Origin of the sequence: Streptomyces viridifaciens (assembly GCF_001888885.2) — a bacterium.
GTDB lineage: Bacteria > Actinomycetota > Actinomycetes > Streptomycetales > Streptomycetaceae > Kitasatospora > Kitasatospora aureofaciens.
Window position 1 is genome coordinate 7,459,183 of sequence record NZ_CP090841.1, and the last position, 57,671, is coordinate 7,516,853.

45 protein-coding genes and 1 pseudogene (2 of these 46 only partly in view) are annotated in these 57,671 nt (G+C 72.0%); 21 read left to right on the top strand and 25 right to left on the bottom strand.

The genetic code is table 11. The features are described 5' to 3' along the window. Both gad and BOQ63_RS40630 read right to left on the bottom strand, forming a co-directional pair. A protein-coding gene (gene gad, locus BOQ63_RS40625) for a glutamate decarboxylase (RefSeq protein WP_030550316.1) crosses the window boundary here: on the bottom strand, positions 1 to 1,037 show its 5' portion. It extends 391 nt beyond the left edge of the window; only the first 1,037 of its 1,428 coding nucleotides appear in the window; the start codon lies at positions 1,035 to 1,037; its stop codon lies beyond the left edge, outside the window. Between the two features lie 102 nt (positions 1,038 to 1,139). Then, a complete protein-coding gene (locus tag BOQ63_RS40630; protein WP_030550318.1) occupies positions 1,140 to 1,721 on the bottom strand; it encodes a hemerythrin domain-containing protein in 582 nt (193 codons plus the stop codon). 380 nt (positions 1,722 to 2,101) lie between these two features. On the opposite strand from BOQ63_RS40630, the gene BOQ63_RS40635 reads away from it, so the two are divergent. Then, on the top strand, positions 2,102 to 2,806 hold the full coding sequence (locus BOQ63_RS40635; protein ID WP_030279197.1) for a metal-dependent hydrolase: 705 nt from the start codon (positions 2,102 to 2,104) through the stop codon (positions 2,804 to 2,806). Between the two features lie 66 nt (positions 2,807 to 2,872). Then, a complete protein-coding gene (locus BOQ63_RS40640) occupies positions 2,873 to 3,598 on the top strand; it encodes a hypothetical protein (RefSeq protein ID WP_072655980.1) in 726 nt (241 codons plus the stop codon). A 20-nt stretch (positions 3,599 to 3,618) separates the two neighbouring features. On the opposite strand, the gene BOQ63_RS40645 is transcribed toward BOQ63_RS40640, so the two are convergent. Together BOQ63_RS40645 and BOQ63_RS40650 are read right to left on the bottom strand one after the other, a co-directional pair. Continuing rightward, positions 3,619 to 4,656 (bottom strand): zinc-binding alcohol dehydrogenase family protein, encoded by a 1,038-nt coding sequence (locus tag BOQ63_RS40645; RefSeq protein WP_043480361.1) that lies wholly within the window; start codon positions 4,654 to 4,656, stop codon positions 3,619 to 3,621. 130 nt (positions 4,657 to 4,786) lie between these two features. Beyond that, on the bottom strand, positions 4,787 to 6,076 hold the full coding sequence (locus BOQ63_RS40650; RefSeq protein ID WP_030550322.1) for a citrate synthase: 1,290 nt from the start codon (positions 6,074 to 6,076) through the stop codon (positions 4,787 to 4,789). 150 nt (positions 6,077 to 6,226) lie between these two features. Here BOQ63_RS40650 and BOQ63_RS40655 point away from each other — a divergent pair, with 150 nt between their 5' ends. The 3 genes and pseudogenes from BOQ63_RS40655 to BOQ63_RS40665 all read left to right on the top strand — a co-directional run bounded on the left by BOQ63_RS40655 (position 6,227) and on the right by BOQ63_RS40665 (position 9,427). Next, the gene (locus tag BOQ63_RS40655) at positions 6,227 to 7,387 is read left to right on the top strand and encodes a citrate synthase/methylcitrate synthase (protein WP_072655981.1); all 1,161 of its coding nucleotides are present in this window, start codon (positions 6,227 to 6,229) and stop codon (positions 7,385 to 7,387) included. Positions 7,388 to 7,870: 483 nt separating this feature from the next. Continuing rightward, positions 7,871 to 8,299, top strand: a pseudogene (locus tag BOQ63_RS40660) (carbohydrate binding domain-containing protein); the annotation flags it as partial. Positions 8,300 to 8,341: 42 nt separating this feature from the next. Further along, a complete protein-coding gene (locus tag BOQ63_RS40665; RefSeq protein ID WP_370863215.1) occupies positions 8,342 to 9,427 on the top strand; it encodes a chitinase in 1,086 nt (361 codons plus the stop codon). 170 nt (positions 9,428 to 9,597) lie between these two features. Here the strand turns inward: BOQ63_RS40665 and BOQ63_RS40670 are convergent, their stop codons facing one another. Next, on the bottom strand, positions 9,598 to 10,419 hold the full coding sequence (locus tag BOQ63_RS40670; protein WP_072655982.1) for an SAM-dependent methyltransferase: 822 nt from the start codon (positions 10,417 to 10,419) through the stop codon (positions 9,598 to 9,600). Between the two features lie 537 nt (positions 10,420 to 10,956). Between BOQ63_RS40670 and BOQ63_RS40675 the strand changes: the two genes are divergently transcribed. After that, positions 10,957 to 12,216 (top strand): hypothetical protein, encoded by a 1,260-nt coding sequence (locus tag BOQ63_RS40675; RefSeq protein ID WP_030279209.1) that lies wholly within the window; start codon positions 10,957 to 10,959, stop codon positions 12,214 to 12,216. Positions 12,217 to 12,314: 98 nt separating this feature from the next. On the opposite strand, the gene BOQ63_RS40680 is transcribed toward BOQ63_RS40675, so the two are convergent. Continuing rightward, positions 12,315 to 13,223, bottom strand: a complete 909-nt coding sequence (locus tag BOQ63_RS40680) for a LysR family transcriptional regulator (RefSeq protein WP_050367055.1) — start codon at positions 13,221 to 13,223, stop codon at positions 12,315 to 12,317. A 461-nt stretch (positions 13,224 to 13,684) separates the two neighbouring features. Between BOQ63_RS40680 and BOQ63_RS40685 the strand changes: the two genes are divergently transcribed. The 4 genes from BOQ63_RS40685 to aspA all read left to right on the top strand — a co-directional run bounded on the left by BOQ63_RS40685 (position 13,685) and on the right by aspA (position 18,378). Beyond that, a complete protein-coding gene (locus BOQ63_RS40685; protein WP_072656472.1) occupies positions 13,685 to 14,365 on the top strand; it encodes a FadR/GntR family transcriptional regulator in 681 nt (226 codons plus the stop codon). Continuing rightward, positions 14,362 to 15,801 carry an amino acid permease gene (locus tag BOQ63_RS40690; protein WP_072655983.1) on the top strand — a complete coding sequence of 480 codons (1,440 nt, stop codon included), beginning with the start codon at positions 14,362 to 14,364 and terminating at the stop codon, positions 15,799 to 15,801. Before BOQ63_RS40685 ends, BOQ63_RS40690 begins: the two co-directional genes overlap by 4 nt. A 100-nt stretch (positions 15,802 to 15,901) precedes the next feature. After that, positions 15,902 to 16,918 carry an asparaginase gene (locus tag BOQ63_RS40695; RefSeq protein ID WP_072655984.1) on the top strand — a complete coding sequence of 339 codons (1,017 nt, stop codon included), beginning with the start codon at positions 15,902 to 15,904 and terminating at the stop codon, positions 16,916 to 16,918. Between the two features lie 50 nt (positions 16,919 to 16,968). After that, positions 16,969 to 18,378: an aspartate ammonia-lyase gene (gene aspA / locus BOQ63_RS40700; RefSeq protein ID WP_072655985.1), complete on the top strand. Its 1,410-nt coding sequence runs from the start codon at positions 16,969 to 16,971 to the stop codon at positions 18,376 to 18,378. Between the two features lie 85 nt (positions 18,379 to 18,463). Here aspA and BOQ63_RS40705 read toward each other — a convergent pair whose 3' ends face one another. Together BOQ63_RS40705 and BOQ63_RS40710 are read right to left on the bottom strand one after the other, a co-directional pair. Continuing rightward, on the bottom strand, positions 18,464 to 20,110 hold the full coding sequence (locus tag BOQ63_RS40705) for a putative PEP-binding protein (protein ID WP_454131761.1): 1,647 nt from the start codon (positions 20,108 to 20,110) through the stop codon (positions 18,464 to 18,466). 8 nt (positions 20,111 to 20,118) lie between these two features. Continuing rightward, positions 20,119 to 20,391: an HPr family phosphocarrier protein gene (locus tag BOQ63_RS40710; protein ID WP_030279216.1), complete on the bottom strand. Its 273-nt coding sequence runs from the start codon at positions 20,389 to 20,391 to the stop codon at positions 20,119 to 20,121. Between the two features lie 350 nt (positions 20,392 to 20,741). On the opposite strand from BOQ63_RS40710, the gene BOQ63_RS40715 reads away from it, so the two are divergent. The 3 genes from BOQ63_RS40715 (at position 20,742) to BOQ63_RS40725 (ending at position 24,575) form a co-directional block, all read left to right on the top strand. Continuing rightward, complete coding sequence (locus tag BOQ63_RS40715; protein WP_030279217.1) at positions 20,742 to 21,503, top strand: DeoR/GlpR family DNA-binding transcription regulator; 762 nt, start codon at positions 20,742 to 20,744, stop codon at positions 21,501 to 21,503. Beyond that, positions 21,500 to 22,459, top strand: coding sequence for a 1-phosphofructokinase (pfkB, locus tag BOQ63_RS40720; RefSeq protein ID WP_030279218.1), 960 nt, complete (start codon positions 21,500 to 21,502; stop codon positions 22,457 to 22,459). Before BOQ63_RS40715 ends, pfkB begins: the two co-directional genes overlap by 4 nt. A gap of 106 nt (positions 22,460 to 22,565) precedes the next feature. Continuing rightward, on the top strand, positions 22,566 to 24,575 hold the full coding sequence (locus BOQ63_RS40725; protein WP_072655986.1) for a PTS fructose transporter subunit IIABC: 2,010 nt from the start codon (positions 22,566 to 22,568) through the stop codon (positions 24,573 to 24,575). Positions 24,576 to 24,779: 204 nt separating this feature from the next. On the opposite strand, the gene BOQ63_RS40730 is transcribed toward BOQ63_RS40725, so the two are convergent. The 9 genes from BOQ63_RS40730 to BOQ63_RS40770 all read right to left on the bottom strand — a co-directional run bounded on the left by BOQ63_RS40730 (position 24,780) and on the right by BOQ63_RS40770 (position 35,558). After that, on the bottom strand, positions 24,780 to 25,568 hold the full coding sequence (locus BOQ63_RS40730; RefSeq protein WP_454131758.1) for a hypothetical protein: 789 nt from the start codon (positions 25,566 to 25,568) through the stop codon (positions 24,780 to 24,782). Continuing rightward, the gene (locus tag BOQ63_RS40735) at positions 25,565 to 26,095 is read right to left on the bottom strand and encodes a SigE family RNA polymerase sigma factor (RefSeq protein WP_030279223.1); all 531 of its coding nucleotides are present in this window, start codon (positions 26,093 to 26,095) and stop codon (positions 25,565 to 25,567) included. The genes BOQ63_RS40730 and BOQ63_RS40735 overlap by 4 nt, the downstream gene beginning before the upstream one ends. A 131-nt stretch (positions 26,096 to 26,226) precedes the next feature. After that, positions 26,227 to 27,186, bottom strand: a complete 960-nt coding sequence (locus BOQ63_RS40740; protein ID WP_232790780.1) for an expansin EXLX1 family cellulose-binding protein — start codon at positions 27,184 to 27,186, stop codon at positions 26,227 to 26,229. A gap of 340 nt (positions 27,187 to 27,526) precedes the next feature. Further along, positions 27,527 to 28,762, bottom strand: coding sequence for a multiple monosaccharide ABC transporter permease (gene mmsB, locus BOQ63_RS40745; protein ID WP_030279228.1), 1,236 nt, complete (start codon positions 28,760 to 28,762; stop codon positions 27,527 to 27,529). A 2-nt stretch (positions 28,763 to 28,764) separates the two neighbouring features. Next, positions 28,765 to 30,312, bottom strand: a complete 1,548-nt coding sequence (gene mmsA, locus BOQ63_RS40750) for a multiple monosaccharide ABC transporter ATP-binding protein (RefSeq protein WP_030550341.1) — start codon at positions 30,310 to 30,312, stop codon at positions 28,765 to 28,767. 101 nt (positions 30,313 to 30,413) lie between these two features. Beyond that, on the bottom strand, positions 30,414 to 31,508 hold the full coding sequence (gene chvE / locus BOQ63_RS40755; RefSeq protein ID WP_030279232.1) for a multiple monosaccharide ABC transporter substrate-binding protein: 1,095 nt from the start codon (positions 31,506 to 31,508) through the stop codon (positions 30,414 to 30,416). 332 nt (positions 31,509 to 31,840) lie between these two features. Further along, entirely contained in the window at positions 31,841 to 32,848 is a 1,008-nt protein-coding gene (locus BOQ63_RS40760) for an ABC transporter permease (protein WP_030279234.1), read from the bottom strand. Beyond that, a complete protein-coding gene (locus BOQ63_RS40765) occupies positions 32,845 to 34,413 on the bottom strand; it encodes a sugar ABC transporter ATP-binding protein (protein WP_051746584.1) in 1,569 nt (522 codons plus the stop codon). Before BOQ63_RS40765 ends, BOQ63_RS40760 begins: the two co-directional genes overlap by 4 nt. Then, the gene (locus BOQ63_RS40770; RefSeq protein ID WP_030279238.1) at positions 34,410 to 35,558 is read right to left on the bottom strand and encodes a substrate-binding domain-containing protein; all 1,149 of its coding nucleotides are present in this window, start codon (positions 35,556 to 35,558) and stop codon (positions 34,410 to 34,412) included. The genes BOQ63_RS40765 and BOQ63_RS40770 overlap by 4 nt, the downstream gene beginning before the upstream one ends. A gap of 365 nt (positions 35,559 to 35,923) precedes the next feature. On the opposite strand from BOQ63_RS40770, the gene BOQ63_RS40775 reads away from it, so the two are divergent. The 7 genes from BOQ63_RS40775 (at position 35,924) to BOQ63_RS40805 (ending at position 44,995) form a co-directional block, all read left to right on the top strand. Beyond that, positions 35,924 to 37,408, top strand: coding sequence for an arabinofuranosidase catalytic domain-containing protein (locus BOQ63_RS40775; RefSeq protein ID WP_078938855.1), 1,485 nt, complete (start codon positions 35,924 to 35,926; stop codon positions 37,406 to 37,408). A gap of 240 nt (positions 37,409 to 37,648) precedes the next feature. Beyond that, positions 37,649 to 38,302 (top strand): MOSC domain-containing protein, encoded by a 654-nt coding sequence (locus BOQ63_RS40780; RefSeq protein WP_030279242.1) that lies wholly within the window; start codon positions 37,649 to 37,651, stop codon positions 38,300 to 38,302. 299 nt (positions 38,303 to 38,601) lie between these two features. After that, positions 38,602 to 39,600 carry a LacI family DNA-binding transcriptional regulator gene (locus BOQ63_RS40785; protein ID WP_046386489.1) on the top strand — a complete coding sequence of 333 codons (999 nt, stop codon included), beginning with the start codon at positions 38,602 to 38,604 and terminating at the stop codon, positions 39,598 to 39,600. Positions 39,601 to 39,806: 206 nt separating this feature from the next. After that, positions 39,807 to 41,636, top strand: a complete 1,830-nt coding sequence (locus BOQ63_RS40790) for a ribulokinase (protein ID WP_079183978.1) — start codon at positions 39,807 to 39,809, stop codon at positions 41,634 to 41,636. Continuing rightward, positions 41,633 to 42,301: an L-ribulose-5-phosphate 4-epimerase gene (locus BOQ63_RS40795; RefSeq protein WP_072655990.1), complete on the top strand. Its 669-nt coding sequence runs from the start codon at positions 41,633 to 41,635 to the stop codon at positions 42,299 to 42,301. Before BOQ63_RS40790 ends, BOQ63_RS40795 begins: the two co-directional genes overlap by 4 nt. Before the next feature lie 10 nt (positions 42,302 to 42,311). Next, a complete protein-coding gene (araA, locus tag BOQ63_RS40800; protein ID WP_030279255.1) occupies positions 42,312 to 43,820 on the top strand; it encodes an L-arabinose isomerase in 1,509 nt (502 codons plus the stop codon). Positions 43,821 to 43,906: 86 nt separating this feature from the next. After that, positions 43,907 to 44,995 (top strand): aldose epimerase family protein, encoded by a 1,089-nt coding sequence (locus BOQ63_RS40805; protein ID WP_499504835.1) that lies wholly within the window; start codon positions 43,907 to 43,909, stop codon positions 44,993 to 44,995. A 194-nt stretch (positions 44,996 to 45,189) separates the two neighbouring features. Here the strand turns inward: BOQ63_RS40805 and BOQ63_RS40810 are convergent, their stop codons facing one another. The 8 genes from BOQ63_RS40810 to BOQ63_RS40845 form a co-directional block, all read right to left on the bottom strand. Beyond that, positions 45,190 to 46,941 carry a cellulase family glycosylhydrolase gene (locus tag BOQ63_RS40810; protein ID WP_072655991.1) on the bottom strand — a complete coding sequence of 584 codons (1,752 nt, stop codon included), beginning with the start codon at positions 46,939 to 46,941 and terminating at the stop codon, positions 45,190 to 45,192. A gap of 48 nt (positions 46,942 to 46,989) precedes the next feature. Then, positions 46,990 to 48,501: a glycoside hydrolase family 43 protein gene (locus BOQ63_RS40815; RefSeq protein ID WP_072655992.1), complete on the bottom strand. Its 1,512-nt coding sequence runs from the start codon at positions 48,499 to 48,501 to the stop codon at positions 46,990 to 46,992. Between the two features lie 94 nt (positions 48,502 to 48,595). Next, a complete protein-coding gene (locus tag BOQ63_RS40820; RefSeq protein WP_454131651.1) occupies positions 48,596 to 50,359 on the bottom strand; it encodes a cellulose binding domain-containing protein in 1,764 nt (587 codons plus the stop codon). A gap of 177 nt (positions 50,360 to 50,536) precedes the next feature. Continuing rightward, positions 50,537 to 52,522 carry a beta-galactosidase gene (locus BOQ63_RS40825; RefSeq protein WP_072655994.1) on the bottom strand — a complete coding sequence of 662 codons (1,986 nt, stop codon included), beginning with the start codon at positions 52,520 to 52,522 and terminating at the stop codon, positions 50,537 to 50,539. A 27-nt stretch (positions 52,523 to 52,549) separates the two neighbouring features. Continuing rightward, on the bottom strand, positions 52,550 to 53,578 hold the full coding sequence (locus BOQ63_RS40830; protein ID WP_030279269.1) for a LacI family DNA-binding transcriptional regulator: 1,029 nt from the start codon (positions 53,576 to 53,578) through the stop codon (positions 52,550 to 52,552). Positions 53,579 to 53,702: 124 nt separating this feature from the next. Further along, positions 53,703 to 54,677 (bottom strand): carbohydrate ABC transporter permease, encoded by a 975-nt coding sequence (locus BOQ63_RS40835; RefSeq protein ID WP_079183979.1) that lies wholly within the window; start codon positions 54,675 to 54,677, stop codon positions 53,703 to 53,705. Then, complete coding sequence (locus BOQ63_RS40840; protein ID WP_232790647.1) at positions 54,674 to 55,621, bottom strand: ABC transporter permease; 948 nt, start codon at positions 55,619 to 55,621, stop codon at positions 54,674 to 54,676. Before BOQ63_RS40840 ends, BOQ63_RS40835 begins: the two co-directional genes overlap by 4 nt. After that, positions 55,618 to 57,288 (bottom strand): type 2 periplasmic-binding domain-containing protein, encoded by a 1,671-nt coding sequence (locus BOQ63_RS40845; RefSeq protein ID WP_072655995.1) that lies wholly within the window; start codon positions 57,286 to 57,288, stop codon positions 55,618 to 55,620. Before BOQ63_RS40845 ends, BOQ63_RS40840 begins: the two co-directional genes overlap by 4 nt. A gap of 237 nt (positions 57,289 to 57,525) precedes the next feature. Here BOQ63_RS40845 and BOQ63_RS40850 point away from each other — a divergent pair, with 237 nt between their 5' ends. Further along, positions 57,526 to 57,671 carry the start of a glycoside hydrolase family 3 protein gene (locus BOQ63_RS40850; protein ID WP_072655996.1) on the top strand. It continues 2,713 nt past the right edge of the window, so 146 of the gene's 2,859 nt are visible here — the first part of the coding sequence; its start codon is at positions 57,526 to 57,528; its stop codon lies off the right edge, out of view.

Below are 57,671 nucleotides of genomic sequence, written 5' to 3' on the forward strand. Positions count from 1 at the left end.
CAGGTCTGCTGCACCCGCCGGTAACCGTCGAAGCCCAGGCGCAGGAAGTTGTAGTACTGGGCGACGACCTGGGCGCCGGGGCGGGAGAAGTTGAGCGCGAACGTGGGCATGTCGCCGCCCAGGTAGTTCACATGGAAGACCAGGTCGTCGGGCAGGGCCTGCTCGTCGCGCCACAGCGCCCACCCGACCCCGGGCATGACCAGGCCGAACTTGTGGCCGGAGGTGTTGATGGAGGCCACCCGCGGCAGCCTGAAGTCCCAGACCAGGTCGGGGTCGAGGAACGGGGCGATCATCGCTCCGGAGGCGCCGTCGACGTGGATCGGGATGTCCAGGCCGGTGCGTTCCTGCAAGTCGTCCAGCGCGGCGGCGAGTTCGGCCACCGGTTCGTAGCTGCCGTCGAAGGTGGAGCCCAGCACCGCGACGACGCCGATGGTGTTCTCGTCGCACAGCTCGACCGCGGCCTCGGGGGAGAGGTGGTAGCGCTCGCCTTCCATGGGGACGTAGCGGGCCTCCACGTCGAAGTAGTCGGCGAACTTCTCCCAGCAGATCTGCACGTTGATGCCCATGACCAGGTTCGGCTTCGCCGTCGTGCCGTCCGCTGCGAGGCGGTGCTGCCAGCGGCGCTTGAGCGCGAGTCCGCCGAGCATCGCCGCCTCGCTGGAACCCGTGGTCGAGCAGCCCACCGCCCGGTGGGCGTCGGGGGCGTTCCACAGCCGGGCGAGCATGTGCACGCAGCGCGTCTCCAGCTCGGCCGTCTGCGGGTACTCGTCCTTGTCGATCATGTTCTTCTCGGCGCACTCGCCCATCAGACGCAGCGCCTGCGGCTCGGTCCAGGTCGACACGAACGTCGCCAGGTTCAGCCGCGCGTTGCCGTCCAGCATGAGTTCGTCGTGCACCAGCTGGTAGGCGGTCTCCGGCTCCATCTCGCTCTTCGGGAGGGCGTACCGGGGGACTTTTACGGGCTCACGGCTGAAGACCGGGTTCAGTTCCAGGTCGCGGCTGATGTGGTGGTGCTCCTGGGCTCGCTTGAGCGGCATTCTCGGCGTCCTTTCGTTTCGTCGGGGACCGCTGCTCGACCGCGCGGCCGGGGGTCGTACGTCGGCCCGGGCCCTGCTGCCCCGGCCGCAGCACGGGGTGGGTCACCCCTGGTGTTCCAGGGTGTCGGCGAGTTCCTGCTTGGTCATGCTCGAGCGTCCGGAGATCTCCGCCTCCTGGGCCTGCCGGTACAGCTCGTCCTTGGTCGGCTCGCCACCCCGGCGGCGCTCGGCCGCTTCCCGTTCGGCCTCGGCCAGTGCCTCCTCGCGCCGCTCGCGGAACTTCCCGCCCAGCTCGTGCAACTGCTTGCTGTCCACCGCCTCCCGCAGCGCGGGCAGGACCTCGGACTCCTCGGTCTCGACGTGGTGCCGGACGGCCTCGACGAGCTCGGTGACCAGGGAGTCGAACTTCTCGGAGCCCGGATCGGTGGCCTGCAGCCGCCTGATCAGTCCTTCCGCCTGCTCGTGCTCGTCCTCGCTGTGCGCCACCTGGTCCTTCTCACCGGGTGCCCGCTTCGCGACGACGGGGTACACCCGCTCCTCCTCGGCCCGCGAGTGCGCGACCAGCAGCGCGCCGACCCGGTCGAGCACCGCGACCCGGTCCGCACCGCCCGCCTGCAAGCGATCGAACAGCTTCTCGACCTCGCGGTGGTCCGCGGTGATCAGCTCGATGACGTCCTTCGGCATGGCTCTCCCAACGTTCGGTTGCGGTCAGGTGCACCGCGTACCCCCGAAAACCCGGCGGCACGCTGTTGCCACCGTCCGAGCTTGCCGTCCCGTGCGGAGGAATCCGGTCGCGCAACGCGGGAGTCCCGCCGCGATGTGCGTCGGAGCCCGGCCCGACGGCTCACCGTCGAGGAACTCCCACCCGGTGTGCTTGAGCACGTCGCCGCCGCTCCGCCCGCTCGAGGCCTGCCGCGCGACCACCAGCGCCCGTGGCCCGGCGGTGCGTGGCCGCGGAGGAGTGGGCGGGGGCTGGGCGGGTAGCAGACGGGTCCCTGTCGGGCTCCCGGGTGGCGGTCGGAGCGGGCGGGGCGCGAGGCAGCGGGACGGAGAAGGGGGGCGACATGCTGGGTCAGTCACATGCGATCAGCGGGGCACTGCTCTACGCGGCCACCGCGCCGTTCCTGCCGGAGGCCCTGTTGGGCGCGCAGCCGCGGCCGAGCGAGGTCCTGGTCGGCACGCTGCTCTGTGCCGGGGCCGCGCTGCTGCCGGACCTCGACCACCACGACGCGACGCCCGCGCACCTGCTGGGTCCGCTGTCGAGGGGGTTGTGCCGTGTGGTGGGCCGACTGTGCGGGGGCCACCGCCATGCGACGCACTCGCTGCTGTTCGTGGCGCTCACCAGCTGGGGCACCTGGATGGGCGTCACCCGCCTCGGCGGCGGCTTCACCCTCGGTCTCACCTTCGTCCTCTTCGCTCTCGCGGCGCGTGCCCTGCACCTGCACCCGCCGGGGCGCGGGCTGACGGCATGGGTGACCTCCGTCGGTCTGGCCGGTGTCGGGACGGCGACGGTGGCTGCCTGGTTCACCGGCATCGCCGTCTGGCTGCCCTACACGGTCTGCCTGGGGACGCTGAGCCACCTGCTCGGCGACTGCCTGACCCGCCGGGGCGCGCCCCTGTTCTGGCCCTGCCGCAGGCGCTTCGAGCTCGTGCTGATCCGGCGGACCGGGGGGAAGCTGGAGACCCGGTTCTTCGTGCCCGTGATGACCGTCGCCACGTTCGCGGCCCTGTGGTTCTCGGCCTTCGCCCCGCGCCTGGCCACGGGTTGAGCTCAGCCACCGATGTGGGCGGCCCGTCAGCCAATGGCATGATGGCCGTGATCACTCGGGGGTGTCATGGCGCTGTTCTCGCCGAAGTGCCCGGTCGGGCCGGACGAACGGGCTTGGATCGAGGAGTCGATGGCCTGGCTGGCGGCCGAATTCGGCCGTGCCGTGCTGGACCGCGCGCCGGTGCTGCCGACCGGGGAGTACTTCCCGGGGCCGTTCCGGGGCTCCGAGGAGGACATCCGGGGCGTGATCGCCCAGATCTGCGGGTACCTGGACGTGGCGCCCAACCGGCTGACGATCGAGATCCAGCCGGACGACGGCGAGGACGCCATGGTCGCGGACCTCCGGCTCGCCAGGCGGTCCCGCTACGCCGCCGGGCACTACCGGCGCGAGAACGGGCGGCCGGTGATCGCCGTCGACCAGCGCCAGGCCGCCCGTCCGGTCGCCCTGGTCGCCACCGTCGCCCACGAGCTGGGGCACGTCCGCCTCCTCGACGAGCAGCGCATCCCCGCCGACCGGCACGACCACGAGCCGCTCACCGACCTGCTGACGGTCCACTTCGGACTCGGCATCTTCACCGCCAACTCCGCCTTCAACTACAGCCAGGACAAACATGGTTGGTCGTACACGCGGCTCGGCTACCTGAGCGAGCGGATGTTCGGCTACGCCCTGGCCTGCTACGCCCACCGGCGCGGCGAGGCCAAGCCCGCCTGGGCCCGCCATCTGACCACCAACCCGCGGGCGTACCTCAAACAGGGCCTGCGCTACCTGGACCGGAACCCGCCGAGTGCGTGACGGGGCGGGACGGCGGCCGCTCAGAACCCGGTGAGGGTCGTCTTCCCGATCGTGGTGCCCGACTCCTGGAGCCGGTGCGCCGCACGGAGGTTGGCGGCGTTGACGGGCCCGAGGTCGCGGATGGCGGTGGTGCGGAGCACGCCGGCGTCCACCAGGTGTGCCACCCGGGTGAGGATCCGGTGCTGCCCGGCCCGGTCCGGGGTCGCGAAGCGGGAGCGGGTGAACATCGACTCCCAGTGGAACGCGATGCTCTTCGGCTTGAGCAGCCCCATCGGCAGGGTGTCGACGTCGTCGATGGCGACGATCCGGCCGAAGGGGTTGAGCAGTTCGGCGTAGACGGGGAGGTTGCGCTGCGTCCCGACCGTACTGAAGACGTGGTCGAGGCCTCCGGGGGCGAGTTCGGCGAGCTGCGGGGCGAGGGGCTCGGTGTGGTCGACCACGTGGTCGACGCCCATGCGGCGGGCGAACGCGGCGGTCCGGGGGCGGGAGGCGGTGCCGATCACGGTGAGTCCGGTCAGGGCGCGCGCCAGCTGGGCGACCATCGCGCCGACCCCGCCCGCGGCCGCCGTCACCAGCAGGGTGCCGGTCTGCTCCGGTGCGCCGGTGCGCAGCCCGAGCCGGTCGAACAGGCCCTCCCAGGCGGTGAGCGAGGTCAGCGGCATCGCCGCCGCCTCGGTGAAGGAGAGCGAGGCGGGCTTGCGGCCGACCAGGCTCTCGTCGACGGCGTGGTAGCGGGAGTTGGCGCCGGGGCGGTCGACGGCCCCGGCGTAGTAGACCTCCTCCCCGACCCGGAAGAGCTCCACGTCGGCGCCGACGGCGACGACGGTGCCGGCCGCGTCCCAGCCCAGCACCTTGGGCGTGCCGCCCGGGTCGGTGCCGCGCCGGACCTTGCAGTCGATCGGGTTGACGGCCACGGCCTCGACCCGGACCAGCAGGTCCCGCGGGCCGGGCTCGGGGACCGGCAGCTCGACGTCCACCAGGCTCTCGGGGTCGTCGATCGGCAGGCTCCGGCGGTAGGCGACGGCGGGCATCGTGGCGCCGCGGGTCTCGTGGGTCATGGCGACCAGCCTAATCCACTAACCGTTCTGACGCTCCGTATTGGTTGAGGGGCTGACGCCTGTCCAACAGCCCGCGTTCGACGGCGACGACCACCGCGTGGGCGCCGGCCCGGCTCGTGGTGAAGCGGGGTCAGCTCTGCTGCGGCCGCGGGCCGGTGTAGCCGGCGCGGGCGCGCATGCGCAGGGGCTCCTCGCGGTACTCCTCCACGGCGTGGGCCAGCCAGCCCGGGGTGCGGGCGACGGCGAAGACCACCTCGCCGGCCTCGGCCGGCAGGCCGGCGGCCAGGGCCATGGCGGCCAGGGCCAGGTCGACGTTGGCCCGCAGGGCCGGTCGTCCGGCGGGGCCCGCCGCCGCCTCGACCTCGGCGACCGCCCTCACCACGACTGCGCCGCCGTCGAGCCGGGCGACGGCGTCGAGCAGGGCGACCGCCCGGGGGTCGCCGTCCGGGTAGAGGCGATGGCCGAGGCCGGGGATCGCCCTGCCGGTGCGCAGGTAGTCGGAGACCACGGGGACGGCGCCGTCGGCCAGCACCTCGGCGAGCATCCGGTGGGCCAGCGGGCTGGCCGCGCCGTGCAGCGGGCCGTCGGTGGCGCCGAGGCCGGCCGAGACCACCGCGTACGGATGGGCCCGGGCCGAGGCCGCGACCCGGGCCGCCACCGTGGACACCGCCAGCTCGTGGTCGAGGAGCAACACCAGGGCGCGGTCCAGGCAGGCCAGTGCCTCGGGCGTGGGGGCGGCGGTGGCGAGGCGGCTCCACAGCCGCGCCGCGAGCGTGGCGTCGGGCCCGGGATCGGGTGCGGTGCGGGGCAGGGCCTCGACCATTCCGGCGATCAGGGCGGCGCCGGCCGCCAGCACCGTCTGTTCGCGCAGGTCGAAGCGGAGCGGGTCGAGCGCGGCGGCGACGGTGGCCGAGATCCGCAGCCGGTCGGGCAGCCGGATCCCGGCGGGCAGCGCGGCGGCGGCCCGGGTGAGGGCTTCGGCGGTGGCGGGCGGCACCCGCAGGGAGACGGGGGCGTCGGTGCCCAGGCCCCAGAGCCAGGCAACGGCGGCCTCGAAGCCGTGCTCGGCGGCGAGTTGGACGGCATCCCGGCCGCGGTAGTGGAGCCGGCCGTTCTCGATCAGGGTCAGGCCGGTCCGCACCGTGACAGGCCCGCCGGGCCAGGCCGCGGTGGTCCACGGGTCGGCGGCGGAGCGTCCGGCGGCCGGGGGTTCGCCGGCGGAGGCCTGGCCCGGTGGGCGCAGCGGAGCCCGGCGGCCGCGGGCGGCCAGTTCGGCCACCTCGCGGGCGTCGAAGGTGCTGCCCTTGCCGCCCGGGGCCCGCTCGCTGCTGAGCTGGCCGCGGCTGGCGTAGGCGTACACCGTCTCCACCTTGACCCCGAGCTGCTCGGCGACCTGCTGGGTGGTCAAGCGTTCGGCCATGGTCTGCCCTCGTCCTCGTCCCGCGACTTGATGGTGATCGATCGATCCACAGTATTCCACATTGATTTCAATCAACATTGACAACATGGATCAATGATCGGAGAGTACAGAACGTCAACGGGTACGAACACCCCCAGGAGGGCTGCCGCCATGTCGAACACCCCGAGCACCACCGAGATCGAGGTCCCGCGCGGACTCAAGGGCGTCGTGGTCACCGAGACCGAACTCAGTGACGTCCGCGGGCTGGAGGGCTTCTACCACTACCGCCAGTACTCGGCGATCGACCTCGCCGAGCAGCGCACCCTGGAGGACGTCTGGCACCTGATGCTGCTCGGCGAACTCCCCGACCCGGCCCGCCGCGCCGCCTTCCTGGCCCGTACCGCACCGCTGCGCCGACTGCCCGACGCGCTGCGCCCGCTGCTGCCCGCACTCGCGGCGAGCACCGCGCACGGCGGCCCGCTGACCGCCCTGGGTGCCGCGCTCTCGATCGCCGCCGCCGACCGCGGCATCCGGCCGCTCTACGACACCGCCCCCGAACAGCGCGTCGAGGACGCCCTGTTCGCCACCGCGCTGGTGCCCACCGTGCTCACCGCGCTGCACCGGCTGCAGAACGCTCAGCAGCCGATAGAGCCGCGCGAGGACCTCGGCTACGCCGCCAACTACCTCTACATGCTGACCGGGGAGGAACCCGAGCCGGCCAAGGCCAGGGCGATCGAGCAGTACCTGATCTCCACCGTGGACCACGGCTTCAACGCCTCCACCTTCACCGCCCGGGTGATCGCCTCCACCGGCGCCGACCTGGTGGCCTGCCTGGTCGGCGGGCTCGGCGCGCTCTCCGGCCCGCTGCACGGCGGCGCCCCCAGCCGGGCACTGGACACCCTGGACGCGATCGGCACCCCCGAGCGGATCGACGGCTGGATCAGGGAGCGCGTGCTGGCCGGCGACCGGATCATGGGCTTCGGCCACGCCGTCTACCGCACCGAGGACCCGCGCTCCCGGATGCTGCGCGGGGTCGCGCAGTCCTTCGGCGGCGAGCTGGTCGACCTCGCCGTCCAGGTCGAGGCCCAGGTCGAGGCGATCCTGGCGGAGCTGAAGCCGGGGCGCGAACTCCACACCAACGTCGAGTTCTACGCCGGCGTGGTGATGCACCTGTGCGGCCTGCCCCGGGAGATGTTCACCCCCACCTTCGCCGCGGGCCGGGCGATCGGCTGGAGCGCCAACATCCTGGAACAGGCCGCCGACTCCAAGATCATCCGCCCGTCGGCCCGCTACACCGGTCCGGCCGCCCCGGCGCCGCTGCCGACGGTCTGAGCGGCCTGCCCGCGCAGCACCCGCGGTGGCCACCGGACAACTGCCCCGGGGACGCGGCGGTCGGCGTCCTCCCGCGGGCCGGCGCAGTGCGCGTCAGGAGGCCTCCTCAGCGGCGCCGTTGAGGCGGTAGGTCTTGGAGGTGTCGACCCCGCGGGCCGCGAGCGAAGGTCGCGGTGACGTCCAGCGGGCGAGGCGGCGTGACGGCGGCACGGTGAGGGTGGCGAAATTGGTCCAGACCTAAATGGTCCAGACCTATTGACCGACGCTGCCCGCCCTCCTACGATCCGGTCCGGCACAGCCCCACATGTCCCCACCTCACCCACAGCCGGGCGGCACGCCCCCACGCGCCGGTCATTCCCATGGCGCCCGGCGGGAAGGGAGCTCAGCATGTCCGGTCGGAGGTCGCGCGCGCCGCGCGCGTCGTCGGGTGGTTTCCACCGCAGTCCGGATCCCGGTCGCCCCGAACAGGGCGCGAGTGTCCTGATGCGCTCCCTCGCCGGGTTGAGCGCCGCCGCCGTCATCGGTGCCGGAATCGCCGCGGTCGGCTCGGTCACCGCCGGGGCCGCCACCACCAACCTGGTGTCCAACCCCGGCTTCGAGAACGGACTCTCCGGCTGGACGTGTTCCGGCGGCTCCGGCGCGGCCGTCGGCAGCCCGGTCCACTCCGGTGCCTCCGCGCTCCGGGCCACGCCGAGCGGCCAGGACGACGCCCAGTGCGGCCAGACCGTCAGCGTGCAGCCCAACTCGCAGTACACGCTGAGCGCCTACGTCCAGGGCAGCTACGTCTACCTGGGCGCCACCGGCACCGGCGCCGGCAGCGAACCGTCCACCTGGACGCCGGGCAACTCCTTGTACGGCCAGCTCAGCGTCGGCTTCACCACCGGCCCCACCACCACCTCGGTGACGGTCTACCTGCACGGCTGGTACGGCCAGCCCGCGTACTACGCGGACGACGTGTCGCTCACCGGTCCCGGCGGCAGCAGCCCCTCGCCGACCGCCACCCCGACCAGCGCACCGCCCACCACTCCGCCGCCGACCAGCACCCCGCCGACCACTCCGCCGCCCACGACCCCGGCGCCGGGGGACACCTGCCCCACCAAGCCCAAGCCCTCGGGCAAGGTCCTTCAGGGCTACTGGGAGAACTGGGACGGCGCCTCGAACGGCGTCCACCCGGGCATGGGCTGGGCCCCGATCACGGACAGCCGGATCGCCGCGCACGGCTACAACGTCATCAACGCGGCCTTCCCGGTGATCCTGTCGGACGGCACCGTCCAGTGGCAGGACGGAATGGACACCAACGTCAAGGTGTCGACCCCCGCCGAGATGTGCCAGGCCAAGGCCGCCGGCGCGACGATCCTGATGTCCATCGGCGGCGCCGCCGCGGGCATCGACCTGAGCTCCAGCGCCGTCGCCGACAGGTTCGTGGCGACCGTCGTCCCGATCCTCAAGAAGTACAACTTCGACGGGATCGACATCGACGTCGAGACCGGCCTCTCCGGCAGTGGCAGCATCAACACGCTGTCCGCCTCCCAGGCCAACCTGATCCGCATCATCGACGGCGTGCTGGCCCAGATGCCCGCCGGGTTCGGCCTGACCATGGCCCCCGAGACCGCCTACGTCACCGGCGGCAGCGTCACCTACGGCTCGATCTGGGGCGCCTACCTGCCGATCATCAAGAAGTACGTCGACAACGGGCAGCTGTGGTGGCTCAACATGCAGTACTACAACGGCAGCATGTACGGCTGCTCCGGCGACTCCTACCAGGCCGGCACCGTACAGGGCTTCACCGCGCAGACCACCTGCCTGAACAGGGGGCTGACCATCCAGGGCACCACCGTCACCGTGCCCTACGACAAACAGGTGCCCGGCCTGCCGGCCCAACCCGGCGCGGGCGGCGGCTACATGGACCCGGGATCGGTCGGCCAGGCGTGGAGCGCCTTCGGCGGAGCACTGAAGGGGCTGATGACCTGGTCGCTCAACTGGGACGGTTCGAAGGGCTGGACCTTCGGCGACAACGTCAAGTCCCTGCAGGGCCGTTGAGCCATGCACCGAACCGCTGAACCGCTGAACCGCCGAAGCACCGAACCGCCGAAGCACCGAACCGCTGAAGCACCGAACCGCTGAAGCACCGAAGCACTGAACCGCTGAGGCGAACACCGTGCAGCCCGCGCCCCGGCCCCGGAGCGCGGGCTGTCCAGCGCTGCGGCCGGTCAGGGCATGCGGGCCAGGGCACAGGAGATCAGCCGCTCCCAGACCGGCAGGTCGGCTTCGTCCGAGGGCGCCGCGGTGCCGTCCGCCTCGGGCTCCGGCCGCCACAACGAGCAGGGCACCAGGCCCGGTTCGAGCAGTTCGAGGCCGTCGAACAGGCCGAGGATCTCCTCGTCGGTGCGCCAGCGGCCGCGGCCGAAGCTGTCCTGCAGCTTCTGCTCGGCGATCCGGGCCTCCTCGTTCCCGCCGGAGCGGAAGTGCGAGATGTAGACCAGGCTGCCCGGGGGCACCCGGTCCACCCACCAGCGAACCAGCGCGGCGGGATGCTCGGAGTCGTCGAGGTGGTGCAGTACGGCGCTGAAGACCACGGCCACCGGCTCGTTGAAGTCGATCAGGCGCCGCACGTCGGGGTGGTCGCGGATCGACTCCGGCTCGCGCAGGTCCGCCTGGACCAGGGTGCTGCGTCCGGCGGAGCCCAGCAGGGCGCGGCCGTGGGCGAGCACGGTCGGATCGTGGTCGGCGTAGGCGACGCGCGCCCCGGGAGCGTGCCGCAGGGCGACCTGGTGCACGTTGTCGGCGGTCGGCAGGCCGCTGCCCATGTCGACGAACTGCTGGACGCCCTCGCGGACCATCGCGCCCACGGCCCGTACCAGCGCCCGGCGGTTGGCGTGGGCGATCGCCACCGAGCCGGGCAGGTCCCGGAGGAAGAAGTCGCCGATCTCGCGGTCGACGGCGTAGTTCTCCTCGCCGCCGAGCAGGTAGTCGTACACCCGGGCGATGCTCGGCCTCGACCGGTCGGTCAGGGCGCTGCGATCATCGGTCACGGGAGTCGACTCCGTTCCTGAGGGCCGGTGCCGCCCTGATGGTAGGAGAACCGGACGCGGGTGCCGCGCACCTCACGGCGCGTTGGACGGCGTGGGCGGCATCCCGCTCGGTCGGGGCGGTCAGGAGTGGTCGTGCCAGGCGATCGCCGAGATCCGCCGGCCCTCCGGGGTGCGGACGAACCGGAGGGACACGCTGCGTGTGCCGCAGTCCTGCCGGGCAGCTCTTGGGCGGAGGGACGCGGCCGGTCGTACGGCCGCCGATCCGAACCACCTATCCTGCTGTCTGACAGGTTCACGAGCCGATCCTGAGGCCGCCGATGACATGGTGTCAAGTCGTCGTTCGCCGGCTGTTCACTGGTTGGGAACGGCGGCGTTCCGTGATCACCACCCGGGGCCCGTCACGTCGATTCCGCTCGTGTACGGACTCTCGAAGGCGTGCAAGTTCACAAGTGATCGGATTTGATCGGACAGCTTCGGCGAGGCAGGCTCTGTGCGCACAGTGGCGGATCCGCCACTGTCCGGCACGGAGGGAGCCGCATGTCCGGGACTGAGCACACCGAACCGACCGCACACGTCGTCGTCGGGTACACCCCCCATGAGGGTTTCGTCGCCGTCCAACTCAGTCCGCCCCCGGCGGAATACGTGTGGCACGACCGGCGGGCCGAGCACCAGCAGGAACGGTTCGGCCCGGGGAACCGCTACCAGCAGTGGCTGGCCGTCGACCTCGGCACCGGCGCCGTGTGGTTCGGGGACACCGACTGGCGGGCGCCGCAGGAGGATTCCTTCCCGGGGCTCCCGGGGCCTCGGCGGGCCGAGGTCGGGGACGGGGCCCTGCCCTCGCCCGCCGTCCTCGTCCACCCGCTCACCCACCGGGGTTCCGACGGCCAGGGTGCGTGCACGTGGCGGTTCTTCACGGCCGAGGAACTCCATGCGCTGGCCGAGGGAATACTGCCCGTGGTTCAGCGGGTGATCGACTCCCTGCACCGGGTGGGGCCTGCCGGTGACCTGGAGTGGTCCGCCGAGGCCGCCACGGCCTGGTCAGATCTCGAACGGGCCTGCGACCACACGTCCGACGCGACGGGCGCGGTGGTCTGGGCCGGCCCCCGCGCGAGCCGGGTCCCCGGCACGCGGGTGGAGGTGGCGGACTTCCTCGCCCGGAACCCGGAGCTGTGCGATCCGTCCTGGTCGACGGCGACCGACGCGGAACTCGACGCCTACGCCGCCTACGAACCCGTTTCCGGTTACGGAGGCGTTCCGGGGCGGATGTGCGCCCCGGCGCACGTTCAGATCGAGGACGGCTACACGTTCTACGGCCACCGCGCGGCGCTGTACGCCTACCGTGCGGCCGCCTGCGGCGACCGCACGCCGGTCGAAGCCCGGATCTGGCTCCGGACCAGCGACGCCGGGCGCACCGCCTGGGAGGCCGCCAAGGTCGTGGGCGCGAGCCTCGCCGACGCCTCGGACTGCGTGCTCGCCCACCTCGCCGAGACGTTTCGCAGTGCCGCGGGCGACGACGGCGTGGTTCTCACCGGACTGCCGGCCTACCTGTGGCAGGAGCGGGCCGAGGAGAGGGCGGCGGTCGACGAGACGCTCGCCGCCACCGGCGAGGAGCTGAAGCGACTGGAGGAGATGGTCACGGAACTCCGGCGCGTGCGCAACACCGTCCTCACCCGGGTCCTCAGCTGGACCGACGGGCGGGACGACGAGGAGATCGCCGGTCTGGCCGCGACGTCCCCGACGGTCGTCGCCGAGTGGCGTGAACGGCTCACGGCGGACCGGGGCACCCGGCCGGAGTAGGGCCCGTCCGGCGGCCCCGGCGGGAGGCGGCGCCGCGACAGTCGCCCCGGCGGGCGGGGGCCCGGTGACGTTCGGTTCGTCGCGCACGCCTCCACGCCTCAGGAGAGCGCGGCCAGCGCCTGCGCGGCGAGCATCTGCTCCAGGGCCAGCAGGGCGTGCGGGGCGTGCCGGGTGTCGATGCGGACGGCGTAGATGAAACGCGTCAGCTCGGGCTCGGCCAACGGGCGCGCCACGACCTGGGTGGTACCGCGGGGGAGCGCCAGCTGCGGCATGACGGCGACGCACAGGCCCGCGGCCACGAAGCCGAGCACGGTGTTGAAATCGTCCCCCTCGTACTCCAGGCGCGCCCGGAACCCCGGCGTCTTGGCGATCTGGGCGAGCAGTTCCAGGCGCAGCGCTGCTTCCGGAGCCGCGATCCAGGTCTCGGACGCGAGGCTGGCCAGGTCGATGACCTCCCGGTCGGCGAGGTGGTGGCCGGCCGGGACCACCGCCACGACCGGATCCCGCGCGACCAGCGTCCGGCGCAGCGTCCGGGGCGGGGGCTGGGGTATGAAGTCGTAGTCGTAGCTGAGGGTGAGGTCCATGTCTCCGCGCTTGAGGCGGCTGTAGCCCGCTTCGGGCTCCAGTTGGGAGAGGCTGACCCGCACGTCGGGGTACGTCGTGTGCAGCTGCGCAAGCGCCTTCGGGACGATGCTGGTGGCGGCGGAGGCGAAGGCGGCGAGCCGGATCCGCCCGGCTGTGCCGGCGCGCATGGCGTCGAGTTCGACGGAGGCCGCCGCCAGGGCGCTCCTGACACCCTGCTCGGCGTCGAGGAGGACCTCGCCGGCCGGGGTGGGCCGTACGGGCCGGCGCTCCAGCACCCTGAGACCCGTACGGCGTTCGAGTTCGGCGATCTGCTGCGAGACGGCGGGTGCGCTGTAACCCAGCTCACGTGCGGCGGAGTTGAAGGAACCGTGGCGGACCACGGCTTCGAGGGTGGCGAGCAGACGGGGGTCCAGTCTCTGCATGGGGTTAACGCTCACTTAACTGTCGCGAAGACGTCTTTTCTTGTACTTGAAGGTGAACGGCAGCAGGATTCTTGCTTGCGGCCCGGATACGCAAGCCAACGCCTCCGCGCGGTGGCCGATCGCTTCGCCCCGCGGTTTGCGTCCGTGCGCCGCAGCGCCGTGCACCCCCTCCTCCGTCGCCCACCCACCCGAACGCATGGCCGGGTGGGTGGGCGACGGAGGAGACGGCCGTTGACCATAACCCCCAGTCCCGGAAGGAAGCGCCGTGCGCAGGCCCCTCTCCACCGCGAGCGCCCGCCTGGGCCGTGCCTTTCGGCGGAACGCGCGAACTCGAGTTCGCCCCAGTGGAGTTGAGCTTTCACTCCGAGGGTCTTGACATCATCGTACGAATCCCTCAGGATCACCCCGTGAACCTGTCAGACAGCCAGACAGTCAGTCCGGTGCCCCGGCGCGTGAGCGCGATGGAAGCGGTGTTCGGCCATCTCCGCGGTGCCATCGAGCGAGGCGAGTACGCGGTGGGGGACAAGCTCCCCTCCGAAGCGGAGCTCTGCCGCGCCCTGGAGGTCAGCCGGCCCGTGCTGCGGGAGGCGCTCCGAGCGCTCCAGACCATGGGACTGACCGTCTCCAAGACCGGGAAGGGCACCTTCGTCGTGGCGAACACGGTCGAGGACCCCACCTTCGGCGACTACGCGGCCAGCGACCTCCTGGAGGTGCGTCGGCACGTCGAGATCCCGGTCGCCGGGTACGCGGCGCTGCGCCGCACCCCGGAGGACCTGGACTACCTGGCCCACCTGCTCGACCGGATGGAGCGGGAGACCGACACCACGGCGTGGGTCGCCCTGGACACCGTCTTCCACCTGGCAGTGGCCGAAGCCTCCCGCAACCCGGTCTTCCGCAAGGTCATCGAGGAGATCCGCGACGCACTGGCGCGTCAGTCGGCCTTCCTCAACGAGCTCGGCGATCGACGCGAGCAGTCCAACTGCGAGCACCGGGCGATCGTCGAAGCACTGATCGACGGGTCCGAGCCGGACGCGGTGGAAGCCATGTCCCACCACCTGCGCCGCGTCGAGGCGACCCTCACCGACATCGTGCGCCCTCAGCGCACGGACATCCCCCCAACAGAAGGCAGACCCGAGGCGTGAGCGAGCAGTTCCTCAAAGACGAGAAGCGCCCCTCCACCCGTCACGTCGACGCCGGGGACACCGGCTACAGCAAGTCCTTGAAACCCCGGCACGTCAACATGATCGCCATCGGCGGCGCCATCGGCACCGGCCTGTTCCTCGGCGCCGGCGGCCGCCTCGCCGATGCCGGGCCCTCCCTTTTCGTCGCCTACGCGGTGTGCGGGGTGTTCGCGTTCCTCGTCGTGAGAGCGCTCGGTGAACTCGTCCTGTACCGGCCGTCCTCCGGAGCCTTCGTCTCCTACGCCCGGGAGTTCCTGGGCGAGAAGGGGGCGTACACCGCGGGCTGGATGTACTTCCTGAACTGGGCGACCACCGGTATCGCCGACATCACCGCGGTGGCCACGTACGCCCACTACTGGCACCTGTTCTCCGACATCCCGCAGTGGGTGATCGCGCTCGTGGCCCTGGCGGTGGTCCTCACCGTGAACCTCATCTCGGTGCGGATCTTCGGCGAACTGGAGTTCTGGTTCGCCATCGTGAAGGTCAGCGCGCTGGTCGTCTTCATGGGCATCGCGATCGTCCTCCTGGTCACCCGGCACCCGGTGGACGGCACCGTGCCCGGCCCCTCCCTGGTCACCGACAACGGCGGCATCTTCCCCAACGGTCTGCTGCCGATGCTGCTGATCATCCAGGGCGTCGTCTTCGCCTACGCCTCCGTCGAACTGGTCGGCGTCACGGCCGGGGAGACGGAGAACCCCGAGAAGATCATGCCGAAGGCGATCAACTCGATCATGTGGCGGGTGGGCCTGTTCTACGTCGGCTCGGTGCTCCTGCTGTCGATGCTGCTGCCGTGGAACAGGTACACCGCCGGTCAGAGCCCCTTCGTCACCGTGCTGTCCCACATCGGGGTGCCGGCCGCGGGCAGCGTGATGAACCTGGTGGTCCTCACCGCGGCGATGTCCTCGCTCAACTCCGGCCTCTACTCCACCGGCCGCATCCTGCGCTCGATGGCCGTCAACGGCTCGGCCCCGCGCTTCACCGCCCGGATGAGCCGCAGTCAGGTGCCCTACGGCGGCATCCTGCTCACCAGCGGCATGTGCGTCCTCGGCGTGGTCCTCAACTACGTGGTGCCCGCCGACGCGTTCGAGATCGTGCTCAACCTCGCGGCGATCGGCATCCTCGCCACCTGGGGCATGATCATGATCTGCCACCTCTTCTTCTGGCGGAAGACCCGAGCCGGTGAACTGACCCGCCCCGCCTACCGGCTGCCGGGCTCGCCCTGGACGGAGCTCGTGACGCTGGCCTTCCTCGTCACCGTCCTGGTCCTGATGTACGCCGACGGCGGTGCCGGCCGTACCACCGTCCTGTGCGTACCGCTGATCGCCGCCGTGCTGGTCGCCGGCTGGTACGCGATCCGAGGCCGTGCCGGGCGCGCGGCCGCCGGGTCCGACGACTGACAACGGGCGGCGGACCTCGACGCGGAGACGGTTCCGCCGCTGTCGGGGGCCGCCGCCCGGCCGACGAACCGGCAGTGACCCACCATCGATCGAGGCAGTGATGCACAGAAGTACCCCTGCGGACGCACCCGCGATCCGCGAGCCCCGGCACGTCCCCGTGGCCCACGTCACCCGTGGCGGCGTGATCGAGGGAGTCCACCACGGATCCGTCGTCGTCCTCGACGGCGACGGCGCGGTCCGGTTCCGGCTCGGCGACACCGAGGCCGCCTTCTACCCCCGATCCGCCCTCAAGCCGCTCCAGGCCGTCGCCATGGTGCGCGCCGGGCTGCCGCTCGACGGCGAACTCCTCTCCCTCGCGATGGGCAGCCACTCCGGAGAGGAGCGCCACCTCGCGGGCACCCGACGGATCCTCGAACTGGCCGGTCTCGGGGAGGACCACCTGCGCAACGTACCGGACCTCCCGTACGACCCCTCGGTGCGGGACACCTGGGTCCGGAGTGGGCGCCCGCCCTCCCGCCTCGCCCAGAACTGCTCCGGCAAGCACGCCGCGATGCTCTACCTCTGCCGGCTCAACGGCTGGCCGCTGGAGACGTACCTCGACCCCGCGCACCCGCTCCAGATCGCCGTGGCCGAGGTCGTCCAGGAGTTCACCGGCCAGCGCGCCGCCCATGTCAGCGTGGACGGCTGCGGCACCCCGCTGTTCGCCGTCTCCCTGCACGGCCTGGCCCGTGCCGCCGCCCGGATCGCCACGGCGCCCCCGGGCACTCCCGGGTACCGGGTCGCGGACGCGCTGCGCGGTCACCCGGAGATGGCGTCGGGGACCGGACGGGACACGGCCGCGCTGATGCGTGCGGTACCGGGACTGCTCGCCAAGGACGGCTTCGAGGGCGTCCAGATCGCCGCGCTGTCGGACGGCCGCGCCATCGCCGTGAAGATCGCGGACGGGGCGAACCGGGCGCGGATCCCGGTGGCGGCGGCGGCCCTGACGCTGGCGGGCGTCGATCCCCGCCTGCTGGTGGACTGCGCCGGTGAGGCGACGTCGGGCGGCGGCCGGCGCGTCGGCAGCGTACGGCCGGTACCGGCGCTGGCCCCGCACACCCTCACCCGTCCCGCGTGACCGACCCCCGACCCGTGACCACCCCACCTCAGGAAGAGGACCCGCACACGATGACGACCGCCACCCGGAGCGAACACGACCTGCTCGGTGACCGCGACGTCCCCGCCGACGCCTACTGGGGCGTCCACACCCTGCGCGCGACCGAGAACTTCCCGATCACGGGCACGCCCATCTCCACGTACCCGCACCTGATCGACGCCCTCGCCGCCGTCAAGGAGGCCGCCGCCCTCGCCAACGAGGAACTCGGCCTGCTGGAGCCCCGGAAGGCCGCCGCGATCGTCGCCGCCTGCCGGGAGATACGCGGCGGAAAGCTGCACGACCAGTTCGTCGTCGACGTCATCCAGGGCGGCGCCGGCACCTCGACCAACATGAACGCCAACGAGGTCGTCGCCAACCGGGGGCTGGAGCTGCTGGGACACGCCAAGGGCGAGTACCCGCACCTGCACCCCAACGAGGACGTCAACCTCGGCCAGTCCACCAACGACGTCTACCCGACCGCCGTCCGGATCGCCACCGTCTACGCGGTGCGTGGCCTGCTCGACGCGATGGCCGTCCTCCAGGACGCCTTCGCCCGCAAGGCCGTCGAGTTCCGGGAGGTCCTGAAGATGGGCCGCACGCAGTTGCAGGACGCCGTGCCGATGACCCTCGGTCAGGAGTTCTCGGCTTTCGCGGTCATGCTGGACGAGGACCGCAGCCGGCTCGCGGAGGCCGTGGAGCTGATCTACGAGATCAACCTCGGCGCCACCGCGATCGGCACGGGCCTCAACGCTCCGGCCGGATACGCCGAGGCAGCCCGCCGCCACCTCGCGGACATCTGCGGGCTGCCCCTGGTCACCGCCGCCAACCTGGTCGAGGCCACCCAGGACTGCGGCGCGTTCGTCCAGATGTCCGGCGTGCTCAAGCGCATCGCCGTCAAGCTGTCGAAGACCTGCAACGACCTACGACTGCTCTCCTCCGGGCCGCGGGCGGGCCTGGGCGAGATCAACCTGCCGCCGGTGCAGGCCGGTTCGAGCATCATGCCCGGCAAGGTGAACCCGGTGATCCCCGAGGTCGTCAACCAGGTCGCCTTCGAGGTGATCGGCAACGACGTCGCGGTCACCATGGCCGCCGAGGCGGGCCAGCTCCAGCTCAACGCCTTCGAGCCGATCATCCTGCACTCGCTGTCGGAGTCGATCACCCATCTGCGCGCCGCCTGCCTCACCCTGGCCGAGCGCTGCGTCGTCGGCATCACCGCCAACACCGAGGTGCTGCGCGCGACCGTCGAGAACTCCATCGGCCTCGTCACCGCCCTCAACCCGCACATCGGGTACACGGCCGCCACCGAGATCGCCAAGGAGGCCCTCGCCAGCGGCCGCGGCGTGGCCGAACTCGTTCTGGAGAAGGGCCTGTTGCCGGCAGAGCGGCTCGCCGCCCTGCTGCGGCCCGAGGTGATCGCGGGCAGCGGAGCCCCCGCCGCCTGACGAACCAGGAAGGGCCGAACGACGCGCCGCCGCACCGGAGTTCGGTGCGGCGGCGCGCTGCTCGGTCCCGGTGGACGACGACGGCTCAGCGTTCCGACATGCGCGACATGACCTCGGCACGCGCGGTCGCGGCGTCGTCGGCGAGCAGGGCCAGCCCGGCGAGTTCGCGGCACTGCGCGAGAGTGTGGGCGGCCAGCGCCGCCCGCAGCCCGGGGAGGGAGACAGGCGCGGCGGACAGGCTGGTGATCCCGAGGCCGACCAGCACCAGGGCGAGTGCCGGGTCGGCGGCGGCCTCGCCGCAGACGCCGATCGGACGGCCGTGCCCGGCCGCCGACCGCGCCGCGGTGGCGACCAGTTCGAGCAGGGCGGGCTGCCAGGGGTCGAGCAACTCGGCGAGGTCGCCGAGCGTCCGGTCGGCCGCGAAGGCGTACTGGGCCAGGTCGTTGGTGCCGACGCTGAAGAAGTCGCAGGACTCGGCCAGTCGGTCGGCGCGCAGGGCGGCCGCCGGGACCTCGATCATGGCACCGGCCATCGGCAGGCCGTGCGCGCGGGCCCGGGCGGCGAACTCGGCGGCCTCACGCGGGACGGACACCATCGGGGCCATCACCCAGACCTGCGCGGTGCTGTCCCGGGCGGCTTCGGCGATCGCGGCGAGCTGGGTCTCCAGGAGCTGCGGATCGCGCACGGCGGTCCGCAGACCGCGCACGCCCAGCGCGGGGTTCTGCTCGTCGGCGGAGAGGACGAAGGGCAGCGGTTTGTCGGCGCCCGCGTCCAGCGTGCGCACGACCACCCGGCGGCCGGCGAACGCCGCGAAGGTCTTCCGGTAGGCGGCGGCCTGTTCGGCGAGGCCCGGAGCCTCGGCGCGGTCCAGGAAGAGGAACTCGGTACGGAACAGCCCCACCCCCTCGGCGTCGGCAGCGGCCGCGCCGGCCAGTTCGTGCGGCGCGCCCAGATTGACCAGCAGAGAGACCGGGTGGCCGTCCGCGGTGCGGCCGGGCCCCTGGAACCCGGCCAGCAGCTCGCGGCGCCGGTGCTCGTGCGCGGCGGCCCGCTCGACCGCTTCCGGACTCGGGTCGGGCTCGACCACGCCGTCCGCGCCGTGCACCAGGACCTGCTGTCCGTCCGCCAGTTCCGAGGCGCCCGTGCAGCCGACCACCGCGGGCACGCCGAGGGCCTTGGCGAGGATGGCCGTGTGGCTGGTCGGTCCGCCGCGAACGGTGACCAGGGCCAGCACCCGTTCGGGATCGAGCAGCGCGGTGTCGGCGGGCGCCAGGTCCTCGGCGACCAGGACGTACGGGTGCCCGGGGTCGGGCAGGCCCGGCGTCGGCAGGCCGAGCAGGTGGGCCACCGCGCGGTCGCGCAGGTCGTCCAGGTCGGGGGCGCGTTCCGCGAAGTAGCCGCCGGCGGCGACCAGCGCGGCGCGGAAGCCGTCGAAGGCGGTGGCGAGCGCGTGGGCGCCGTCGGTGCCCTGCTCGGCGAGCCCGGCGGCCCGGTCGGCGAGCGCGGGGTCGGCGGCCATCATGGTCAAGGCCGAGAGCACCTGGGAGCCGGTGCCGCTCGTACGGGCGGCGCGCTCCTCCAGGTCGGTGACGACCGCACCGAGGGCGGCGCGGACCGCCGCCGCCTCGGCCGCCGGGTCGGCGACGGCCCTCGGCGCGGGCAGTGCCGGGACGGGTGCCATGCGGGCGACCGGGCCCGCCGCGCCGCCGGTGCCGACGCCGATCCCGCGCATCAGGTCCCTCACGCCGCGGCGTCGAGGTCGGAGGAGAGCAGGTCGGCGAGCGCCTCGAGCGCCTCCTCGGCCCCGTCGCCGGAGGCGGTGAGCTCCAGGGTGTCGCCGCATCGGGCGGCCAGGGCGAGGACGGACAGCAGACTGCGGGCGTCGACCGGGGCCTGGCCGGGGCGGCCGACGGTGACCTTGGCCTGCCGGCGGGAAGCGGCCTGGACGAACAGGGATGCCGGGCGGGCGTGCAGACCGCTGCTGGAGCCGACGGTGATCTGGATCGAGGGCATGGGGAGTCCTTGGGGGGAGATGGAGAAGACGGTCGCCGGCCCGGGTGGGAACCGGGTCGGTGGGAGGGCGGATCCGGTGGCCCGCGCGAAGGGTGAAGCGCGGGCCACCGGGGCCGGGTGCCTGGTACTCGCATACGGGGGCGGTCGCGGAGACCGGGCACCCTGTGGTTTCACACCCGTTTGAGCGTTGTTTCGGTTGGTTCTACGCCCGGTTACGCGGAGATGTCAACACATTCGGGCGCAATCCACGAATCCGGCGAGAGGTGGAACGACCTCTTGCTTTTCGGTCCGAAGCGCGTATGGTCGGGCTTCACCAGGCGTAAACGGACATGAAACGGACCCGAACCCACATGTATGCACCGGAGCGGCAGCAACAGATCCTCCGCCTCGCCCAGGAGCGGGGCAGGGTGGACGTGCCGACGCTGGCCGAGGACTTCGGCGTCACGCAGGAGACCATCCGGCGTGACCTGAGCGCCTTGGACCGGGCCGGTCTGCTGCACCGGGTGCACGGCGGGGCGCTTCCCGTCGGCGCGCTGCACCTGGAACCCGGCCTGGCCGAACGGGACTCCACCGCCGCGGCCGAGAAGGAGCGCATCGCCAGGGCCGCCCTGGCCCTGCTGCCCGGCGAGGGCAGCGTGATCCTGGACGCCGGGACGACCGTCTCCCGGCTGGCCGCCCTGCTGCCCGTCGACTGTGCCCTCACCGTCGTCACCAACGCCCTCCCGGTCGCGGCCCGGCTGGCCGACCACCCCGCGCTCGCCCTGCACCTCGTCGGCGGGCGGCTGCGCCACCGCACCCAGGCGGCCGTCGACGCCTGGGCGCTGCGCGACCTGGCCGACATCCACGCGGACGTCGCGGTGGTCGCGACCAACGGCTTCTCCCCGGAGGGCGGCCTGTCGACGCCGGACCTCGCCGAGGCCGCCGTCAAGCGGGCGATGCTCGCCGGGGCACGCCGAGTGGTCCTGGTGGCCGATTCCTCCAAGTACGGCGCCCGCCATTTCGCCCGGTTCGGCTCGCTGGACCAGGTCGACGTGCTGGTCACGGACACTGGACTGACCGACGAGCAGACCACCGAGATCGAGAACCACGGACCGGAAGTCATCCGCGCATGATCGTCACCATCACCCCGAACCCCAGTCTCGATCGCACCTACGAGCTGCCGACACTCACCCCGGGCGAGGTCAACCGCGCCGCGCACGATCGGCTCGATCCCGGCGGCAAGGGCGTCAACGTCTCCCGGGCGCTGACCGCCGCGGGCCACCGCACCACGGCCGTCCTGCCGCTCGGCGGCCTCTCCGGCGGTTTGCTCTCCGATCTGCTGCGACGCCAGGGCATCGACGTGGCGGCCGTCACCATCGCGGGCGACACCAGGATCAACGTCTCGATCGCCGAGGACGGCGGCGGCCTCACGAAGATCAACGCGGTGGGCCCAGAGCTCAGCGCCGCCGAGTCGGCAGCGCTGCTGGCGCTCGTCCGAGACACCCAGCGGATCGGACGGGGCACCGGCAACGACGTCGACTGGCTGGCCTGCTGCGGCAGCCTGCCGCGCGGGCTGGCGCCCGAGTGGTACGCCCAGCTCGTGGCCCAGGTGCACTCGGGCGGCGCCCGGATCGCCCTGGACACCTCCGGCCCCGCGCTGCTCGCCGCGCTCTCGGCCCGTCCCGACGTGGTCAAGCCCAACCGGGAGGAGCTCGCCGAGGCGGTGGGCCGCCAGGTCACCACCGTCGGCGACGCCGTGGACGCGGCCGGGGAACTGCGCAAGCGCGGTGCCCAGCAGGTCCTGGCCAGCCTCGGTGCGGACGGGATGCTGCTGATCGCCGAGGAGGGCAGCTGGTTCGGCAGCGCACCGGTCGCCGTCGTGCGCAGCGACGTGGGAGCGGGCGACGCCTCGCTCGCGGGCTTCCTCGGAGCCGGTGGCACCGGCCCCGAGGCACTGGCGGCGGCACTGGCGCACGGCGCCGCCGCCGTGCAACTGCCGGGGAGCGTCATGCCGACCCCGGCCGATCTGGACCCGGCCGCCGTGGTCGTGACGGCGGACATCCCGCTCGAACGACCGCTCCGCGGTTGAGAACGGCCTCCAGCCGGAGGCAGCACGCCCGACCGTGTGGGACGGAACGGCGACCATTCCCGGGGGCAAGGGAAGACTGTCAGGCACCAGTTGAAGGACCGACACGATGAGCGACACCAGCGGACTGACCACACCCGCACTCGTTGATCTCCACCTCGCCCCGACGGACAAGGGCGAAGCCCTCCGCTCCCTCGCCCAGCGGCTGGTCGCCGAGGGCCGGGTGACCGACCTCGACGGCTTCCTCGCCGACGTGGCCGCCCGCGAGGCCCAGGCCCCGACCGGGATGGGGGACGGGATCGGCATCCCGCACTGCAGATCGGCACACGTCACCCGGCCGAGCCTGGCCTTCGGCCGCAGTACCAGGGGCGTGGACTTCGACGCCCCGGACGGACGGCCGGCCGACCTGGTCTTCATGATCGCCGCGCCGGCCGGTGCGGACGACACCCATCTGCAGATCCTCGCCGCGCTGGCCCGCCGACTGATGGACCCCGCCTTCACCGGTGCCCTCCGCGACGCCGGGAGCCCGGGCGCGGTCGCGGCCCTGATCAACGGCGAGGAGGTGCCGGCCGTCGCTCCGGAGGCGGCTCCGGCCCCGTCCCCGGCTCCGGCCCCCGAGGCGGCCGCTCCGCACGGCGAGCTGCGGCTGGTCGCCGTGACCTCCTGCCCGACCGGCATCGCCCACACCTACATGGCGGCCAAGGCCCTCGAACTGGCCGCCGCCCGGGCGGGTGCGCGGATCGAGGTCGAGACCCAGGGGTCGGCCGGGACGACGGTGCTCGCGCCCGAGGTGATCGCGGCCGCCGACGCGGTGATCCTGGCCCATGACGTCGAGGTCCGGGACCGCGCCCGCTTCGCCGGCAAGCCGACCGTGGACGTGGGGGTGAAGGCCGCCGTCAACCGCGCCGACGACCTGATCGCCCAGGCCGCAGGACTGGTCGCCGAGTACGGCGGGGGTACACGTCCCACCGGTGCACCGGTTCCCGGTCCGCGCACTCCGGCGGGTGAGCACTGGGCCCAGCGGCTGCGCAAGTACCTGATGACGGGCGTCAGTTACATGATCCCCTTCGTGGCGGCCGGTGGTCTGCTGATCGCCCTCGCCTTTGCCGTCGGCGGCTACGAGATCGCCTCCGCGCCGTCCGTGCTGGGCCACTTCGACTGGACTTCCTCGCACAGCTGGGCGGCGATGCTGTTCCAGACCGGCAAGGCCTCCTTCGGCTTCCTCGTCCCGATCCTCTCCGGGTACATCGCCTGGGCGATCGCCGACCGGGCGGCACTGGCCGCAGGCATCGCCGGCGGCGCCGTCTCGGTGGCGGTCGGCGCGGGCTTCCTCGGCGGCATCGTGTCAGGTCTGGCCGCGGGCTTCCTGGTGCTGTGGATGATCCGCTGGAACGTGCCGCGCGCGGTCAGGGGCATCATGCCGGTCGTGGTGATCCCGCTGGTGTCGGTGGCGGTGGTCGGCTTCCTGATGTTCGTGGTGGTCGGCTCGCCCATCGCCTCGGCGATGAACGGCCTGACCGACTGGCTGAACGGCCTCTCCGGCTCCAACGCGGTCCTGCTCGGCGCGCTGCTCGGCGCGATGATGGCCTTCGACATGGGCGGTCCGCTGAACAAGGTCGCCTACACCTTCGCGGCCGGTGCGCTCACCACGGCGGGCACCACTCCGGACGCCGGCAGCCTCAAGGTGATGGCCGCCGTGATGGCCGCCGGCATGACCCCGCCGCTGGGCATGGCCCTGGCCACCGTCGTCCGGCGCAAGCTGTTCACCGCCGAGGAGCGGGAGAACGGCAAGGCGGCCTGGGTGCTCGGAGCCTCGTTCATCACCGAGGGCGCGATCCCGTTCGCGGCGGCGGACCCGCTGCGGGTCATCCCGGCGAGCATCGTCGGCAGCATGACGGCGGGCGGACTGGTGATGGCCTTCGGCTCCACCCTGCGGGCCCCGCACGGCGGGATCTGGGTGCTCCCGCTGATCGGCAGCCCGGTCCTGTACCTGCTCGCGGTCGTGGCGGGCACGGTGCTCACCGCGGCGGTGGTCGTCCTGCTCAAGGGGATGCGGAAGGGGGTCGCCGCGGAGGTTCCGGAATCCCCCGTTGCCGAGAAGGGGCTGGCCGGCGTCTGATCCGACGGGCCGTGCGGTGAGCCCTGACCGGGCCGGTCCGCCGGCCCGGTCAGAGCTCGGCCGGTGCAGGGCGCCCGCTCTCACGAGCGGGCGCCCGCTCCGTTTCCGGGCCGCGGACCGGCACCCGGTGGGGCCGACCGCGGACCACCGGTTCCGGCCGGACCCCGGCGGGCTGACGGCCGGACCCCGGCCGGAACCCGGCCGTCAGCCCGCCGGAGTGAAGCCGCCCCAGACGGTGGCGGGGCCGCCCGTCGACTGGGCCTCGACGCGGTAGCCGTCGCCGGTGGCCGCACGCACACCGGTGGCGTGGTTGTACTGACCGGCGAACTGGTGCTCTCCGGGCGGCACCGTGCGGCCCGGCTTGAGGACCCAGCGGTAGACCAGTGCACCCCCGGCCTCCTGGACGGTGACGGTGAAGTCGTCGGCCGGCAGGGTCCGCCAGTTGCCGGTGTCCCGCACGCCGCCGGTCTGCGCGACGCGCAGTTCCACGGTGAGCGAGGTGAGCGGCTGGCTGGTCCTGAGGACGAGGTCGCTCTCGCTCCAGTAGGCGTTGCTGTGTGAGCCGATCGATCCCGCCGACCACAGCGGGCCGTTCTGGGTCCGGGAGCCGGCCGAGGCCGAGGGGGTCGGGTGCGGGCTCGTCGGCGTGACGGCGGCCGGGGCGGGAGCGGTGGCGGGGGCGGTGGCGGCCGGGGGGGCCGGCCGGGTCGGAGTCGGGGTGACGACGGGGGATGGGGGCGCCGGAGCGGTCGTGGCTTCCGAGGGCGGCGGGGCCTGGGTGATCCCTGCCATGGCGAGACCACCGGTGGCCAGGATGCCGGCGGCGGCCAGTCCGGCGATCGCGGCCCGGGGCCAGGACCTCAGGCCCGACCGCGTGCGGTGACGGGGGGCGGGACCGGCTGCGCCGCGCTGCACTCGGGCCAGCATCCTCGCGCGGTCGGGCTGGTGGGCCCCGGCCGCCTCGCGCAGCTGCCGGGAGATGTGCTCGTTCACCGGTTCCTCCTTCCTGCCGTCAGTTCGCCGACCGCTCGTGCGCCGAGCAGCTGTTCCAACTCGGCCATCGCCTTCGAGGTCTGGCTCTTCACCGTACCGACCGATATCCCCAGGGCTGCGGCGGTGTCCTTCTCGGAGAGGTCGAAGGCGTGTCGCATGACCACGCAGGCCCGCTTGCGGAACGGCAGCCTGGCGAGTGCCGCGCGGACGTCCAGCACGGCCGCGACGTCGGGCCCCGAAGTCCTCTCGGGGCTGCGGGACCAGAACAGCAGGACCCGCCGGCGCTCGCGGACCGCGCTGCGGATCCGCTCCCGGGCCATGTTCGCGACCACCCCGCGCGCATAGGCCACCGGGTGGTCGGCTGCGCGGAGCCGATCCCAGCGTTGCCACAGGGCGACCAGGGCGTCCGCTGCGAGGTCGTCGGCCGCGTCCGTCTCACCGGTCAGGAGATGGGCGAGACGGGCGAGTTCGGCGTAGTGGCGTTCGAAGAAGTCGTGGAATTCCGCGGACGCGTCATCGAGGAGCATGTTCCCCGGTCGCCCTCTCCCTGCAATGTGAGCGTTAACAAGAGGCATGAGCCTAGCAGTGCCCTCCTTGGGGGTGGAGTGGTGGTCGCCCCCGCCGGGGGCCGTCACCCGCCGACGGGCGAGCCGCGCGCTCAATGCCGGGCGAACTGGACGCGGGTCGACTGCACGACGTCCGGCCGCAACGCGATTCCGTCGACGGTCAGTTGCTCGCCGTAGATGTCGGTGACCCTGATCGGGCCGCCGCACCCGCCGCCGTCGGGGGAGAGGAAGTAGTTGTAGTCGGTGCGGGTCAACTGCCGCCAGCCACCGGCGGTCCGGACCTCGAGCGCCGCCACCGGGTTCCGGTGCCCGATGACCTGGATCCCGCACCACCACTGGCTGGATCCGGTCTTGTACCGGACGGACATGCCGTCCGGCTCGCCGGGGCTCAACAGAGTCCAGGTGATCGGCAGGCGGCCCACCGAGAGGTCGGCGAGCTTGGCGAAGGCCTCGTGGCTGAGGTCGAGCTGACCAGGAGCACAGGGCAGCGGGCACTCGTTGACGATCCGCACCGTGACGCTCGCCCCGTTGGCGGTGCGGACCCGCACGTACGCCCCGCACGCCCTGGACGTCTCGTAGTCGGTGTGGTTCATGGCCGCGATCATGAGATCGCCGGAGGGGCCGAACGAGCAGGCGCCGTTGCCGTCGGCCGCGTCGTACGAGGTCGCCACGCCCTGGTAGCTCGTCCCGGGCTCGATCCGCCCGGCCTGCGCCGCCGCGGCGGCCGCCGTACGCGCGCTGCCGGCCGCCGAGGGCGACGGCGTCGCGGTGGCGGAGGGCTTCGAGGCGACGGACGGCTTCGAGGTGGCCGGAGCCGAGGGCGACGCCGTGCCGGTGGACGGCGTCGGCGACGGCGACGGCGCGGTGGGCGACGGCGGCACGGCCGAGGGCGTGGCACCGTCCGGACCGTCGGCGGTGGTGGGCATGCTCTGCGCGGTGGCTCCGGCGGCCGCGCCGGCGGGCTGCCCGGAACCGGCCCCGCTGACTCCGGTGAGCCCGAGTGCCACGCACACCAGCAGCCCGACGGCCACCAGCGCCAACGGACCACCCATGCCCAGCCCTCGCCCGCGCCGCGCCCTCGGGACGGCGTGCTTCGTTGCCCTCATGCCCATCCAATTCGGTAGATCGAGTCGACCTTGCACCGGTCAGTGGCCGCCGGGGGCGGAAAGGTTGCCGCTCGGGCGCCGGTTTCTCCGCGGCCTTCCAGGGCCGCCCCCGGGGCGGACGGCGCGGCCCTGCCGTCCGCCCCGGACCGCCAGGGTCAGGACGGGGCGCCGTAGCGGCAGAAGGTTGCCGTCCACCGGAAGACATCGGGGAACCGCTCCGCGCGGTGGGAACGCGGAAGGGCGGGCGCGGTGCCGCGGCACCACGCCCGCCCTTCCGCGGGCCGGATCAGGAACCGGCCCGGCGCTTGTTGTAGACGTCGAAGCCCACGGCCGCGAGCAGCACCAGGCCCTTGATCACCTGCTGGTAGTCGGTGCCGACGCCGACCAGCGACATGCCGTTGTTCAGGACGCCGAGCACCAGGCCGCCGATGATGGCGCCCAGGACCGTGCCCACGCCGCCGCTCGCGGAGGCGCCGCCGATGAACGCGGCGGCGATCGCCTCCAGCTCGAAGTTGATGCCCGCCTGCGGGGTCCCGGCGTTGAGCCGCGCGGCGAAGACGAGCCCGGCCAGCGCCGCGAGCACGCCCATGTTGGTGAAGGCCAGGAAGACGACCCGCTTGCTCTTCACCCCGGACAGCTTGGCCGCCGCCTCGTTGCCGCCGATGGCGTAGGTGTGCCGACCGATGATCGAGTTGCGCATCAGGTAGCCGAAGCCGACCAGCAGGGCACCGAGGATCAGCAGGACGATCGGCACGCCGTGGTAGCTGGCGAGCAGCAGGGTGAAGACGACCACGGCCGCCGTGATCACCGCGAGCTTGGCCAGGAACAGCCCGAGCGGCAGCACCTCCAGGCCGTACGAGGCGGTCTGCCGCCGACCGCGCAGCTCCTGGAGGACCGCGACGACCAGCACCGCGAGACCGAGCAGCAGGGTCAGGTTGTGGTAGTCGGTGTGCGGGCCCACCTCGGGGAGGAAGCCGCTGCTGATGCTCTGGAAGCCCTTGGGGAACGGTGCCACCGACTGGCCCTGCAACAGGATCTGGGTGCCCCCGCGGAACAGCAGCATGCCCGCCAGGGTGACGATGAACGACGGGATCCCGAGGTAGGCGATCCAGAAGCCCTGCCAGGCACCGGCGAGGGCGCCGATCACCAGCGCGACCAGCATCGCCACGGGCCACGGCATGTGGTGCTCGACCATCATCACCGCGGCGGCGGCTCCGACGAAGGCCGCCAGCGAGCCGACCGAGAGGTCGATGTGCCCGGCGATGATGACGATCATCATCCCGATCGCCAGGATGAGGATGTAGCCGTTCTGCTGGATCAGGTTGGTGATGTTGAGCGGCTGGAGCAGGATGCCGTCCGTCCAGATCTGGAACAGCAGCACGATCAGCGCGAGTGCGACCAGCATGCCGTACTGGCGCACGTTGCCGCGCAGCGCGCGGGCAAGCACGGAGCCGACGGACGGACTCGGGTCGGACTCGGCGCCGTTCCGGGCGGAGTCCGCGATGATCTCGGTCTGGGCCATACCTACACCTGCTCGTTGCTGGATGCCGTGCTCATGGTCATGAGCCGCATGAGGGATTCCTGGGTGGCGTCGGCGCGGGCGACCTCGCCGGTGATCCGGCCTTCGGCCATGGTGTAGATCCGGTCGCACAGGCCCAGGAGTTCGGGGAGTTCCGAAGAGATGACGAGCACGGCCTTGCCCTGGGCGGCCAGCTCGGCGATGACGGTGTAGATCTCCGCCTTGGCGCCGATGTCGATGCCCCGGGTGGGCTCGTCGAGGATCAGCACCTCCGGCTCGGCGAAGATCCACTTGCTGAGGACGACCTTCTGCTGGTTCCCGCCGCTGAGCGTGCCGGTCCGGGTGAACACCGTCGGGGCCTTGATGTTCATGGTCCGCCGGAACGATTCGGCGACTCTGCTCTCCTCGTGCCGGTCGACCCGGCCGTACCGGGCGACCTTGCCGAGCGCGCTCAGCGAGATGTTCCGGCTGATGTCGTCGATCAGGTTGAGACCGAAGTGCTTGCGGTCCTCGGTGACGTACGCGATGCCGTGCCGGATGGCCTCGGGCACCGTCCGGGTGCGGACCTCCCGGCCGTGCAGCAGCACCCGGCCACCGCTCCAACGCCCGTACGAGCGGCCGAAGACGCTCATCGCGAGTTCCGTGCGGCCGGCGCCCATCAGGCCGGCGATCCCGACGATCTCACCGCGACGCACGTTCAGCGAGGCGCCGTCGACCACCGTGCGCTGCTGGTCGATCGGGTGGCGGACGGTCCAGTCCCGGACCTCGAAGGCGACCTCGCCGATGTCGGGGGTGCGGTCGGGATAGCGGTGTTCGAGGTCGCGGCCGACCATGCCGCGGATGATCCGGTCCTCGGAGATGCCCTCGGGACCGATCGCGATGGTCTCGATGGTCTGGCCGTCGCGCAGAATGGTGACGGCGTCGGCGACCCGGGCGATCTCGTTCAGCTTGTGCGAGATGATGATGCAGGAGATGCCCTGCGCCTTGAGCTCCAGGATCAGGTCGAGGAGCTTGCGGCTGTCCTCGTCGTTGAGCGCGGCGGTCGGCTCGTCCAGGATGAGCAGTTTGACCTTCTTGGCCAACGCCTTGGCGATCTCGACCAGTTGCTGCTTGCCCACGCCGAGGTCGGCGATCCTGGTCTGCGGGCTCTCCTCCAGGCCGACCTGCCGGAGCAGTTCGGCGGCGTGGGTGAGCGTCCGGTGCCAGCTGATCACGCCGCGGGTCGCGTGTTCGTTGCCCAGGAAGATGTTCTCGGCGACGGACAGGTACGGCACCAGGGCGAGCTCCTGGTGGATGATGACGATTCCGCGCTGCTCGCTGGCCCGGATGTCCTTGAACCGGCAGGGCTCGCCCTCGAAGAGGATCTCGCCCTCGTAGCTGCCGTGCGGGTAGACCCCGCTGAGCACCTTCATCAGGGTGGACTTGCCGGCGCCGTTCTCACCGCAGACGGCGTGCACCTCGCCGGCGGCCACGGTCAGGTTGACCTCGGAGAGCGCCTTGACGCCGGGGAACGACTTGCTGATCGACCGCATTTCGAGAACGGGTCCAGCCATGGTTGTGCGTCCGTATCGTTCGGGGCGGTGCGGCGCGGGCAGGTCTTCCGGGCGTCGCACCGCCGGTTCGGCGCGGGGCCCGGCCGACCGGGCCCCGCGGGCTACTTGAGCTGGTCCGCGGTGTACTGGCCGCTGTCGACCAGGATCTTCTGGTAGTTGTCCTTGTCGACGCTGACCGGCTGGAGCAGCTCGGCCGGGACGACCTTCGCGCCGTTGTTGTACTGGGTGGTGTCGTTGACCTCGGGCTTGCCGCCGGTCAGCAGCGCGTCGCCCATCTGGACGGCGACCTTCGACAGTTGGCGGGTGTCCTTGTAGACCGTCTCGGTCTGCTCGCCCGCGATGATCGACTTGACCGAGGCCAGCTCGGCGTCCTGGCCCGTGACGATCGGCAGGGACTTCGCGGTGCCGTAGCCCACGCCCTTCAGCGAGGAGAGGATGCCGATCGAGATGCCGTCGTACGGCGACAGCACGGCGTCGACGTGCGCGGTGGTGTAGGCCTTGCTCAGCAGGTTGTCCATCCGGGACTGGGCGACACCGCCGTCCCAGCGCAGCGTGGCGACCTGGTTGAAGTCGGTCTGCCCGCTCTGCACGACCAGCTTCTTCTGGTCGATGTACGGCTTGAGCACGCTCATGGCGCCGTTGAAGAAGAACGTCGCGTTGTTGTCGTCCGGCGAGCCGGCGAAGAGCTCGATGTTGAACGGTCCCTTGCCGTCCTTGAGACCGAGCTTGTCGACGATGTACCCGCCCTGGAGGACGCCGACCTTGTAGTTGTCGAAGGTCGCGTAGTAGTCGACGTTCTGGGTTCCCTTGATCAGTCGGTCGTACGAGATGACCGGAATGTGCGCATCGGCGGCCTTCTGCAGCACGTTGGTGAGGGAGGAGCCGTCGATGGCGGCGATCACCAGCAGCTTGGCGCCCTTGGTGATCATGTTCTCCACCTGGGAGACCTGGTTCTCCACCACGTTGTCGCCGTACTGCAGGTCGGTCTTGTAACCCTTGGCCTGGAAGTCCTTGACCATGTTGTTGCCGTCGTCGATCCAGCGGGCCGACGACTTGGTCGGCATCGCGATGCCGATGAGCCCACCCTTGGCGTCGCCCTTGGCCGCCCCGTCGCCGGCTCCGTTGGCGCTCTGCCCGCAGGCCGCCAACGAGAGCGTCAGGCCCACCGCGACGAGGCCCGCTGAAAGCTTCCGCACAGTTCCTCCAGTGAATGGTGTTCCGCGACCGCGCAGAGCGACCCTGATGGGGGCGCCGGGGGCGGTCGAGCGGGGCCGGCCGGAGCGGTCCCTCGCGCTGTGGAACGTCGGGGCTGTGTTAGCTCTGGCCTGGCGTGACTTGAAGTGTTAACGCTAACAACCGCGCCGTCAAGGGGCGTTAGATCACCGTTGGGTCGCGGCGCCGGGACGGCTCGGCTGCCCCCGGCGGCACGCGGGCACGGCGAGGGCCACGCCGGACCACGGCGAGGGCCCCGCCGGACCACGGCGGGAGCCTCGCCAGCGAGTTCGGCTGGCGTGACGGGGAGGCGGGTTCAGGACCTCCGCGCCACGTGCCGGGCGCGCAGCCGGTCGGCCGTGATGGCCAAACCCAGGACGCAACCGAGCACGATGTTGGTGTAGTCGGAGTTGACCTGAAGGGTGGTCAGTCCGTTGTTGATCAGCTCCAGCAGGACGGCGCCGGCCACGATCCCCAGGACGCGGCCCTGCCCCCCGGTCAAGCTGACCCCGCCGATGACCGCGGCCGCGATCGCCGTGAGTTCCCAGCCGACGCCGACCCCGCTGGCGGAGCCGACTCCCATCCGGCCCAGCACGAGCATGCCGGCGAAGGCGGACATCAGCGAGGAGGTCACGTACATGGACACCACCCGCCGGTCGCCGCGGATGCCGGCCAGCCGGGCCGCCTCGGGATTCCCGCCGACCGCGTAGACCTGCCGCCCGGCGTAGGTGCGTTCCAGGAAGAACCACGCGGCGAAGGCCACCACGGCGAACAGCACCAGCGGCACCGGGACCTGGGCGAGGTAACTCTGGCCGATGTCGCCGAAGAACGGCGAGATGCCGATGATCGAGGTGCCGGAGGTGATCGCCAGGGTCACGCCCTGCGCCACGGTGTAGGTGACCAGGGTGACGACGAACGGTGGCATCCGCAGACGGGTGACGGCCAGTCCGTGGACCAGGCCGACCAGTCCCGCGACCGCCAGTGTGGCCGGCACCGCGAGGCCGACGGGCAGTCCGGCCCGCACGTTGAACCAGGACATCAGGATCACGCTGGTGCCCAGCAGGGCCCCCACCGACAGGTCGATGCCGCCGGTCAGGATGACCAGCGACTCGCCGATCGCGATCAGCCCGTACTGCGCCAGATCGGCGCCCATGCCCTGGAGGTTGACCGCGCTCGCGAAGGTGTCCCGGGCCAGTGCGAGCGTCGCGAAGACGACGAAGCAGGCCAGGACCACGCCCACCTCGGGTGTGTCGACCAGCGTGCGCAGTCGGCTCCGGCTCGGTGCCCCGGCCTTCTCCGGGGCGGGTGCGGTCCGGGTGGTCATACGGTCGCCTCCGTGCTCGCCGCCGGCTCCGGCCGGCTGGTGGCCGCTGTCATGATCCGTTCCTTGCTGAAGAGTTCGCGTGGCAGGTCGGCGACGACCCGCCCGTGGGCCATGACGAGGATCCGGTGGCAGACCCACAGCAGTTCCTCCAACTCGGAGGAGGCGGCCAGGACGGCCAGACCGTCCGCCGCGGCCCGGTCGACGAGCCGGTAGATCTCGGCCTTGGCACCGACGTCGACGCCACGCGTGGGTTCGTCGAGCAGCAACACCTCGGGGGCTGCGTGCAGCCACCGTCCGAACACCACCTTCTGCTGGTTGCCGCCGGACAGGTCGCCGATCGGCTGCTCCTGGCTGTGCAGCCGCACCCCCAGGTCGCCGATGATCCGGCGGGAGCGCGCACGGTCGCCGCCGGGGGTGATCACGCCGTGCCAGGAGTCGCGCCGGAGGGTGGCCAGGGTCGCGTTCCAGCGCACGGAGTGGGAGAGCAGCAGGGACTGTTCCTTGCGGTCCTCCGGCACCAGGCCGATGCCCGCGGCGACCGCGTCGGCGGGATGGCGCGGTCGGAACGGCCGACCGCCCAGCTCGACCTCGCCGCCGGTGCGGGGCTGCGCGCCCATCAGGGTGTGCAGCAGCCGGCTGCGGCCCGCGCCCATCAGACCGGCCACCCCGACGATCTCGCCGGCCCGCAGCTCCAGATCGACCGGGCCGAGCCCGTCGGCGGTCAGTCCCCGGGCGGTCAGGACCGTACGGGCCGGCGCGGGGGCACGGGATGCGGCGAGGTCGCGGGTGAGTTCGCCGCCGACCATCTCACGGATCATCCGTTCCTCGGTGGCCTCGGCCGGGGTGAGGTCCGCGACCGGCCGGCCGCCGCGCAGCACCAGTACGCGGTCGGCGACCTCCCGCACCTCGTCCAGCCGGTGGCCGATGAACAGCACCGCGCCGCCGTCCGCGGCGTGCCGCCGGGCGAGGGCGAGGACCTTGCCGGCCTCGACCGGGCCGAGCGAGGAGGTCGGCTCGTCCAGGATCAGCACCAGCGGCCGGTTGCCCCAGGCCTTGGCGATCTCGATCATCTGCCGCAGCGGGACGGGCAGTCGCTCGACCGGCAGGTCGACGTCCACGCCCTCGACGCCGACGTCGGCCAGCAGTTCGCGGGCCTCCCGGTGGGTGCCGGCCCGGTCGAAGAGGGCGCGGCGCAGCGCACCGGCGCCCTGGGCGGCCCGGGTGCGCCGGCCGAGCAGCAGGTTCTCGGCCACGCTCAGCCGGCCGACGAGTGGGAACTCCTGCGCCACCAGGCTGACGCCGAGCGCCTTCGCATGGTCGGGCCGACCGGGCTGGAGCGGGCGGTCGGCGATCAGGACCTCGCCGGAGGTGGGGGAGACGGTGCCGGCCAGCACCCCCATCAGGGTCGACTTCCCGGCGCCGTTCTCGCCCACCACGCAGGTGATCCGACCGCGCGCCAGCTCGAGTTCGGGAATGTCCAGCACGGTGACCGGCCCGTAGCTCTTGCGCACCGCGCGCAGGGCCGCGGCCGGCCGGTCGGCGGTGCGGGCGGCCGTCCCGGTCATCCGGTGATGCCGAGCTGGGTCTGCTTGGCGCGGAAGGCGCCCAGGTTGTCCGGGGTGACCACGCCGACTCCGGAGCTGAGGGTGCTGCCGTCGGACTCCAGGAACGGCTTGACGACGGCCATCGTGGCGTCCCTGCCCAACACCTTGAGCGCGGCCAGCAGGTAGGCGCCGGTGTAGCCCTGCTGGTAGGGCGACTGGACGACGGTCGCCTGGATGACGCCCTGCTGGATGAACGTCAGGGTCTGGGCGTCGCTGTCGTCGGAGATCACCTTGACCTTGCCGGCCCGGCCCGCGGCCTGCACGGCCTGTGCGGCGGAGGGGCCGTCGTAGGAGTAGACGCCGTACAGGCCGGTCACGCCCGGGTCGGTCTGGATGGCGGTCTGCGCGTTGGTGAGGGCCTTGGCCGCGTCCATGTTGTCGGCGAGCTTGTTGGACACCTTGATGTCGGTGCCCTTCAGCGCGTCCTCGAAGCCCTGGATGCGCTCGACGGCGTTGGACGCGGTCAGTGAGCCGACCAGCACCACGACCTTGCCCCGGCCGCCCAGCGCGGCCTTCATCGCCTCGCCGGCCCGCTTGCCGGCCTGGTAGTTGGGCGTGCCGAGGTAGAGCGCGGCACCGTCCTCGGCGGGCAGCGGCGAGTCGATGGCCAGCACCGGGATCCCGGCCGAGGACGCGGACTGGATCGGTGACTTGACGGCCGTCGGGTCGATCGCGGAGAGCGAGAAGGCGGAGATGGACTGGCCGCGCAGGGTCTGGAGGATGGACAGCTGCTGGTCCAGCCGGCCGTTCGCCGGGGCCTGGAAGGTGCCCTTGACGCCGAGGTCGGCAAGGCCCTTGTCGAAGCCGGCCTTGCCGGCGTTCCAGTAGTCCACGGCGACGTTGACCACCATGGCCAGGTCCAGCTGGGAGAGGTCCTTGCCCTGGAGCGCCGACTTGAGCGCGGCGTCCAGGCGGGTCAGGTTGTCGTCGTTGAACGTGATGTCGCCCTGGATCGCGGGCGCGGCGGCCGGCGAACCGCCGGTGGAGGGGCCCGGGTCGCCGGCTCCCTGCTTGCTGCAGCCGACGGCCAGGGTCAGGGCCAGGGTGACGATCGCGGCGGACGCGATGCGGGCGGCTCTGGTGGGACGGGGGAGGGGTGCGCGCATGGGGTGGTTCCTCTCGGTCGCTGCCGGTGGGTGGGGAGCTGGTGAAAGGCGCGGTGAACCGGCGCGAATGCTCGGGTGTGCCGCTGTGGAGTGTGAGCGCTCACATCCGCCAGCGTCAACCACCTTGCAGTCATGGACCTGTGGCGTACTGACGGTCAGTCACGGATGGTGGGAGGTTCCTCGCTGCGGACGTGTCGGAACCCTTGACGGGACACGGTCGGTGCGGGCACTGTCACCGGTCCAGGAACCCTCCAACCTCCCGCCCGGGCCGAAGTGTGCTGCCGCGGGCTGGATTGTTAACGCTCACTTTCCCTTGGCCGCGCTCAACCACGAGCCGGGAGACACCGGATGAGCAGGGAGACACCATGAGTGACACCCACAGCACCACCCGTGGACGGGGCGCACTGCGCCGCCTCGCCCGGGCCGGGGCGGCCCTCGCCGTCCTCGTCGGCGCCCTGGCGGGCGCCACCGCGACCAGCGGGGTGGCCCAGGCGGCCACCCAGGGGCCGTGCGACCTCTACGCCGCCGGCGGCACGCCCTGCGTGGCCGCGCACAGCACCACCCGTGCGCTCTACGGCGGGTACGGCGGGCCGCTGTACCAGGTCCGCCGCGCCTCGGACCAGGCGCTGCGGGACATCGGCGTCCTGAGCACGGGCGGCTACGCCGACGCCGCCGCCCAGGACGCCTTCTGCGCCGGCACCCACTGCGTGATCACCGTGATCTACGACCAGAGCGGCCGGAAGAACCACCTCACCCAGGCCCCCGGCGGTGGGGCCGCACCCGGCCCGGACAACCTCGCGGACGCGACCCTCGCGCCCACCACGCTGAACGGCCACCGCGCCTACGGCGTGTACGTCGCGCCGGGCACCGGCTACCGCAACAACCACACCTCCGGCGTCGCCACCGGCGACCAGCCCGAGGGGATGTACGCGATCCTCGACGGCACCCACTACAACGGCGGCTGCTGCTTCGACTACGGCAACGCCGAGACCAGCAGCAACGACACCGGCAACGGTCACATGGAGGCCGTCTACTTCGGCAACATCAAGGTCTGGGGCTACGGCAGCGGGCCCGGCCCCTGGGTGATGGCCGACCTGGAGAACGGCCTGTTCTCCGGCGTCGACACGCGCTACAACGCCAACGACCCGACGGTGAGCCACCGCTACCTGACGGCCATGGTCAAGGGCGCCCCGAACCAGTGGGCGATCCGCGCGGGCGACGCCCAGTCCGGCGGGCTGTCGACCTTCTACTCCGGTCCGCGCCCGAACGCGTCCGGCTACAACCCGATGCACAAGGAGGGGGCGATCATCCTCGGCATCGGGGGCGACAACAGCAAGAGCGCCAGCGGCACCTTCTACGAGGGCGTGATGACCTCCGGCTACCCGTCGGAGGCCACCGAGAACGCCGTCCAGGCCAACATCGTCTCGGCCGGCTACGCCAGTGCCCCGGCGGCTGCCACGGGGGCCCTGCGCGGCGCCGGTTCGGGCAAGTGCCTGGACGTTCCGAACGCCTCCACCGCACCGGGGACGCAGGCGCAGATCTACGGCTGCTCCGGAGCGGCGAACCAGACCTGGACCCGCACCGCCGACGGCCGGCTCACCGTGAACGTCGCCGGCACCACCCTGTGCCTGGACGCCTACGGCGCCGCGACGGCCGACGGGACGAAGGTGGTGACCTGGCCCTGCAACGGCGGTGCCAACCAGCAATGGCGGTTCAACTCCGACGGGAGCGTCACCGGCGTCCAGTCCGGCCGGTGCCTGGACGTCGCCGGGGCGCTCACCGCCGATGCGACGCCGGTCCAGCTGTGGAGCTGCTGGGGCGGGGACAACCAGAGGTGGGCACTCGGGTAGCTGCCGTTCCGGCCGCCCCTGGCCGCCCCGGGCCCCGGTCCCGGCTCCGCACCGCCGACGGAGTCGGGCCGGGGCCGGCGCCCGAGTCACCGGAGGGGCCGGGGCGCGGCGGCCAGGGGGCCGGCCGTGTGCGGCGAAACGACCGCGCCTGCCGTGGCGGGGGCGAACCGGAGGATGGACGTCGAGACGTGGCAGGGAAATGGATCGCCCGGGCGCGCAGGGGCCCGTACCGTCGGGGGCATGAAGCTGCTCTCCGTCAACGTGGGCAGGCCCCGGCCCAATCCGTGGAAGGGGCTCGGCGCAACGGGCATCGACAAGCGGCCCGTGGACGGCCCGGTCGCGGTCGCCGACCCCGGTCCGAAGGGCACCGGTGCGGTCGGTCTCGCGGGTGACCGCGCCTACGACGTGAAGAACCACGGCGGCGCCGATCAGGCCGTCTACGCCTATGCCCGCGAGGATCTCGACGGTTGGGAGGCCGAGCTGGGCAGGGTGCTCTCCAACGGCGTCTTCGGGGAGAACCTCACGACCGTCGGTCTCGACGTCAACGGTGCTCGGATCGGCGAACGTTGGCGCATCGGACCGGACGCGGTCCTGGAGGTGTCGTGCCCGCGGATCCCGTGCTCGACGTTCCAGGGGTGGCTGGAGCGGGAGGGCTGGGTCACGCGCTTCACCGAGGCCGCGGTGCCGGGTGCCTATCTGCGTGTGATCGCGCCGGGGGCCATCCGGGCCGGCGACCCCGTCGAGATCGTGCACCGGCCCGACCACGACGTGACCGTCGAAGTCGTCTTCCGCGCGATGACGCTCGAACCGGCCCTGCTGCCGCTACTCCTGGTCGCCGACGCGCTGCCCGAGCAGGACCGGGCACGGGTTCGGCGGCGCATGCCGAACAGCTGATCGGCTCGGCGCGGGGGGACGCGCTGCGTGCCGCACCGCTCACCCAGCGCCGTCGAGTCGCGGGCGGCGGGACGGCGGGACGGTTCGACCCGGCAATCTCCCCCACGGAGAACATGTGCGCGTTAACTTGGCGGTATTGGCACATGTCCGCGGCCCGAAGCGCTGGTAGGAAGGGAAACCGCCGGTTGGACCGTGGGCGACGGATTGGCCTGGACCTGGTCGCGTACTGTGGTCCACAACCGAGGAGGGGACTGCGAGTGGGAACCGACAGCGCCGGGACTGAACAGCGCCAGCCCGTGATGGCGGACGTGGCGAAACTGGCGGGAGTGTCCCACCAGACGGTCTCCCGGGTGCTCAACGGCGCCCCGCACGTCCGGCCCGACACCCGGGACCGGGTGCTGGCCGCCATCAGGGAACTGGACTACCGGCCCAACTCGGCAGCCCGCGCGCTGGTCACCCGCCGCTCGCAGACTCTCGGGGTGGTCAGCTTCGACTCCACCCTCTACGGCCCCGCCTCGATGCTGGACGGCATAGAGCGCGCCGCGCGCAGTGCCGGGTACTTCGTGAGCGTGACCAGCCTGCGGTCGCTGGACGGCCGTTCGGTCCAGGAGGCCGTCGACCGGCTGCGCGACCAGGGGGTGGAGGGCGTGGTGGTGATCGCGCCGCAGACCTCCTCGGTCAGCGCGGTGGCCCGGCTCTCCAGTTCGGTGCCGGTCGTCGCGGTCGGCTCGGGCGACCAGAACCGGGTGCCCATGGTGTCGGTGGCCAACCGCTCCGGCGCCGAGGAGGCCACCGGTCATCTGCTCGACCTCGGGCACCGCACGGTTCACCACGTGGCGGGGCCGGCCAACTGGCTGGAGAGCCGGGACCGCGAGGAGGGGTGGCGCCTCGCGCTGCAGGCGGCCGGAGCTCCCGTGCCGGAGGTGGAGCGCGGTGACTGGAGCGCCCGCTCGGGTTATCAGGCGGGTCTGCGGATCGCTCGACTGCCCGAGGTCACCGCCGTCTTCTGCGCGAACGATCACATGGCCCTCGGGCTGTTGCGCGCTCTGCACGAGGCCGGCCGCTCGGTCCCCGAGGGCATCAGCGTGGTGGGCTTCGACGACATCCCGGAGGCCGCGTACTTCACCCCGCCGCTGACCACCGTGCGGCAGGACTTCGCCGAACTGGGCCGCCGGGCCCTGGAGATGCTCGTCGGGGAGTTGGAGGGAGTGGCGTTCTCCGGTTCCCGTGTGGAGATCCTGCCGGAGATGGTGCTGCGGCGCAGCGTGGGCCCCGCCCCTGGGGCGTTCAGCCGGTAGGCGCCAGCCGGCGCGCGGATCAGCCGGTTTCGATGGTTCCGCCCTCGTGAAACTTTCCTTGACACCATGGTTGTGAGCGCTAACAATCACTGTGAGCGTTAACAACAAACGCCCCCTCCACTCCGCCGGCCGGGCCGCTGCATCCCGCTTCCACGTGCCCGGCCGACGGGTCCGCGTTCCGCCGCCTCCGAGGGTGGGGTGGCGGAATGAAGTCTGTCGCCGGTGCGGTCCGCCCTGCCCCGGTCGAAGACCGCACCGGCGACAGACCGAAGTCTCGGCAGAACGCACGCCCAGGTGACGGGCGACCAACTCAGCCCTCCCGTACGAAGGATGACGAAGTGATCGTGCCCCCTGCCGCCCACGACGCCGACCGGTACGTCATCGGTGTCGACTTCGGCACCCTCTCCGGCCGCGCAGTGGCGGTCCGGGTCCGGGACGGCGAGGAGATGGGCACCGCCGTCCACGACTACCCGCACGCCGTGATCGAGCGCGAGCTGCCCGGCACCGGCCGGCTGCTCCCGCCCGACTGGGCGCTCCAGCACCCGGCGGACTGGCGCGAGGTGCTGCGTACCGCCGTCCCGGCCGCGATCGCCGCCTCCGGCGTCGACCCCGCCCAGGTCATCGGCATCGCCACCGACTTCACCGCCTGCACCGTCCTGCCCGTGCTCGCCGACGGCACCCCGCTGGCCGAGACCGCCGCCTGGTCGGCCCGGCCGCACGCCTGGCCGAAGCTCTGGAAGCACCACGCGGCACAGCCCCAGGCCGACCGGATCAACGCGCTGGCCCATGCCCGCGGTGAGAAGTGGATCTCCCGGTACGGCGGCAGGATCTCCGCCGAGTGGCAGTACGCCAAGGCGCTGCAGGTACTGGAGGAGGACCCGGCGGTCTACGCCGCCTGCGCGCGCTGGATCGAGGCCGCCGACTGGATCGTCTGGCAGCTCACCGGCGCCGAGAGCCGCAACACCTGCACCGCCGGCTACAAGGGCATCCACCAGGACGGGAGTTACCCGAGCGAGGACTACCTCGCCGCGCTCCACCCGGAGTTCGCGGACTTCGCCCGCACCCGCCTGGAGCACCCGCTCTCCCCGCTGGGCACCCGGGTCGGCGTGCTCACCGCGCAGGCGGCGGAGTGGACCGGCCTGCCCGTCGGCACCGCCGTCGCCGCCGGCAACGTCGACGCCCACGTGGCCGCGCCGGCCGCCCGGGCCGTCGACGACGGCCGGCTCCTCGCCATCATGGGTACCTCCACCTGCCACGTGGTCAACGGCGCCACCCTCGCCGACGTCCCCGGCATCTGCGGCGTGGTCGAGAACGGCATCGTCACCGGCTCCTACGGCTACGAGGCCGGACAGAGCGCCGTCGGCGACATCTTCGCCTGGTGGCTGCGCCAGGGGGTGCCCGCCGAGTACCTGGCCGAGGCCGAGGCGAACGGCGAGGACCTCCACCAGCTCCTCACCCGCAAGGCCGCCGGCCAACCCGTCGGCGCCCACGGCCTGGTGGCGCTCGACTGGATGAACGGCAACCGCTCCACCCTGGTCGACCACCACCTGTCCGGGGTGATCGTCGGCCTCACCCTGGCCACCCGGCCCGAGGAGATCTACCGGGCCCTGCTGGAGGCCACCGCCTTCGGCACCCGCGTCATCGTCGAGGCCCTGGAGCAGGGCGGGGTCCCGATCACCGAGTTCATCGTCACCGGCGGCCTCAAGAAGAACGCCCTGCTGATGCAGATCTACGCCGACGTGCTGCGCCGCCCGGTCTCGGTCGCCGAGTCCGAGCAGGGCCCGGCGCTCGGCTCGGCGATCCACGCGGCCGTCGCCGCCGGAGCGTACCCGGACGTCCGGACCGCGTCAGCAGCCATGGGCCGGGTACGGCAGGGCGCCCACCGACCCGACGGGGCAGCCGCCGACACGTACGACCGGCTCTTCGCCGAGTACCGCGCCCTGCACGACCACTTCGGCCTCGGCGCCGACAAGCTGCTGCACCGCCTGCGCGACATCCGCAACGCCGCCCTCACCACACCGAGCGAGGCTCCGTGAACGCAACCATCGACCGCATCCGCCGCCAGGTCAGCGACCTCCACCAGGAACTGGTCCGCTACAACCTGGTGGTCTGGACGGCCGGCAACGTCTCCGCCCGCGTCCCCGGCGAGGATCTGCTGGTCATCAAGCCCAGCGGCGTCCCCTACGACGAGCTGACGCCCGCGAACATGATCGTCTGCGACCTCGACGGCAACGTGGTCGAGGGAGAGCACGCGCCGTCCTCCGACACCGCCGCGCACGCCTACGTCTACCGCCACCTGCCCGAGGTCGGCGGGGTGGTCCACACCCACTCCACCTACTCCTGCGCCTGGGCGGCCCGCGGCGAGGCCGTGCCCTGCGTACTGACCGCGATGGCCGACGAGTTCGGCGCGGAGATCCCGGTCGGTCCGTTCGCCCTGATCGGCGACGACTCGATCGGCCGAGGCATCGTGGACACCCTCCGGGGCCACCGCTCGCCCGCCGTCCTGATGCAGAACCACGGCGTCTTCACCATCGGCAAGGACGCCGAGGCCGCCGTCAAGGCCGCCGTGATGTGCGAGGACGTGGCGCGCACCGTCCACCTCTCCCGTCAGCTCGGCGAGCCCCTGCCGATCGCCCAGGCGGACATCGACAGTCTCAACCACCGCTACCAGAACGTCTACGGCCAGCCCCAGGCCCGGTAAGGAGCCCCCCGTGAAGAAGCCACTGGACGGACGCCAGGTCTGGTTCCTGACCGGCAGCCAAGGGCTCTACGGCGAGCAGACGCTGCGCCAGGTCGCCGAGCAGTCCCAGCGGATCGCCGCAGCCCTGGACGGCGACCCGGCGATGCCCGTCGAGGTGGTCTGGAAGCCCGTCCTCACCGACGCGAGCGCCATCCGCCGGATCTGCCTGGAGGCCAACTCCGCGGACGACTGCATCGGCCTGATCGCCTGGATGCACACCTTCTCCCCGGCCAAGATGTGGATCGCCGGACTCGACGCCCTGCAGAAGCCGCTGCTCCACCTGCACACCCAGGCCAACATCGAACTGCCCTGGGACTCCATCGACATGGACTTCATGAACCTGAACCAGGCCGCCCACGGCGACCGCGAGTTCGGCTACATCCAGTCCCGCCTCGGCGTCGCCCGCAAGACCGTCGCCGGACACGTCAGCGACCCGACCGTGGCCGCCAGGGTCGCCACCTGGGCCCGCGCCGCGGCCGGCCGAGCCGAACTGCGCGGCCTCAGACTCGCCCGCTTCGGTGACAACATGCGCGACGTCGCCGTCACCGAGGGAGACAAGGTCGAGGCCCAGCGCCGGTTCGGGGTCTCCGTCAACACCTACGGCGTCAACGACCTGGTCGCCGCGGTGGACGCGGCCGACGACGGCGACGTCACCGCGCTGGTCAAGGAGTACGAGGACACCTACCGTCTCGTGCCCGAGCTGCGGGCCGGCGGCGAACGCCACGACTCGCTGCGGTACGCGGCGCGCATCGAGCTCGGCCTGCGCGGCTTCCTGGAGCAGGGCGGCTTCAAGGCCTTCACCACCAACTTCGAGGACCTCGGCGGACTGCGCCAGCTGCCCGGCCTCGCGGTGCAGCGGCTGATGGCCGACGGCTACGGCTTCGGCGGCGAGGGCGACTGGAAGACGGCGACCCTGCTGCGCACCCTCAAGGTGACGTCCGGCGGACTGGCCGGCGGCACCTCCTTCATGGAGGACTACACCTACCACCTGGAGTTCGGCCGTGAGCTGATCCTCGGCGCGCACATGCTCGAGGTCTGCCCGAGCATCGCGGCCGACACCCCCTCCTGCGAGATCCACCCGCTGTCCATCGGCGGACGGGAGGACCCGGTCCGCCTGGTCTTCGACGCCGAGCCCGGCCCGGCCGTGGTGGTCGGCCTCGCCGATCTGGGCGACCGGTTCCGGCTGGTCGCCAACGAGGTGGACGTGGTGGCGCCGCCGGCGCCGCTGCCGCACCTGCCGGTCGCCCGGGCCGTGTGGGAGCCGCGCCCGGACCTCCACACCTCCACCGAGGCCTGGCTGACGGCCGGCGGGCCGCACCACACCGTGCTCTCCCGCGCGGTCGGCGCCGAGGAGCTCGACGACCTCGCGGAGATGCTGGGGGTGGAACTCCTGCTGATCGACGAGGAGACGTCCCTGCGCCGGTTCACCAAGGAACTGCGCTGGAACCAGGCCTACCACCGCCTGGCCCAGGGCCTGTGAGCCGTCGGCCCCGGACGGACGACGCCCGCCCTCGCGGCGGGCGTCGCCCGTTCTTCCCCCGGCCCCGCGAGGAACGGAGCAACCCCGTGCCGAAGGACGCACTCGTGTCGCCGGGCGAGCTGACGGTCTCCCAGGGAGTCGCCGCGACCCTGCCGGACGGGCGGTCCGTCACCCGGTGGACCATCGCTTCGCCCTCGGGCGTGCGGGCGGAGGTGCTCAGCCTGGGCGCCCGCCTCCAGGCGCTGTACGTGCCGGACCGGGAGGGGCGGCGGGCGAACGTCGTGCTCGGCTGCGAGCGCGTCGGTGACCTGCTCGGAGAGGGCGCGTACTTCGGTGCGACGATCGGCCGCTACGCCAACCGGATCGCCCACGGAGTCCTGCCGCTCGACGGCACGACTCACCGGCTCACCACCCAGCCGACCGGCCACACCCTGCACGGCGGGAGGGACGGCTTCGCCACCCGGCTGTGGGACGGCGTACCGGTCCGGGACGGCCGGCGGGCGGGGGTCCGGCTGCGCCTGCACAGCCCGGACGGCGACCAGGGCTTCCCGGGAGCGCTCACCGTCGAGACGACCTACCTGCTCGACCCGGCCGGCCGGCTGTGCATCGGCTACCGGGCGACCACGGACGCGCCGACGGTGGTCAACCTCACCAACCACGCGTACTTCAACCTGGCCGGTGAGGGCAACGGCACGGTGCTCGACCACCTGCTGCGCGTCGAGGCCCGGGGCTACCTCCCCGTCGATGCCGAGCTGATCCCGATCGGGCCCGCCGCGCGCGTCCTGGGCACGCCCTTCGACCTGCGCGAGGAGCGGCGGATCGGGGACCGCGTCGTCGACGGGGACCAGCAGATCCGCCGGGCCGGCGCCGGCTTCGACCACAACTGGGTGCTGGACGGGAACGGGCTCCGACCGGCCGCCGTCCTGAGCCACCCGGCCAGCGGTCGGCGGGTCGAGTGCCTGACGACGGAACCCGGCCTGCAGGTGTACACGGGCAACCACTTCGACGGCACGCTGCGCGGGCCCTCCGGCCGCCCGTACGGCACGTACGCGGGCGTCGCCCTGGAGACCCAGCACTTCCCGGACTCGCCCAGCCACCCCGAGTACCCCTCCACCGTCCTGCGCCCGGGGGAGGAGTTCCGCTCGATGACGGTGTACCGCTTCTCGGCCCGGTAGGGGCTTCGGGCCGAGGGGAACGGGCGGCGCCGGAAGCGGCAGCGGGCTGCCGGGGGCGGCTCGCACCGGCAGGTCCGCGGACAGGTTGCTGAACTCGTCGTACCGGACGCGCGGACGCGCGGGAACACCGGGACACCTCGGAACGTGAGGGCCCCGGCTGCCTGGCCCGGCAGCCGGGGCGGGGAGGACGGAGGTCAGGAGGCGGTGCCGGTGACCGTGTTGCCGGACTTGGTCAGGTGGTAGGTGACGGTGTCGCCGGTCCAGAAGCGGAAGGTGAGCGTCACCGGGGCGCCGTCCTTGAGGGACTTGAGGAAGTCGGGCTTGACGGTGGTGGTGCCGGCGCCGTAGTCGGCCCGGTAGTTGTCGAAGGTCTGGTACGTGGTCCAGGAGGCCGGGCCCGCGGCGGTGCCGTCGGCGTAGGTGGACTGCACGTTGGCCATCAGGGCACCGTTGAACCGGGTGGGGATGGTGAGCCCGTCGGCCGTTCCGGTGGCGTCGGACATCACCGGCTTGTCGTAGGAGCGCACGAAGAGCTTCCAGGGGACGCCGTCGGAGTAGCGGACCTCGAGGGTCGCACTGACCCCGGCGGCGCGGTCGCCGGCGAGGCGGGTCAGGGCGTCGGCGGTCAGGGTCAGCCGGTCGCCGTCGAGGGTGTAGTCGACGTACGGGGTCAGCGGGCGGTCGCCCTGCCACAGGCCGGCGAACCAGAGGCCGTTGCGGTTGAGGGTGATGGTTTGCGCGGCGATCGGGCCGGACTCCGGCAGGAAGACGTTGTCGGTGGAGGCGGTGCCGGAACGCGTCCGCCAGGAGCTCTGGATCAGGGCCTTCATCTCGGGGACCTGCCACTGCATGGTGCCGCGGTCCAGGAAGTCGTTGGCGGCGTCCCAGACGGCGGAGGTCATGCCGTTGCGCCGCGCCTCGTAGTTGACCTGCTCGAAGTACTTCAGCATCTCGCCGCGCTCGACCACGCCGGAGTAGGGCGAGGTGAGCAGGCCGTACTCGCCGAGGTAGACGGGGATGCCCTTGGCGACGAAGGTGTCGTGCACCCGGGCGAAGCCTTCGGTCAGGTCCTTCTGGGCCGTGGCGTCGTAGGTGGTCCCGTTGGCGATGTTCACGCTGAACGGGTACCAGCTGTAGTAGTGCACGGTGGCGACCAGGTTGCGGTCCTGCAGCGAACCCATCGTGGTGGACAGGTCGTCGAGCCAGTGCTGGGCGTTGTTGGTCTCCTCCGAGGGCAGGACGAGCAGGCGGTCCCGGTTCCTGCCGCCGGAGTTGCGGACGATGTCGTGGAACGAGGTGTTGAGTTCCCGCAGGTACCGGGTCTTCTGGGCGTCGGTCGCGTTGGAGAACTGCGGTTCGTTGATGCTCTCCATGAGCAGCGTGCGCGGTTCGTCCTTGAAGACGGTGGCGATCTGCTGCCAGGTGGAGTCGAACCGGGCCACGACGTTGTCGTGGTCGGTGGACATGTTGGCGATCCACTTCCACGAGTCGTGGTGGACGTTGATCTCCACGTAGAGGCCGTCCTCCAGGGCGAGGTCGACCACCTGCTTGACCCGGTCCATCCACACCGGGTCGATGGTGTAGGGGGCAGTGTCGGACTGGTGCGGGTACCAGGTGACGGGGATCCGGACGCTCCGGAAGCCCTGGGCCCTGAGGCCGTCGAAGGTGGCCTTGGTGGTGAGCGGGTTGCCCCAGGAGGTCTCGTCGGGGATCGCGTCGAGGGTGTTGCCGAGGTTCCAGCTGGGCTGCATCCGGGCCACGGCGGCCATCGGGTTCTGCGGGACCCCGGCTCCGGCGGCCTCGGCCGCCGACGGGGGCTGCTCGGCGGGCGCGGCGATCGCCGTGCCACCGCAGAGGGCGCCGGTGGTGACCAGGGCCACCAGGAGGCCGGCGGTGCGGTGGAGGCGGCGGTTGCGGGTGCGTGCGGTCTGCTGGGCGTCCTTCACGGGGTGTGTCCCTTCGGGTGAACAGGTGGCGAAGCCCCTGAGGGGAGGTCAGGGGAGCGGGAGGGGCTCGTAGTCGAACCGGTCGAAGTGGACGGTGCCGGCCGCGGCGTACATGCCGATGACCCGGCCGGTGAATCCGCCGGCCACCTCGGTGGACAGGTAGCGCCCGTCGAGCGCGGCGAGCGCGGTGAAGGTGCCGTCGGGCTCCTCGATGCCGAGGAGGACGTCGTCAGGGCCGGTGCGCGGGCCGCGCGTCGGCCGCGGAGCGATCTCGACGCCGAGCACGACCGCTCCGGCGGGCACCGGCCGGGCGGCGACCTCGGTGCGCAGCGAGCCGATCCGGGCGAACACCTTCACCTCGCCGTCGGCCGCCTCGATCTCGTAGTGGTGCTCCTCGTCCAGGCGGACGGCCAGGCCGCCGCGGCCGTCGGTGGGGTCGATCAGGGTGCTGGCCCGGCAGGCGAGGTGCTGCTGGCGCCGGCCGACGAAGACCGCGTCGTTCTCGTCCAGCGAGGCTCCGGCGGCGCGCAGGGTCAGCCAGCCGGAACGTTCCTTCAAGGTGCACAGGCGCTCCGGGCGCGCGCGCAGCGAGATCCACTGGGGGTGCAGCTCGGCCAGGTCGAAGTCGTCCCGGGCCGGCACCGCGGGCGCGGGGTGCAGCGGCCAGGGCGGGCCGGGCAGTTCGGGGGTGACCGCGCCGACCACCGGCCAGCCGTCCACCCACTCGACCGGGGCGAGGAAGGTCTCCCGGCCGAGCACGTACCAGGCGGGGGTGCCGCCGCGCGGCCGGACGGCGAGCAGCACCATCCACCAGGAGCCGTCGGGCGCCTGGACGAGGTCGGCGTGCCCGGTGTTCTGGATGGGACTGTCGGTGCCGCGGTGGGTCAGCACCGGGTTGGCCGGGCAGGGTTCGAACGGGCCGGAGGGTGACGGCCCGCGGGCGATGGAGACGCTGTGGCCGCGCTCGGTGCCGCCCTCGGCGATCATCAGGTACCAGTACGCGCCGATCCGGTAGAGGTGCGGGGCCTCGGGGGCCGTGGAGCCGGGGGTGCCGGACCAGATGCGGTGCGGCTCGCCGAGGGTCTCGCCGGTGGCCGGGTCGATGCGCACCTGGGAGATCCCGGCGACGGTGCACCAGCAGGTGCCGTCCTCGTCCCAGACGAGGTCCGGGTCGATGCCGTGGACCCCGGGCAGCCGGACCGGGTCGGACCAGGGGCCGGCCGGGTCGGTCGCGGTGAAGATCATGTTGCCGTCGCCGCTGACGTTGGTGACGATCAGCCAGAACCGGCCGTCGTGATGGCGCAGGGTGGGGGCGTAGATCCCGCCGGAGGAGGGCGTGTCGCGCGGAAGGCGCAGCTGGCCCGGCCGGTCCAGGGCGTTGCCGATCCGCCTCCAGTTCACCAGGTCGCGGCTGTGGAAGACCGGGATGCCGGGGAAGTACTCGAAGCTGGAGCAGACGAGGTAGTAGTCGTCGCCCACGCGACAGACGCTGGGGTCGGGGTGGAAGCCGGGGATCACCGGGTTGGTGACGGTGCCGCCGGGCCGGGACTGCTCTGACACGTGGGTCGGTTCCTTTCGGTGCTTCGGCTCGGGAGGGGGGTGGTGGTGCCCCGGGCCCTGGGGAAGCCCGGGGCACCACCGGATCGGGTCCGGTTCAGCCGATGGCGCAGGAGGCGCCGTTGAACCAGAAGGCGGACGGGTCGGCGTCGCTGCTGGACCAGGCGGCCCGGAAGCCCCACTGGACGCTGCCGCCCTGCGGGACGGTGGCGTCGTAGGACACGTTCTGGGCGTTGACGCTCCGGCCGCTCTGCGACACCGAGGCGTTCCAGGTGTTGGTGATGGTGTTGTCGCCGGGGAAGGTGAAGCCGAGGGACCAGCCGTTGACCTGGCCGAGGCCGTTGTTGACGACGGTGACGTTGCCGACCATGACGCCGGACCACTCGTTCCTGTTGTAGACGACCCGGCAGGGCGCGCTGGTCGGGTGCATCTGGACGACCGTGATGCCGTAGGCGGGCACGGTCTGGACGGTCGGACTGCCGGACTGGGCCGTGCCGATCCCGTGGGCGTTCTTGAGGTAGGAGTGGACGGTCGGGGTGGCGGAGGAGGGGGTGAACCCGGTGTAGGAGAGGTTCACCGTGGCGTCGTTGTTCGGGTCCTTGTTGATCAGCATGACGTCCACGTCGCCGTTGGCGCGGCGGACGGCGTGCGCGGTGAGCAGCGAGGACGAGCTGGCGGCCTTGACGAGCGTGTCGCCGGGTGCGCCCAGCCTGCTGATCATCTGGATGCCGTAGTAGGCGGGGAAGGGCGTGTTGACGGCCGGCTCGCAGGGGGAGCCGCTGGAGACCATGCCGCCGTCGTTGTAGTCGGTGGCGCCCTCGACGGTGGTCACCTTGGTGCAGTCGGTGCCGTTGCGCAGGTCCCACCAGTCGACGTTGAACGCGCCGTTCTCCAGCCACGTGAGGTAGTTGTCCGGGGCGAACAGTCCGTTGGGGGAGGTGTCGAGGTAGGCCTGGGCGTTCGCCTCGGTCACCGCGATGCCGACGTTGGGGGCGTTGGATCCGGCGTACTGGTTGATCAGCGAGCGCACGGCGCCGGTGATGCCGGCGTTCTGGGCCTGCGGCTTGGTGAGCAGATCGGCCGGGCTGGTGCTGGTGGGGTAGGCGTGCACGATGGCGAAGTCGATCTTGGAGCCGGCGATCGACAGGACGGTGTGGTTCCAGTCCATGGTGTCGCCCGGGCCGACGATGCCGTCCGGCCAGTAGCCGGGGGTGGTCAGCACGGCGCCGATCCTGACGCTCGGGTCGGCCGCCTTCATCGCCGAGACGTACTGGAGCACGTTGTTGGCGTAGGTCGTGGCGCTCTTGCTGCTGTGGGTGTCGTACTCCCAGGTGGCGTTGTACTCGCCGTTGCCGTAGACCTCGTTGCCGATCTCCCAGTACTTGACGCCGTAGCCCTTGGTGACGTTGGCGTACTGGACCCAGGCGGCGGCCTCCTGCGGGGTGCCGGAGCCGTAGTTGGCGGTGATGATCGGTTGCGCTCCGGCGGCGCGCGCGGTGCCCATGAAGGCGTCGAAGCCGGTGTTCGGGGCGACGTACTGGCCGTTCTCGGCGGTGCCGGTCTGCCAGTGGTAGACGTCGGAGTGGCTGCCGCCGGGGTAGCGGACGGTGTTGATGCCGGCCGTGCTGAGCAGGCCGGGGGTGGCGGCGGCGTTCATGTTGGCGTCGTAGACCGGGATGTTCACGCCGACGCCGGTGGCGGGGACGGTGGCGAGTTGCAGGGCGGCGTCGACCGACACCGACACGGAGCTCGCCGCGGCCGCGGGCGGCGCGACGGCGGCGACCGCGCCGGTGACCGCGAGCGACAGGGCCGCCGCGACGGCTGCGACGCGTTCACGACAAGACTGTACGGGTGATGTCACTGCGTCCCTCCAGGGGGGTGGGGGTGCGTGGTGTTCGGGTGGGGGATCGAACTCCCGCGTTCTGGACGGTGGAGCCCGGCGGCTGCTCAGGGTCGGGCCCGGACGCGAAGCGTGTTCCGTTCGGAATGCGGGCCGCCACGGCGGAGCGCGCGCGGTCGCAGTGCGCATCACGGGAGGTCAGTGCGCGCGCAGGACCGCGCAGCCGCCGGGCGGCAGCTCGCTCAGCGGCCCGTCCGTGAGCAGGTCGTGGCTCGGCCGGGGCAGCGGTACGGCCTCGGCGCGGTGGTTGAGCAGCACGTGCCAGCCGCGGCCGTCCGGGGCGTACCGGGTGACGGCCTCGACCCCGGGCGCCAGGCCCGGCAGTTCGGGGCCGGCGCCGGATTGGGCGAGGAGCCGGTCGGCCAGGGCGGCGTAGCCGGGGTCGTCGAGGCGGGTGGACAGGTACCAGCCGTGGCCGGAGCCGAAGGCGTGGCGGGTGAGCGCCGGGCTGCCGGTGAGCATGCCATGGGTGTAGGCGGTGGCGGCCTCGGCGCCCTCGGTGCGCAGGGACTCGCTCCAGGAGGTGGCCGTCGAGCCGTCGGAGAGCGTGATCCGCTCGTCCTGGCGCAGTGGGCGGTACTCCTCGACCCGGATGCCGAGCGCCTCGCGCAGCGGTGCGGCCGGGTAGCCGCCGAGCCGGGAGTGGAGGCGCTCGTCGACCATGCCGCTGAAGTGCTGGACGAGCAGGGTGCCGCCGTCCGCGACGTAGCGGCGCAGGTTCTCGGCGCCCGCGTCGGCGAGCAGGAACAGGGCGGGGGCGAGGACGAGCCGGTAGCGGCCCAGGTCGTGCTCGGGGTGGGCGAAGTCGACCGTCCGGCCGGCGTCCCAGAGCGCCCGGTGGGCGCGGCGCAAGGCGGCGAGGTAGTCGAGCTCGGAGGACGGAAGACCGTCGACGTTCATCGCCCACCAGGCGTCGGAGTCGTGCAGGACGGCGACCTCGGCCCGGACGGTGGAGCCGGCGAGTTCGCCGAGCCGGGCGACGGCCTCGCCGGTCGCGGTGACCTCCCGGAAGATCCGGCTGTCCGGCCCGGCGTGCGGGACCATCGCCGAGTGCCACTGCTCGGCCCCGGCCCGGGACTGGCGCCACTGGAAGAACAGCGCACCCTCCGAGCCGCGGGCTATGTGGGCGAGCGAGTGGCGCAGGATGTCGCCCGGCTCCTTGGGGAGGATGCGGCCTTCGGCGTGGACGGTGTTGGTGCCCGACTCCATCAGCAGCCACGGGGCGCCGCCGGCGAAGGACCGGGCCCGGTCGGCGTCGAAGGCGGCCTGCGCGGCGGCTTCGACACCCGGCGCGCCGGGGTAGTGGTCGATGGAGACCAGGTCGACCTCGCGGCCGAAGGCCCACAGGTCCAGGTTCTGGTAGGCGGGCACCATGAGGTTGGTGGTCACCGGGCGGTCGCTGTGGGCGCGGATCGCGTCGCGCTGCTCGCGGTAGGCGGCGAGCGTCTCGTCGGACCAGAAGCGGCTGAAGTCCAGCGTCTGGCCGGGGTTGTGGTGCCACTGGGTGGCCCGGGGCGGGAGGATCTGTTCCCAGGAGGTGTAGCGCTGGCTCCAGAACGCCGTCCCCCAGGCCTCGTTGAGGGCGTCGAGGGAGCCGTGGCGGGCGCGCAGCCAGACCCGGAAGGCGGCGGCGGTGTGGTCGCACGGGCAGGGCGTCACGTACTCGTTGTGGACGTGCCACAGGGCCAGCGCCGGGTGGTCGCCGTAGCGTTCGGCGAGGGCGGCGGCGATGCGGCGGGCGGCCCGGCGGTAGGCGGGGGCGGTGAGGCAGTAGGTGTCCCGGCTGCCGTGGGTCAGTCGGGCGCCGTCGGGGCGCACCGGCAGGGCGTCCGGGTGGGCCAGGGTGAACCAGGGCGGCGGGGAGGCGGTCGGGGTGGCCAGGTCGACGGCGACGCCGTTGGCGTGCAGCCGGTCGAGGTGGGAGTCCAGCCACCCGAAGTCGTACCGGCCCTCCTCGGGTTCCAGCAGGGCCCAGGAGAAGACGCCGACGGTGGCGAGGTTGACCCGCGCCCGGCGCATCAGCTCGTCGTCCTCCTTCCACACCTGGGCGTCCCACTGCTCGGGGTTGTAGTCCCCGCCGTAGGCGAGGCCACCGAGCCGGTCGGTGAGCCGGCGGATGTCCATCTGGGAACCGTCCTTCGGGGAGTGGGGTCAGGCCCGGCGCGGGGCCGGTGCGGTGCTCTCCCGGACCACCAGGTCCGGTGGCATCAGGACGAGCCGCTCCTGCGGCCGGTCGCCCGCGGCGGTCTCGGCGATCCGCGCCATGACCTGCTCGACGGCGACCTGCCCGAGGTCCTTCTTGGCGCTGGTCACGGAGGTGAGCCGGGGGGAGTGCTGCTCGGCCATCGGGTCGGGGCAGATCGCGATGACCGAGGCGTCCTCCGGCACGGTCCGTCCGCTGGCGCGCAGCAGGCTGAGCAGCGGGCCGATCGCGGCCTCGTTCTGCACCACGAACCCGGTGGTGTCCGGGCGGTCCGCCAGGATGCGGGCCAGGGTGCCGGCGGTGCTCTCGTAGCCGCCCTCGCAGGGCCGGTGGAGGAAGCGCAGCTCGCGCCGCTCGGCGCGGGCGCGGAAGCCGTTCAGGGTGCGTTCGGCGTAGCCGGCGTGGCGCCGGTAGACCCGGCTGCTGTAGCCGATGAAGGCGATGTCACGGTGGCCGAGGTCGGCCAGGTGGTCGGCGCACAGGGCGCCGGCGGTGGCGAAGTCGTGGTCGACGCAGGACAGGCCGGTGGGGTCGCCGGGCAGTCCGATCAGGGCGGCGGGGATGTCCTGGGCCCGCAGGACCGGGATGCGGTCGTCGTCCAGCCGGACGTCCATCAGGATCACGCCGTCGGCGAGGCCGGTGGCGGCGACCCGGCGGACCCCTTCCGGTCCTTCGTCGTTGGTGAGCAGCAGGACGTCGTAGCCGTATTCGCGGGCCGCCACGGTGACCGCGATGGCGATCTCCATCATGGTGGGCACGTGCACCTCGGGGTGGAGCGGCACCACCAGGGCGATGATGTGGGAGCGCTTGCCGGCCAGGGCCCGGGCACCCGCGTGGGGGTGGTAGCCGAGGTCCGTGATGGCCTGCTCGATGCGGGTCCGGGTCTCGTCGGAGATCGGGCGCTTGCCGCTGAGGGCGTAGCTGACCGTGCTGGACGAGACGCCGGCGTGCCTGGCCACATCGGCGAGTGTCACCATCGTTGCGCTTCCTTCGTGTGGGTTCCGGTGGGGGGCGGTCCCGGTCGTGCGACGGGGAGGTCCGCAGGGTGACCGCTCCCGGTCCGTGGGGTCCGTGGGGTCCGTCGGGCCCGGTGCGGACGGCTCAGCCCTTGATCGCGCCGGTGAGGACACCGGTGCGCAGGTGCTTCTGCACGAACGGGTACACGATCACCAGTGGTACCAGGGTGAGGACCACGACCGCCATCTGCAGTGACAGCGGCGCGGTCTGCACCTGGGTGTTGCCGAAGCCGGAGTTGACGGAACCGGGCAGACCGTTGGCCCGGTTGACGTATGTCAGCAACACGTACTGCAGCGGCCACTTCTGACTGTCCGTCGGCATGTAGAGCATGACGTTGAAGAAGGAGTTCCAGTACCCCACGGCGTAGAACAGCGCGGTGACGGCGGTGACGGCGCGTGAGGTGGGCAGGACGACGGACCACAGGATCCGCCAGTCGCCGGCGCCGTCCATCCAGGCCGCGTCGATCAGTTCGGACGAGGTCTCCTGGTAGAAGGCGCGCAGCACCAGGATGTTGAAGACGGAGACGGCGCTCGGCAGGATCAGGGCCCACCACTGGTCGTAGCCGCCGAGGCCGGTGACCACCAGGAAGCTCGGGATCAGGCCGCCGCTGACGAACATCGTGACGATCAGCAGCAGCAGGACGAAGCGCTGCCCGAACGACCGCGGCCGGGAGAGGCCGTAGGCGCAGAGGACGGACACGGCCATGGACACCGCGGTGCCGACCGCGGTGATGCCGAGGCTCACCGTCAGTGCGGTGACGACCGTCGGGTCGCTGAGCATCTCACGGTACGTGTCGGTGGTCAGGCCGTCCGGCCAGATCACCAGGCCGCCGGCCCGGTTGATGGCGCCGGGGGTGGAGAAGCTGGTCAGGACGATGATCCAGAGCGGGACCAGGATGACGGCGAGCGTCCCGCCGAGGGTGAGCCCCTTGGCGGCCCGGCCGACGGCGGTGGGCGGTTCCTCCCAGGGCGGGCGGGCGGAGCGGGCCCGGCGCCGGGCGGCCACGGCCGCCCGGCGGCGCTTCTCGCGGCGGGAACCGATGGTGAGTGCGTTCGTCATTTGCGGTACAGCCCGTCCTCGCCGAAGGCGTGCGCCAGCCGGTTGGCACCCCAGATGAGCAGCAGGGAGACCACGCTCTTGAAGAGCCCGGCCGCCGCGCCGTAGCTGTAGCCGCCGGTGGAGATGCCGTAGTAGAAGGAGAAGGTGTCCAGGACGTCCGCGGCCTCGTGGCCGACGGCGTCGCGCTGGATCAGGAACTGCTCGAAGCCGACGGACAGCGCGTTGCCGAGCCGCAGGACCAGCATCAGCACGATCACCCCGCGCAGTCCCGGCAGCGTGATGTGCCACATCCGCCGGACCCGCCCCGCGCCGTCCGCCGCCGCGGCCTCGTACAGTTCGCTGTTGATCGCGCTCAGCGCCGCGAGGAAGACGATGATCCCCCAGCCCGCCTCCTTCCAGACCGCCTGGGAGGTGACCAGCAGCGCGAAGGTGTGCGGGTTGGTCATGATGTCCCAGGTGCCGATGTCGTGCTGGCGCAGGAACTGGTTGAGCACGCCGGCGCCGCCCAGCATCTGCTGGAAGATCGTGACCGCCAGCACCCACGAGAAGAAGTGCGGCAGGTAGACGACGGACTGGAAGAAGTTGCGGATCCGCTCGCTCAGCACCGAGTTGAGCAGCAGGGCCAGGGCGATCGGGACCGGGAAGAACAGGACCAGCTGGACGAAGCTCAGGTACAGCGTGTTCTTCAGCGCGGCCCAGAACGCCGGGTCGCCGAACAGCTGCTGGAACTGGTCGAAGCCGACCCATTCGCTGTGCCAGACCCCGACCAGCGGGTCGTACTCCTGGAAGGCGGTGACGATGCCGAACAGCGGCACGTAGTTGAACACCAGGAGCAGGACGACCGCCGGCACCGTCATCAGCAGGAGCGACTTGTCGCGCCGAAGCCTGATCCGCCAGTTGAGCCGCGTGTGGCCGGCCGGGCGCTCGGGTGCCGCGGTGCTCACTGGCCGGTTCCGTACTTGTCGAGGACGTTGTCGGTCATCCACTGCTTGAGCCGCCCGCCCGGTCCGGACCGCCAGCTCGCGATGGCGTCCTGCACGTCGGAGACCTTCTTCTTGCCGTGGTAGCAGTCCTTGAGGGTGTCGTTGACGTTCGGCGCGGCCGCGGCGGTGGCGAGCGCCTGCGGCATGCTGAAGTTCATGCCCCAGAAGGGCGGCTTGGTGAGGAACTTGACGTTGGCGGCCGCCCAGCTCGTGTAGTCCCTGGTGACCTGCTCGCCGCCCGGGTTGCTGATCACGGAGGCGGGGGCGGCCAGGAACGGGAAGGTCATCGCCTGGACGTCCTTCTTGCCCTCCTCGGTGAAGGTCGGCACGCCGTTGACCCGGGTGTGGTGGACGCCCTCGACGCCGAAGCTGATCAGGGTGTACTCGGCCGTGCCGTAGGGGGCGGCGAGGTAGTTCGCGACGGCGAGCAGTTCCTCGATCTGCGCCGGCTTCAGACTGGCGTTGAGGTAGCTGATCATGCTGGCGGCGGCGCCCATGTAGACCACCGGCGTGCTCCTGCCGTCGGCGCTGACGGCGTTGAACGCGCCGCGCCGGTAGTTCTGGTCCGCAGCGATGCCGGACTGGTGGTCGGACAGGTTCCAGGCGCCGAGTCCGCCGCCCGCGATGAGCGTCTTCCCGCTGTAGAAGCGGGTGGACCCGTTGGCGACGTCACCGGCCAGCGCGTCCGGGTGCATGCAGCCCGAGGCGGCCAGGCGGTAGTGCCAGTCGACGGCCTCCAGGAACTCCTGGGTCTCGAACATGTGGACCAGCTTGCCGTTGTCGATCCGCCAGTTCATCGGAACGTTCCAGGCGGTCTGGAGGTAGACCCACACGTCGTCGAAGGCCCACACGCCCCGCTTGGCGTCGGTCAGTTCCTTGCCGAGGTTCATCAGGTCGTCGGCGGACGTCACCTGGTCGGCGGTGATGCCCCGGGCTTCGAGGACGTCCCGGCGGTAGAAGGTGGCTCCGGGCACGCCGAAGCTGGTGGAGAAGCAGGGTATCCCGTAGAGCTTGTCGCCCCAGACCCCGTTCTGCCAGGCGCCGGTGGGGAGGGCGGCCAGGTTGGGGTACTTCTTGACGTTGTCACCGGACAGGTACGGGGTCAGGTCCGCGAGCTGGCTGCCGACCAGCCCGCCGGTGTTGAAGTTGGAGTTCCACCAGGAGGGCAGGTTGATCCAGTCCGGCAGCTTCTCGGCGGCGGTCATCGTCGGGACGATGGTGTTGTAGTTGATCCCGTCCGCCGGCTTCATGGACAGCTCGACCCCGAGCGCCTTGTTCAGCGCCTGGTAGAAGGAGTTGCCGACCGGAGGGGCGGTGCCCCACAGCGGGGTGACCGCCGTGTAGCTGCCGCCCTTGCCCGGAACGCCGGAGACGCTGGTGGGCGGGGCGGCCGGGTAGGAGAGGAAGCCCGGGTCGGTCGCGGCGTCGGATCCGCCCCGCACGGGTACCATGTCCGGCTTGACCGCGCCGGCGTTCGGCGCGTAGGTCGGCAGGGCCGCCTTCAGGCCCTCCCTGGTGTTCGCCCCGGCCTTCTTGGTGGAGCCTCCGCCGCAGGCGGACAGCAGGGGCGCCATCGCGGCGGCTCCCGCGACCGTGGCGGCGGTACTCAGGAAGCTCCTGCGGTTCATCCCGGATCTCATGGTGGCGTGGCCCCTCTCCGTCGAAGCGCGCTCGAAGCGACCGGATCGTCGAAGCGCTTGGATGTTTCGGCGAGACTAATGACGCGTTACCTGTTGAGCAAGAGTCTGAACAAATGCAAAATCCTTTGCTGCCTGGGGAGTTGACAGCCCCATCGGAGCGTGCCAGCGTCGAAGCGCTTCGATGAACGACTGCCGAGCCAGAGCCCGTCCGAGGGGTGTTCCCACGTGAGTTCCGTTCCCGCGTCCGCCGCCGGCCTGCCCGACTTCCGCAATCCCACGCTGCCCCTGCGCAAGCGTGTCGACGACCTGCTCCACCGGCTCACGCTCGACGAACGGCTCGCGATGCTGCACCAGTACGCGCCGGCCGTTCC

Coding starts and splice junctions, on each gene's coding strand:
- BOQ63_RS40630 (WP_030550318.1), bottom strand. CDS start 1,721: ATGCCGAAGGACGTCATCGAGCTGATCACCGCGGACCACCGCGAGGTC.
- BOQ63_RS40635 (WP_030279197.1), top strand. CDS start 2,102: ATGCTGGGTCAGTCACATGCGATCAGCGGGGCACTGCTCTACGCGGCC.
- BOQ63_RS40640 (WP_072655980.1), top strand. CDS start 2,873: ATGGCGCTGTTCTCGCCGAAGTGCCCGGTCGGGCCGGACGAACGGGCT.
- BOQ63_RS40645 (WP_043480361.1), bottom strand. CDS start 4,656: ATGACCCACGAGACCCGCGGCGCCACGATGCCCGCCGTCGCCTACCGC.
- BOQ63_RS40650 (WP_030550322.1), bottom strand. CDS start 6,076: ATGGCCGAACGCTTGACCACCCAGCAGGTCGCCGAGCAGCTCGGGGTC.
- BOQ63_RS40655 (WP_072655981.1), top strand. CDS start 6,227: ATGTCGAACACCCCGAGCACCACCGAGATCGAGGTCCCGCGCGGACTC.
- BOQ63_RS40675 (WP_030279209.1), top strand. CDS start 10,957: ATGTCCGGGACTGAGCACACCGAACCGACCGCACACGTCGTCGTCGGG.
- BOQ63_RS40680 (WP_050367055.1), bottom strand. CDS start 13,223: ATGCAGAGACTGGACCCCCGTCTGCTCGCCACCCTCGAAGCCGTGGTC.
- BOQ63_RS40685 (WP_072656472.1), top strand. CDS start 13,685: ATGGAAGCGGTGTTCGGCCATCTCCGCGGTGCCATCGAGCGAGGCGAG.
- BOQ63_RS40695 (WP_072655984.1), top strand. CDS start 15,902: ATGCACAGAAGTACCCCTGCGGACGCACCCGCGATCCGCGAGCCCCGG.
- aspA (WP_072655985.1), top strand. CDS start 16,969: ATGACGACCGCCACCCGGAGCGAACACGACCTGCTCGGTGACCGCGAC.
- BOQ63_RS40705 (WP_454131761.1), bottom strand. CDS start 20,110: ATGCGCGGGATCGGCGTCGGCACCGGCGGCGCGGCGGGCCCGGTCGCC.
- BOQ63_RS40710 (WP_030279216.1), bottom strand. CDS start 20,391: ATGCCCTCGATCCAGATCACCGTCGGCTCCAGCAGCGGTCTGCACGCC.
- BOQ63_RS40715 (WP_030279217.1), top strand. CDS start 20,742: ATGTATGCACCGGAGCGGCAGCAACAGATCCTCCGCCTCGCCCAGGAG.
- pfkB (WP_030279218.1), top strand. CDS start 21,500: ATGATCGTCACCATCACCCCGAACCCCAGTCTCGATCGCACCTACGAG.
- BOQ63_RS40725 (WP_072655986.1), top strand. CDS start 22,566: ATGAGCGACACCAGCGGACTGACCACACCCGCACTCGTTGATCTCCAC.
- BOQ63_RS40735 (WP_030279223.1), bottom strand. CDS start 26,095: ATGCTCCTCGATGACGCGTCCGCGGAATTCCACGACTTCTTCGAACGC.
- BOQ63_RS40740 (WP_232790780.1), bottom strand. CDS start 27,186: ATGGGTGGTCCGTTGGCGCTGGTGGCCGTCGGGCTGCTGGTGTGCGTG.
- mmsB (WP_030279228.1), bottom strand. CDS start 28,762: ATGGCCCAGACCGAGATCATCGCGGACTCCGCCCGGAACGGCGCCGAG.
- mmsA (WP_030550341.1), bottom strand. CDS start 30,312: ATGGCTGGACCCGTTCTCGAAATGCGGTCGATCAGCAAGTCGTTCCCC.
- BOQ63_RS40760 (WP_030279234.1), bottom strand. CDS start 32,848: ATGACCACCCGGACCGCACCCGCCCCGGAGAAGGCCGGGGCACCGAGC.
- BOQ63_RS40765 (WP_051746584.1), bottom strand. CDS start 34,413: ATGACCGGGACGGCCGCCCGCACCGCCGACCGGCCGGCCGCGGCCCTG.
- BOQ63_RS40770 (WP_030279238.1), bottom strand. CDS start 35,558: ATGCGCGCACCCCTCCCCCGTCCCACCAGAGCCGCCCGCATCGCGTCC.
- BOQ63_RS40775 (WP_078938855.1), top strand. CDS start 35,924: ATGAGTGACACCCACAGCACCACCCGTGGACGGGGCGCACTGCGCCGC.
- BOQ63_RS40780 (WP_030279242.1), top strand. CDS start 37,649: ATGAAGCTGCTCTCCGTCAACGTGGGCAGGCCCCGGCCCAATCCGTGG.
- BOQ63_RS40785 (WP_046386489.1), top strand. CDS start 38,602: ATGGCGGACGTGGCGAAACTGGCGGGAGTGTCCCACCAGACGGTCTCC.
- BOQ63_RS40790 (WP_079183978.1), top strand. CDS start 39,807: ATGAAGTCTGTCGCCGGTGCGGTCCGCCCTGCCCCGGTCGAAGACCGC.
- BOQ63_RS40825 (WP_072655994.1), bottom strand. CDS start 52,522: ATGGACATCCGCCGGCTCACCGACCGGCTCGGTGGCCTCGCCTACGGC.
- BOQ63_RS40830 (WP_030279269.1), bottom strand. CDS start 53,578: ATGGTGACACTCGCCGATGTGGCCAGGCACGCCGGCGTCTCGTCCAGC.
- BOQ63_RS40835 (WP_079183979.1), bottom strand. CDS start 54,677: ATGACGAACGCACTCACCATCGGTTCCCGCCGCGAGAAGCGCCGCCGG.
- BOQ63_RS40845 (WP_072655995.1), bottom strand. CDS start 57,288: ATGAACCGCAGGAGCTTCCTGAGTACCGCCGCCACGGTCGCGGGAGCC.